Genomic DNA, 47,059 nt, shown 5'->3' with positions numbered 1-47,059 from the left:
TTATCGACTTGGCTTTCTGCGTTGCCGCTTGCCGTGTCGATGGAGGCGCATTATAGGGAGTGAATTCGTTCTGGCAACCCCTCTCCTGCAATAAAATTGCAAAAAAGGGCACTTTTTTAGTTATTCATATCCAACCACAGCTTTTATACAAGCTTATCCACAGAAATGAGTTCCAGGTTGCTAGAATGGCCGAAAACAAGGAGGCCAAGATGGACTTGCGACTGAGACCTTACAAGGGAAAACGCCCGCAATTGGGCAAACGGGTATATGTAGACCCCTGCGTCACCCTGGTAGGTGATATCACCTGGCCAATGATGCTTAAACGAAGTGAGCTGGCTATTCACCTTTTCGCTAGACTCGGGAACAACTCTTACCTCCTATATAGAAGAAGTTGAATAATGAGTTGAGGCAGTTGAGGCAGTTGAGGCAGTTGAGGCAGTTGAGGCAGTTGAGGCAGTTGAGGCAGTTGAGGCAGTTGAGGCAGTATCAAAATCTCTTAAAAGAAAAGCCGGGACAAGCCCGGCTTTTTCTTTATCACTCAGCAGCTGCTTCAGCAGCGGCCGGGCGGTCTACCAGCTCGATATAAGCCATAGGGGCGTTGTCGCCAGCACGGAAACCGCATTTCAGAATGCGAGTATAACCGCCGGCGCGCTCCAGGTAGCGCGGGCCCAGTTCATTGAACAGCTTAGCCACGATCGCGTTGTCGCGAGTGCGGGCAAATGCCAGACGACGATTAGCAACGCTATCAGTCTTGGCAAGGGTGATCAGCGGTTCAACTACACGACGCAGCTCTTTTGCCTTAGGCAGAGTCGTCTTGATGATCTCATGACGAACCAGGGAGCTGGCCATGTTGCGGAACATAGCCTGACGATGGCTGCTGTTCCGGTTCAGTTGACGACCACTCAAACGATGGCGCATGACCTTATCCTTCTAACTAAATCTGTGAAACCCGTAATCTGGATTACTCGTCAGCGATGCTGGCGGGCGGCCAGTTCTCAAGGCGCATGCCAAGAGACAGACCACGGGAGGCCAACACGTCCTTGATCTCAGTCAGGGACTTCTTACCGAGGTTAGGAGTCTTAAGCAACTCAACTTCGGTACGCTGTACCAGATCACCAATATAGTGGATAGCTTCTGCCTTCAGACAGTTCGCAGAACGAACTGTCAGCTCCAAATCATCGACAGGACGCAGCAGAATCGGATCAAACTCGGGTTTCTCTTCTTTCTTCTCGGGCACGCTGACATCGCGCAGATCCACGAAGGCTTCCAGTTGTTCAGCCAGGATAGTGGCAGAACGACGGATAGCTTCTTCAGGATCCAGAGTACCATTGGTCTCCATGTCGATAACCAGCTTGTCCAAGTCGGTACGCTGTTCCACACGTGCTGCCTCAACATTGTAGGCAATACGAACGATGGGGCTGAACGCGGAGTCCAGCAGCAGGCGACCAATCGGACGCTCTTCGTCATCGTTGTGAACACGAGCAGAAGCAGGCACATAACCACGACCGCGCTGAACTTTCAGGCGCATGCTGATTTCAGCATTGGCACCAGTCAGGTGGCAGATTACGTGCTCCGGGTTTACGATCTCGACTTCATCACCGTGAGTGATATCACCTGCGGTAACGGGGCCTGTTCCAGACTTGGTCAGGGACAGAGTTACCTCGTCCTTGCCTTCCAGCTTCACAGCGATACCTTTCAGGTTGAGCAGGATTTCAAGAATATCTTCCTGTACACCTTCTTTGCTGCTGTACTCATGCAGTACACCGTCAATTTCGACTTCAGTAACTGCACAACCGGGCATAGAAGACAGCAAAATACGACGCAGGGCGTTACCCAGCGTGTGACCAAAGCCACGCTCAAGTGGCTCAAGAGTCACTTTCGCATGAGTCGGGCTAACTTGCTCGATGTCAACTAGCCGCGGTTTAAGAAAATCTGTTACAGAACCCAGCATTGTGTCCTCTCTTTAGAAGCTAGCTTTACTTGGAGTAAAGCTCGACGATCAGCTGTTCGTTAATGTCGGCAGACAGGTCGGAACGCTCCGGCAGGCGCTTGAAGGCACCTTCCATTTTAGCGGCATCAACCTCTACCCAAGTCGGCTTCTCGCGCTGACCAGCAACCTCAAGGGCAGCTTTGATACGCGCTTGCTTCTTAGCCTTCTCACGAACGCAGATCACGTCCTCAGGGGAAACCTGGAAAGAAGGAATGTTCACAACGCGGCCGTTTACCATGATGGCCTTGTGGCTCACCAGCTGACGAGATTCAGCGCGGGTAGCACCGAAGCCCATGCGGTATACGACGTTGTCCAGACGACCTTCCAGCAGCTGCAACAGGTTTTCACCGGTGTTACCCTTTTGACGGGCAGCGTCGCGGTAGTAGTTGCGGAACTGTTTTTCCAATACGCCGTAGATACGACGAACTTTTTGTTTCTCGCGCAGTTGCACACCGTAGTCGGACAGACGCGGCTTACGAGCGCCGTGCTGACCAGGAGCGGTGTCAATCTTGCACTTAGAATCAATCGCGCGAACACCAGACTTCAGGAAGAGGTCTGTGCCCTCACGACGGCTAAGCTTAAGCTTAGGACCGATATATCTTGCCATCTTCTTTCTCCAACAATCCTAGACCAAGTAGCTACCAGCGTTACACGCGGCGCTTCTTGGGAGGACGACAACCGTTGTGCGGGATCGGAGTCACATCAGTAATGTTAGTGATGCGGAAACCAGCCGCGTTCAGGGCGCGGATGGAAGACTCACGACCGGGACCCGGACCTTTGACCATGACTTCCAGGTTCTTGACGCCATATTCTTTGGCCATCTCACCAGCGCGTTCAGCAGCTACCTGAGCAGCGAACGGGGTGGACTTACGAGAACCACGGAAACCGGAACCACCAGAAGTAGCCCAAGACAGAGCGTTGCCCTGACGGTCAGTAATGGTCACGATTGTGTTGTTGAAAGATGCATGAACGTGCGCAATACCGTCGCTCACTTGCTTTTTAACGCGCTTGCGAGCACGAGTCGGAGTTTTAGCCATTTTCTACCTTCCCGTTACTTCTTGATAGCCTTGCGCGGACCCTTACGGGTACGAGCGTTGGTCTTGGTACGTTGACCACGAACAGGCAGGCTACGACGGTGACGCAAACCACGGTAGCAACCCAGATCCATCAAACGCTTGATGTTCATGGAAATCTGACGACGCAGGTCACCTTCAACGGTGAATTTACCTACTTGTTCACGCAGACTCTCGATCTGAGCTTCGTCCAGGTCTTTAATTTTCACATTCTCAGCGATACCGGCTGCGGCACAGATGGCCTTGGAGCGGGTACGACCGACGCCATAAATAGCAGTCAAAGCGATGACTGCATGCTTATGGTCAGGAATGTTAATGCCAGCGATACGGGCCACTATTCACTCCTACATATAGTAGATTACGACCACCACAAAGCCCGTGAGCGGATACGTGGCGGTCAACCAATACACAACAAAAGTTGGCTGGCTATATTAGCCAGCACAACTATTTGTTGCAAGTACTAACCGTAAAAAATTAGCCTTGACGCTGTTTATGCTTAGGCTCGCTGCAAATCACACGCACCACACCGTGACGCTTGATGATTTTGCAGTTACGGCAGATTGCCTTAACGGAAGCACGAACTTTCATTGCTTAACTCCGTAACTACGCCGACCTTTAGCGGCCGTAGCCCTTCAGGTTGGCCTTCCTCAGGACATCACCATATTGATGAGACATCATATGGGTCTGAACCTGAGCCATGAAGTCCATGATAACCACCACGATAATCAGCAGCGAGGTGCCACCGAAGTAGAACTGTACGTTCCAGGCAGTCATCAAGAACTGGGGTACCAGACAGATAAAGGTTATATAGAGTGCACCTGCCAATGTCAGGCGAGTCATAACCTTATCGATATAACGTGCTGTCTGCTCGCCCGGGCGAATCCCCGGGATAAAGGCTCCACTCTTCTTCAGGTTATCTGCTGTCTCGCGGGGGTTGAACACCAGCGCGGTATAGAAGAAGCAGAAGAAGATAATGGCTGCTGCATAGAGCATCTCGTAAAGCGGCTGACCCGGCTGCAGGACCATAGAGACCTGTTGCAGGATGTCGGCTACTTTACCCTCGCCCTGACCAAACCAAGAGGTAATGGTCCCCGGGAAGAGGATGATGCTGGATGCGAAAATCGCAGGAATCACACCGGCCATGTTGACTTTCAACGGCAGGTGCGTGCTTTGCGCGGCGAATACCTGGCGGCCTTGTTGACGCTTGGCATAGTTAACGACGATACGACGCTGACCACGCTCCACGAACACCACAAAGTAAGTCACAGCGAAAACAATCAAGCCCAGCAACAACAACAGCAGGATGTGCAATTCCCCTTGACGTGCCTGTTCGGCCGTAGCACCAATGGCATGCGGCAGACCGGCAACGATACCTGTGAAAATAATCAACGAGATACCATTACCAATCCCACGCTCGGTAATCTGCTCACCCAACCACATCAAGAACATGGTACCGGTGACCAGACTCACAACCGCTGTGAAATAGAAGCCCAGGCCCGGATTAGTCACGAGTCCATGCATCATATTCGGCAGACCGGTTGCAATACCAATGGCCTGGAAAGTTCCCAAAACCAGCGTGCCCCAACGGGTATATTGGCTAATCTTGCGACGGCCGGATTCACCCTCTTTCTTGAGTTCAGCAAGAGCAGGATGAACCACAGTCAGCAGCTGGATAATGATCGACGCCGAAATGTACGGCATGATCCCCAACGCAAGAATAGAAGCACGCGAGAGTGCACCACCACTGAACATGTTGAACATCTCAATGATGGTGCCCTTCTGTTGCTGGAACAACTCGGCCAGTACGGCGGCGTCAATACCAGGAATCGGCACATAAGAGCCTGCACGGAAAACGATAATCGCCCCGAGAACGAAGAGCAGACGGCTCTTCAGTTCACTCAGACCACCCTGTGCTTTAACATCCAATCCTGGTTTCTTAGCCATTGTACTGATTATTCCTCGATTTTACCGCCAGCGGCCTCGATGGCTGCGCGTGCACCTTTGGTGACGGACAGACCACGAACGGTCACAGCACGGTCAATGTTGCCAGACAGAACAACTTTAGCGAACACGATGTTTTTAGTAATAACACCGGCTTGCTTCAGAGTGCTCACGTCGACCACATCACCTTCTACCAGGGCGATTTCGTTCAGGCGCACTTCGGCAGAAACCAAAGATTTGCGAGAGAAGAAACCGAACTTCGGCAGACGGATTTTCAAAGGCATCTGGCCGCCTTCGAAACCGTTGCGAACTTTGCCGCCACCGGAACGAGAGGTTTGGCCTTTAACACCACGACCACCAGTCTTGCCCAGGCCGGAGCCGATACCACGGCCACGACGATGTTTTTCAGGCTTGGAACCAGCGGCCGGAGACAGAGTGTTCAGACGCATGCTTAGCCCTCCACCTTAACCATGTAATAAACCTGGTTGATCATACCGCGTACGCAGGGAGTATCTTCCAGCTCAACGGTGTGACCAATGCGACGCAGACCCAGACCACGCAGAGTCGCCTTGTGCTTGGGCAGACGGCCGATAGAGCTGCGAGTTTGAGTTACTTTTACAGTGTTAGCCATGTCGCATTACCCCAGAATTTCTTCAACGCGCAGACCACGCTTGGCAGCGATCTGTTCCGGTGATTGACCGTGAACCAGAGCGTCTACAGTTGCGCGAACAACGTTGATTGGGTTGGTGGAACCGTAGGTCTTAGCCAGCACGTTGTGGATACCAGCAACTTCCAGAACGGCACGCATAGCGCCGCCTGCGATGATACCAGTACCTTGAGAGGCCGGCTTCATGAACACGGTGGAACCGGAGTGAACACCTTTCACCGGGTGGTGCAGGGTGCCGTTGTTCAGCTCAACCTTGTTCAGGTTACGCTTGGCCTGTTCCATTGCTTTTTGAATAGCAGCCGGAACTTCACGGGCTTTACCGTAACCGTAACCTACACGGCCGTTACCATCACCCACCACGGTCAACGCGGTGAAGGACATGATACGACCACCTTTAACAGTTTTCGAAACACGGTTTACTGCAATCAGCTTTTCTTGCAGTTCGCCGGCTTGAGATTCGACTTTAGCCATCTTCGACTCCTAGCTTAGAACTGAAGACCAGCGTCACGTGCAGCAGCTGCCAGAGCAGCGATACGGCCGTGATACTTGAAACCGGAACGATCGAAAGATACGTTCTGAACGCCTTTGGCAATAGCACGCTCAGCGATAGCCTTACCTACAGCGGTAGCAGCATCTGCGTTACCGGTGTATTTCAGAGCTTCACTGATGGCTTTCTCTACTGTGGAAGCAGAGGCCAGAACTTCGGAACCGTTGGCTGCAATAACCTGCGCATAGATATGACGCGGGGTACGGTGAACAACCAGACGGGTAGCTCCCAGTTCCTGCATCTTTTTCCGAGCACGAGTAGCACGACGGAGACGAGCTGCTTTCTTGTCCATAGTGTTACCTTACTTCTTCTTAGCTTCTTTAGTACGCACTTGCTCGTTGGCATAGCGTACACCCTTGCCCTTGTAGGGCTCCGGAGCGCGGTAAGCACGGATATCGGCGGCGACTTGGCCAACCAGCTGCTTGTCAACGCCACGCAGAACGATTTCGGTCTGGGACGGGCACTCAGCGGTTACACCAGCCGGCAGCTCATGCTCTACCGGGTGAGAGAAGCCCAGAGCCAGAGCGACAGCATTGCCCTTGATGGAGGCTTTGTAACCTACACCAACCAGCTGCAGCTTGCGCTCGAAGCCTTGGGTAACACCGATTACCATGTTGTTGACCAATGCACGGGCAGTACCGGCCTGAGCGTCAGCACCAGCGATGCCGTCGCGCGGGGCGAACTTCAGTACATTGTCTTCTTTGGTCACTTCTACACCGGCGTGAATAGAACGAACCAGGGAACCTTTACCACCTTTGATGGACAGTTCCTGACCGTTCAGAGTCACTTCTACGCCAGCAGGAATAGTGACGGGTGCCTTAGCAACGCGAGACATTTCCGACCTCCTATTAAGCGACGTAGCAGATGATCTCACCACCCATGCTTGCTTTGCGAGCAGCACGGTCGGTCATCACACCTTTAGACGTGGACACGATAGCAACACCGAGACCGCCCATAACTTTCGGCAGATCAGTAGTGCGCTTGTAAATACGCAGGCCGGGACGGCTCACGCGTTGGATCAGTTCTACAACCGGCTTGCCCTGGAAATATTTCAGTTCAATTTCCAGTTCCGGCTTCACGTCACCAGCTACGGTGTAGCCAGCGATGTAACCTTCTTCTTTCAGCACTTTGGCAATAGCCACTTTCAGCTTGGAAGAAGGCATGGAAACCGCAACTTTGCTCGCCGCCTGACCGTTACGGATGCGGGTCAGCATATCCGCGATCGGATCTTGCATGCTCATAGTCTAACTCCCGAGATTCTTTACCAAGAGGCCTTTTTCAGGCCCGGAATTTCGCCCTTCATGGCATGCTCACGCACCTTGATGCGAGACAGGCCAAACTTGCGCAGGAAACCGTGCGGACGACCAGTAATGTTGCAACGGTTACGCTGACGGGACGGACTGGAATCACGGGGCAGCTGTTGCAGTTGCAGAACAGCATCCCAACGCGCTTCTTCAGAAGCGTTCATATCAACGATGATAGCTTTGAGCTCGGCACGCTTGGTTGCGTACTTGGCTACCAGCTTGGCACGCTTTGCTTCGCGCGCTTTCATGGATGTTTTAGCCATAACCCTAACCTTACTTGCGGAATGGGAAGTTAAAGGCAGCCAGCAGAGCACGGCCTTCTTCATCGGTATTCGCGGAAGTGGTGATGGTGATATCCAGACCACGGACGCGATCGACTTTGTCATAGTCGATTTCCGGGAAGATGATCTGCTCACGCACGCCCATGGAGTAGTTACCACGACCGTCGAACGCTTTAGCGTTCAGGCCACGGAAGTCACGGATACGCGGTACGGAGATGCAGATCAGCCGTTCCAGGAACTCCCACATACGCTCGCCACGCAGGGTTACTTTACAACCTATCGGGTAGCCTTCACGAATCTTGAAGCCCGCAACAGATTTGCGAGCTTTGGTGATCAGCGGCTTCTGACCGGAAATGGCAGCCATATCGGCAGCAGCATTTTCCAGCAATTTCTTGTCAGAGATCGCTTCACCAACACCCATGTTCAGGGTGATTTTCTCGATCCGAGGGACTTGCATGATAGTCTTGTAACCGAACTGCTTGGTCAGTTCACTTACTACATCGGATTTGTAGTAATCATGCAGTTTCGCCATCGTTAAACTCCAATTACTTCACAAGTTCGCCGGTGGATTTGAAGAAACGAACTTTTTTGCCGTCTTCAATCCGGAAACCAACGCGGTCAGCTTTGCCAGTGGCAGAGTTGAACAGCGCTACGTTAGATACATCGATGGGGGCTTCTTTGGTGACGATACCGCCAGCCTGACCCAGTGCGGGTACCGGCTTCTGGTGTTTCTTCACCTGGTTGATGCCTTCCACGATTACCTTACCTTTAGCAATCAGAACTTGAGTGACTTTGCCACGCTTGCCCTTGTCTTTGCCGGTAAGAACAATCACTTCGTCTTCGCGACGGATTTTAGCTGCCATCGTTCGACTCCTTACAGTACTTCGGGTGCCAGGGACACAATCTTCATGAACTTCTCATTACGCAGTTCACGGGTCACCGGGCCAAAAATACGAGTACCGATCGGCTGTTGGTTGTTGTTAAGCAACACAGCCGCATTGTTGTCGAAACGGATGACTGAGCCGTCCGGACGACGAACGCCTTTACGGGTGCGTACGACCACCGCGTTATACACATCACCTTTCTTCACTTTACCGCGAGGAATAGCTTCCTTGATGGAAACTTTGATGATGTCGCCGATGCCGGCGTAACGGCGGTGCGAACCACCCAGAACCTTAATACACATTACACTGCGAGCGCCGGAGTTGTCGGCAACACCCAGCATACTTTGCATCTGGATCATCTTAGTGCTCCGCTTTGTTTACTTCTTATCCCTTTCGGGATCTGGCTGCCTTCAAAAGGCGCGAAACTATAACACAGGATTTTTAGAAAAGGTAGCCTAAAAAACAAACGGCCCCTGAAAGGGGCCGTTTGGGCTAAAAAGTACCGATTAGGCCTTTTCTACAACGGCAACCAGGGTCCAGGACTTGGTCTTGGACAGCGGGCGGCACTCGCGGATTTCCACGAGGTCACCAGCTTTGCACTCGTTGTTTTCATCATGTACGTGCAGCTTGGTAGTGCGCTTGATGATCTTACCGTAGATCGGGTGCTTTACCTTGCGCTCGATGGCAACAGTGATGGACTTGTCCATCTTGTCGCTGATTACACGACCCTGCAGAGTACGGATTTTGTCAGTCATTACGCACCTGCCTTCTCAGTCAGTACAGTCTTGATACGTGCGACGTCACGACGCACTTGTTTCAGAGTGTGAGTCTGAGCCAGTTGGCCGGTGGAAGCTTGCATGCGCATGTTGAATTGCTCACGCAGCAGGCCCAGCAGCTCCTGGTTCAGTTCTTCGACGCTCTTTTGACGCAGATCTTGGGCTTTCATCACATCACCGTCTTAATTACGAAAGTGGTCTGAACAGACAGCTTGGCTGCGGCCAGGGCGAACGCTTCACGCGCCAGAGCCTCAGGTACACCGTCCATCTCGTACAGAACCTTGCCAGGCTGGATCGGGCAAACCCAGTATTCCACGTTACCCTTACCTTTACCCATACGAACTTCGAGGGGCTTTTCGGTAATCGGCTTGTCCGGGAACACACGGATCCAGATCTTACCCTGACGCTTAACGTGACGGGTCATGGCACGACGGGCTGCTTCGATTTGACGAGCAGTCAGCTGACCACGAGATGTCGCCTTCAGGCCAAAGGTACCGAAGGATACTTCGTTACCAGAGGTGGCCAGACCGCGGTTACGACCTTTGTGGGTCTTGCGGAATTTAGTACGCTTTGGTTGCAACATTTACCGAATCTCCTTACTTGGCAGCGCGGCGCTTGTTGTCACGCTTGGGCTTCGCAGGAGCTTGCTCTTGAGCAGCGGCAGCGTTGACAGCAGCCAGACCGCCCAGAACTTCGCCCTTGAAGATCCAAACTTTAACGCCGATCACACCGTAAGTGGTGTGGGCTTCAGAAGTTGCGTAGTCGATGTCGGCACGCAGGGTGTGCAACGGCACACGACCTTCACGGTACCATTCGGTACGCGCGATTTCAGCGCCGCCCAGACGACCGGAAACTTCCACTTTGATGCCCTTGGCACCCAGGCGCATTGCGTTCTGTACGGCGCGCTTCATAGCACGACGGAACATTACACGACGCTCCAGCTGGGAAGTGATGCTGTCGGCAACCAGTTTGCCATCCAGCTCCGGCTTGCGGACTTCGGAAATGTTGATCTGAGCAGGCACGCCAGCAATAGTGGCTACAGCTTTGCGCAGCTTCTCAACGTCTTCGCCTTTCTTACCGATCACAACACCCGGACGAGCGGTGTGAATGGTCACACGGATGCTCTTGGCCGGACGCTCGATGGTGATCTTGGACAAGGACGCGTTTTTCAGTTCCTTGGTCAGGAACTGGCGTACTTGAAAATCGCTGTACAGGTTGTCAGCGAAGTCTTTGGTGTTCGCGAACCAGGTAGAATTCCAAGGCTTGGTAATACCCAGGCGAATGCCATTAGGATGTACTTTCTGACCCATTGCTTATCTCCCAGCCTTAGCGTCGGATACCACTACGGTGATGTGAGCGGTACGCTTGAGGATACGATCCGCGCGACCTTTGGCACGAGGACGGATGCGCTTCATGGAGGGACCTTCGTCGACCATGATAGTAGCAACACGCAGGGCGTCGATGTCGGCGCCTTCGTTGTGCTCAGCGTTTGCAATGGCAGATTCCAGCACTTTCTTCACCAGAACAGCAGCCTTTTTCGGGCTGAAGGTCAGGATGTTCAGAGCCTTGTCTACGGACAGACCACGTACTTGATCGGCTACCAGACGAGCTTTCTGGGCAGAAGTACGGGCATAACGGTGTTTAGCGATAGCTTCCATCATTTATCCCTTAGCGCTTCTTAGCCTTCTTATCAGCAGCATGGCCGCGATAAGTACGAGTCGGTGCGAATTCACCCAGTTTGTGACCGATCATTTCTTCGGTAACGAAAACCGGAACGTGCTGACGACCATTATGGACAGCGATGGTCAAACCGATCATGTTCGGGATGATCATTGAACGACGGGACCAGGTTTTAACCGGCTTTTTATCCCCGCTTTCCACCGCTTTCTCTACCTTCTTCAGCAAGTGCAGGTCGATAAATGGACCCTTCTTGAGAGAACGTGGCATGGTGATTCCTCTATGTTAACAATTACTTGTTACGACGACGTACGATGTACTTGTCGGTACGCTTGTTCTTACGGGTCTTGAAGCCTTTAGCCTTCTGGCCCCATGGGGACACAGGCTGCATGCCCTTGTTACGACCCTCACCACCACCGTGCGGGTGGTCAACCGGGTTCATCGCCATACCGCGAACGGTCGGACGAATACCACGCCAGCGGTTTGCACCGGCTTTACCCAGTTGACGCAGCATGTGCTCGGAGTTACCGACTTCGCCGATGGTAGCGCGGCACTCGGCCAGAACTTTACGTACTTCGCCGGAACGCAGACGCAGAGTTACATAGTTACCTTCACGAGCCAGGATCTGGATGAAAGTACCAGCGGAACGAGCCAGCTGGGCACCTTTACCAGGCTTCATCTCAACAGCGTGAACGGTAGAACCGACCGGGATGTTGCGCATCGGCAGGGTGTTACCTACCTTGATTGCGGCATCAGCACCAGAAGCGATTGCATCACCAGCTTTCAGGCCTTTCGGAGCCAGGATGTAACGACGCTCACCGTCTGCATACAGCACCAGGGCGATGTTTGCGGTACGGTTCGGATCGTATTCCAGGCGCTCAACTTTAGCCGGGATACCGTCTTTGTCGCGCTTGAAGTCGATCAGACGGTAGTGCTGCTTGTGACCACCGCCGATGTGGCGAGTGGTGATGCGGCCGTTGTTGTTACGACCACCGGTTTTGTCTTTCTTGTCCAGCAGAGCTGCAAAGGGCTTACCCTTGTACAGTTCCTGGTTGACGATCTTGACGACGTGGCGGCGGCCCGGAGAAGTAGGCTTGCACTTAACGATTGCCATTTTTCAGAACTCCTCTTACTCGGCTGCGCCCATGAAGTCGATGTCCTGACCAGCTTTCAGGGTCACATAAGCCTTTTTCCAATCGGAACGACGGCCTACGCGTGCACCTGCGCGCTTGGTCTTACCCTTCATGTTCAGGGTACGGACGGTCTCAACTTCGACCTCGAACAGTTTCGCAACTGCAGCTTTGACTTCCGCCTTGGTGGCATCAACAGCAACTTTGAACACGATAGTGTTCTGCTTTTCTGCAACCATGGTGCTCTTTTCAGAGATGTGCGGAGCCTTCAGAACTTTCAGCAGACGCTCTTCACGGATCATGCCAGCATCTCCTCGATTTGCTTAACTGCGTCAGCAGTCATCAGAACCTTGTCGAAAGCGATCAGGCTGACCGGGTCGATACCGGCAACGTCACGCACGTCAACTTTGTACAGGTTGCGAGCAGCCAGGAACAGGTTCTCATCGACTTCAGCAGTCACGATCAGAACGTCAGTCAGTTCCATTTCTTTCAGCTTGGCGATCAGTTCTTTGGTCTTCGGAGCTTCGATGCCGAACTTCTCAACAACGATCAGGCGCTCTTGACGTACCAGCTCGGACAGAATGCTACGGATAGCGCCGCGGTACATCTTCTTGTTTACTTTCTGGCTGTGATCTTGCGGCTTAGCAGCAAAAGTCACACCACCGGAACGCCAAATGGGCGAACGGATGGAGCCAGCACGGGCACGACCAGTACCCTTCTGACGCCACGGCTTTTTGCCGCCACCAGACACTTCAGAGCGAGTCAGCTGCGCACGAGTACCCTGACGGGCACCAGCGGCATAAGCAACGACAACCTGGTGAACCAGAGCTTCGTTGAATTCGCGCCCGAAGGTAGTCTCGGAAACTTCAAGAGCGCTCTTGGCGTCTTTCATTACCAATTCCATTACTATCTCCTCAGACGTTACGCTTTGACGGCAGGTTTAACGATCACGTTGCCGTTGGTTGCACCCGGTACTGCACCTTTGATGAGCAGCAGGTTGCGTTCAGCGTCAACACGAACCAGTTCCAGGTTCTGAGTCGTTACACGCTCAGCACCCATGTGACCAGCCATCTTTTTGCCCTTGAATACACGGCCCGGGGTCTGGTTTTGACCGATGGAGCCAGGTACACGGTGGGACAGAGAGTTACCGTGGGTCATATCCTGGGTACGGAAGTTCCAGCGCTTAACAGTACCGGCAAAACCTTTACCCTTGGATGTGCCGGTAACGTCTACCAGCTTAACGTCAGCGAGAAGATCTACTTTCAGCTCGCTACCAACAGTGAAAGTTTCACCGTTGTTCAGGCGGAATTCCCACAGACCGCGACCGGCTTCTACACCAGCTTTGGCGAAGTGGCCAGCTTCCGGCTTGGTTACGCGGCTAGCTTTCTTGGAGCCAGTGGTAACCTGAATAGCGTTGTAGCCGTCGGTTTCTACAGATTTGACCTGAGTTACACGGTTAGCTTCAACTTCGATAACAGTCACCGGGATAGAAACGCCATCTTCAGTGAAGATGCGAGTCATACCCACTTTGCGACCTACAAGACCGATTGTCATTGTTATCAACCTCTTTCCGTAATTAACCCAGGCTGATCTGGACGTCTACACCAGCTGCCAGATCCAGACGCATCAGGGCGTCTACGGTCTTGTCAGTCGGCTCAACGATGTCTACCAGACGCTTGTGAGTGCGGATCTCGTACTGATCACGCGCGTCTTTGTTGACGTGCGGGGAGATCAGAACGGTGAAACGCTCTTTGCGAGTCGGCAGCGGGATAGGACCGCGAACCTGCGCGCCAGTGCGCTTAGCAGTTTCAACGATTTCCGCAGTGGACTGATCAATCAGACGATGATCAAAAGCCTTCAGGCGGATACGGATTCTTTGGTTCTGCATTGACAGAGCTCCAATAGATAAAAGAACATAAATCAACACCGCCCGACCGAGATTACTCCCGCCAGAGGTGTGATTTTTCACGTTTCTCCCCATATCGGGGAGACTGTATGGCTGGTTCCCACAAAGGGGATACTCAGCAAGCAGACATATCGTCCGGCTGGCCTCATGGGCAGCGGAGGGGATTATACGGATTTTTCAAATTTGCGCAAGTGAAGGCGAACAGATTGTGCGCAATTTTATGTGACAGATGGATCTCGCTCTCACCGCCTCTCCTCCCCTGCGGGCAGCACTGACGACAAGCCGGCAAGCAGACTGATAGACTGGGCTCCGCCTTCGTCAATGGAACGACTCCCACATGCTCAAAGATCAAAAGAAAGCCTATCAATATGGCCTTTGTGCCGTTGCGCTCTGGTCGACGGTCGCCAGTGCCTTCAAGATATCGCTCACCTACTTTGAACCGGTGCAACTACTGCTGGTCGCGGCGTTTACCTCGACCCTGACACTGACAGCCATCGTGGCCAAGCAGGGTAAACTGGGTCTGCTGGGCAGCTACATCAAGGCACGCCCGCTTTACTATCTGGCGCTGGGCGTACTCAACCCCTTCCTCTATTACCTGCTGCTGTTCAAGGCCTATGACCTGCTGCCCGCCCAGCAGGCGCAGACCCTCAACTACACCTGGGCCATCACCCTCAGTCTGCTGGCCGTTCCCTTCCTCGGTCAGAAACTGCGTCGCCGCGATGGCGTTGCCATCGTGCTTGGCTACTTTGGCGCGCTGGTGATCGCCACCAAGGGGGATATATTCGGCCTGCAGTTCGACAGCCCGCTCGGCGTAACGCTGGCACTGGTGTCGACTCTGATCTGGGCCAGCTACTGGATCCTCAATACCCGCAATCAGGGGGATCCCGTTGTCAGCTTGCTGCTTGGCTTCATCATCAGCCTGCCCTTTATCGTCGCCGCGACCTGGCTGCTTTCCGATTTTGCCATGACCGCCTGGCAGGGATGGGCAGGTGCCATCTATGTAGGTCTGTTCGAGATGGGTTTCGGTTTCGTGCTCTGGTTGATGGCGCTGCGCCACGCCACCAACACCGCCCCCATCAGCAACCTTATCTTCATCTCGCCGTTTGCCTCGCTGGTGCTGCTCAACCTGCTGATCGGCGAAACCATTCACCCCGCCACCCCTATCGGGCTGGCCCTCATCGTCGCGGCCCTGCTTATTCAGCAGCTAAAATATGGCAAGCGCTATCGCAATACCGCCAAGCCACAAGCCTGACCAAGCAGAAGGGGCGTATCCCTCGATACGCCCCTTCGCTCAATCCATCCACTCCTGCGGCTGGTTCTTGGGTAACCGCAGCTCGACCAGCAAGCCACCCAGCTCGGATCGTCCCAACCTGATGGTGCCGTGATGCTGGGCCATGATCTTGGCTACGATGGCCAGTCCCAAGCCGCTCCCTCCCACGGTGCGAGCCACATTCCCCTGAGTAAAGGGCTTGAGTACCCGCGTGTAGTCCTGCTCCGGGATACCCGGGCCATCATCGGACAAGCGCAGGCGAACCCAGTGACCATCGTCTTTCAGCTCGGCATGCAGGCTGCCTGCCCCATAGCGTAGCGAGTTGCCTGCCAGATTGGTCAGCACCCGCCGCATGCTGATCGGGTTGCAGACGACTCGCACCGCATCCTTCGGCAGGGCGAGGTCAACTTCGAGCCCCTGCTCGGTGTGCATCAGCAAAGTGTCGTGTACCAGCTGAGTCAAATCGGCCGGTGAAAACTGCTGCCCTTCATCGGGACGGATGTAGTCGATGAACTGATCGATGATTGCGTTGGATTCATCGATATCGGAGTTGATGCTCTCCTTGAGGTACTCGTCGCCAGACGACATCATCTCTGTCGCGAGGCGAATGCGGGTCAGCGGGGTACGCAGATCGTGGGACACCCCCGCCATCATCATATTGCGCTCCTCGATCAGGCTCTTGATGGAGTGCGACATATGGTTGAAGGTGCGGGTCAGACGGCGAACTTCACGGGACCCCTGCTCGCCCAGCGCCTCTGGGAACTCCCCTTTGGCCACCGCAACGGCCCCCTCCTCCAGATCCTCCAGCGGGCGAACCAGCTGACGGGCAAAACGCCAGGCGGCAAAGAGGGTGATCACCAGCAGCACGCTCATATAGAGGATGAGCGGCTCGATATCGTCATCTTCAATCTCGGTCAGCGGGATCCTGACCCAGGTCTTGTTGGCTTGGGGAGGCTGGATCCAGATGATGTAGTGATCCTGGATCTCGACCCGCACCTTGGTCTTGCCACCAAGCTCGCGACTGATGTTCTCCTCCAGATAGGCATAGGGCTTGGAGTCGTTGAGTCCATGCTGCTCCGCTTCGCTCTGGGTGTAGATATCGCTGCCGGTCGCCACATAGACCAGCGCCTCGGCGTCATCGCTCAGCGCCAGCTGATTGCTCTCGACCGGAAAGATGAGTTTGACCTGATTGGCCAACAGGTGACTGATCTGCTTGACCGTCGGGGCCAATAGATAGTTGTAGAAGGTAACGTAGGAGACTGCTTGATAGACGATCAGCACGGCCGCCAAAAACCAGAGCATGCGTGAAAACATGCTCCCGACTTTTTTCATGCTCTTTCACCATCAGGCACAAAGACGTAGCCCAGACCCCAGACAGTCTGCAGATAACGCGGCTGGGTCGGGTCCTGCTCCAGCAGACGGCGCAGGCGCGACACCTGCACGTCGATGCTGCGCTCGGTGGCGGTGTATTCGCGACCCCGGGCCAGATTCATCAGCTTGTCGCGGGAGAGCGGCTCGCGCGGGTGACTCACCAGCACCTTGAGCACGGCAAATTCACCGCTGGTCAGCGCCATCGGCTCACCATCGCGGCTCAGCTCGCGGGTCGCGAGATTGAGCTGATAGACCCCGAAGTTAACCACCTTCTCGGCTGCGGATGGGGCACCGGGCAACTCGACGGTATGACGGCGCAGCACGGCACGGATCCGGGCCAGCAGCTCGCGCGGATTGAACGGCTTGGGCAGGTAGTCATCCGCCCCCATCTCGAGTCCGACGATGCGATCGACATCATCCCCCTTGGCAGTCAGCATCAATACCGGGATCTGGTTGCCCCCCTCGCGCAAACGGCGGCAGATGGAGAGACCATCCTCGCCGGGCAGCATCAGGTCGAGCACCATCAGGCTGAAGTTTTCACGGGTCAGCAGACGATCGGCCTGCTCGCCGTTGGCAACGCCACGCACCACGAACCCCTGTTCGGTGAGGTAGCGCTCCAGCAGGGAGCGTAATTTCAGATCGTCGTCCACCACCAGGACCTTGTATTGCTGCTGACTCATTGGATTGCCTCATCGCCTTAATCTGCCTCCAATACTAGGGCTGGGCACTGCGGGAGCAAAGCATAAATATGTTACCGGTTATTGCTTGATGGTTGCGGAAGCGGAAGTCAATCGAACGAAAATCGTATTAGCCATATCTTGTCGCAGCCACCCGGAGACCATGATTTCACTCGACAGCAGAGGGACAAAAGCTAATATTCCCGTGCAGTTAGCACCACCTCTCTATCAGACCAGGTCAGAGATCATCATGAAGACAAAGCTGATCACCCGCGAAGGTTACAACAAACTGAAGGAAGAGCTCGATTTCCTGTGGCGTCAGGAGCGACCCGAGACCACCCGCAAGGTAGCTTGGGCGGCCAGCCTCGGTGATCGCAGCGAGAATGCCGACTACCAGTACAACAAGAAGCGGTTGCGGGAGATCGACCGGCGGGTTCGTTACCTGCGCAAGTGTCTGGAAGAGCTGGGGATTGTCGATTACGCCCCCGCTCAGGAGGGCAAGGTCTTCTTCGGTGCCTGGGTCGAGGTGGAGAACGACGAGGGCGAGACCAAGCGCTTTCGCATCGTCGGCTATGACGAGATCTTCGAGCGCAAGGATTACATCTCCATCGACTCCCCCATGGCCCGCGCCCTGCTCAAGAAAGAGGTGGGCGACGAAGCCATCGTGCGCACGCCAGTCGGTGACGTCTGCTGGTATGTCAACGACATCAGTTACCCGCGCTAGCCCGTCTCCGATGCCAGCCATGTGGTTGGCATCCCCTCCTGCGCGCCCTATAGTGCTGGCACTTGGCGCCATTGAGCCAGACCCGACCACAGAGGTTCTTAACAGAAACCATGACACAGACTATCGAACATCTGATCGCAGCCGAGCTCAATGCTCGCCCGCAACAAGTCGAAGCCGCTGTACGCCTGCTGGATGAAGGCTCGACCGTGCCCTTCATCGCCCGTTACCGCAAAGAGGTGACCGGCGGTCTGGACGACAGCCAGCTGCGTACCTTGGAGAGCCGCCTCGGCTACCTGCGCGAACTGGCGGATCGCCGCCAGGTGATCCTGCGCTCCATCGAGGAGCAGGGCAAACTGACCCCCGAGCTGACCCGCGAGCTGAACGAAGCCGACAGCAAGACCCGGCTGGAAGACCTCTATCTCCCCTACAAACCCAAACGCCGCACCAAGGGGCAGATGGCCATCGAGGCGGGGCTGGAACCGCTGGCAGACCTGCTGCTGAGCGATCCGATGAAAGAGCCCGAGCAGGAGGCGGTTCGCTTCCTCAACGCCGAGCAGGGGATCACCGACAGTAAAGCGGCTCTCGATGGCGCACGCTACATCCTGATGGAGCGCTTTGCCGAGCAGGCCGACCTGCTGGAGAAGCTGCGCGACTACCTGTGGCAAAACGCTACCCTGCGCGCTCGCGTGGTGGCAGGCAAGGAGCAGGAAGGGGCCAAGTTCAAGGACTACTTCGAGCACGACGAACCGCTGCACAAGGCCCCCTCCCACCGGGTGCTGGCCATGCTGCGCGGTCGCAACGAGGGTGTGCTCAATCTGGCGCTGGTCGCGGGTGACGATGAGGGTGCCAGCCCTTGCGAGGGGATTATTGCCCATCACCTCAAGCTCAACCTGCAAAATCGCCCGGCCGACAAGTGGCTGCAAGGGGTAGTGAGCTGGACCTGGAAGATCAAACTATCGCTCCAGATGGAGACCGAACTGATCGGTCGCATCCGCGAGTCAGCAGAGGACGAGGCGATCAAGGTATTCGCCATGAACCTCAAGGATCTGCTGATGGCGGCTCCGGCCGGCATGCGTTGCACCATGGGGCTGGATCCCGGCATCCGTACCGGCGTCAAGGTAGCCGTGGTCGATGCCACCGGCAAGCTGGTCGATACCGCAACCATCTATCCGTTCGAACCCAAGCGCCAGATCGACCAGAGCCTCAAGACCCTGAGCGAGCTCTGCCAGAAGCACAAGGTCGAGCTCATCAGCATTGGCAACGGCACCGCCTCGCGGGAGACCGACCGCCTGGTGAGCGATCTGTTTGAACGCTATCCGGCCGCCAAGGCGCAGAAAATTGTGGTAAGCGAAGCGGGAGCCTCAGTCTATTCCGCCTCCGAGCTCGCCTCTCTGGAGTTCCCGGATCTCGACGTCTCACTGCGCGGAGCCGTCTCCATCGCACGCCGTCTTCAGGATCCGCTGGCTGAGCTGGTCAAGATCGATCCCAAGAGCATAGGTGTGGGTCAGTACCAGCACGATGTCGGCCAGAGCCAGCTGGCCCGCCGACTCGATGCGGTGGTCGAGGATTGCGTAAACGCGGTCGGGGTGGATGTGAACACCGCTTCGGTCGCCCTGCTCAACCGGGTATCCGGCCTCTCCCAGACCCTGGCCCAGAACATCGTCGCCTACCGCGACGAACACGGCGCCTTCCAGAATCGTCAGCAACTGCTGAAAGTGAGCCGGCTCGGCCCCAAGGCGTTCGAACAGTGTGCCGGCTTCCTGCGCATTCGTGGTGGCAGCAACCCGTTGGACGGCTCGGCGGTACACCCGGAATCCTACCCTGTGGTTGAGCGGATCCTCGCCAGGCTGGAGCAGACCGTGGATAGCCTGCTCGGTAACAGCAGCCTGCTGCGTACCCTCAAGCCTGCCGACTATACGGACGAGCAGTTCGGTGTGCCCACCGTCACCGACATCATAGGTGAACTGGACAAGCCGGGCCGCGACCCGCGCCCCGAGTTCAAAACCGCGACCTTCAAGGAAGGGGTGGAGAAAATCAGCGATCTGGTGCCCGAGATGGTGCTGGAGGGGGTGGTCACCAACGTAACCAACTTTGGCGCCTTCGTCGATATCGGCGTCCATCAGGACGGCCTGGTGCACATCTCTTCCCTCACTGACCGCTTCGTCAAGGATCCCCGCGAGGTGGTCAAGGCGGGCGACATAGTGCGAGTGAAGGTGCTGGAGGTGGACGTGCCGCGCAAGCGGATCAGCCTGACCATGCGCCTTGACGAGAAGGCTGGCCAGCCGGCACGCAAACCGGCCGAGCCGCGCCACTCCGGCAATGCCAAGCCGAAACAGGCACCCCGGCAGAGCGCTCCAACCGAGGGAGCCATGGGCAACGCCTTCGCGGCGGCCCTCTCCAAGCTGAAGAAATAAGCGCCCCAGAAATGCAAAAAGCCCCGCCAGGGGCTTTTTTGTCACTGTTACTCAGCGTTATTGGGCCAGTGCGGCCAGAATGGCGTCAGCCTCCTGATGGGCTGCCAATACTTCCCGCAGCCGGTTGAAGGCCTTGCAGGCCTCTTGCGGGTATTTGCCGTAGGAGACCACCCCTGTGTGGCTCCAGCCTGCAGCAAGCATCACTTTCTTCTTGAAACTGGTGCCCTCGGTGCCACCACCACCCAGCTGCATCAGAAATTGCTCCATCTGCAGATGGGCCGGCGGTACACGGGAGAAGGTAGTGAAATCTTCCGGTTTGACTTCATCGAAATGCATGACAGCTCCTGTAAAAATAGGATGGGCCTGATCTTCAGGTTAGTTGCAAAAATGGGGTGTGCTGCCGAAAGTTGCTGGCACTGCGTCAGATGCGCAGACTAAGTGACTGGTTTGCAGCCGGGCTCACAGACTGCTGATAGCGGTTGGCGATCACCTGATTGCGCTTGTCCATGTAAGCGCTCAGCACCCCATCCGTACTATTGCTACGTTCGGCTATCAGCTCTTTGCGTGCTTTGGCTTCACTGGCAGCCGCACTGCGCGCGACCGATAGGTCCTGAGCTGATGGCTCGGCAGGGGCCAGCGCTGCCGAACGGATTTGCTGCATCTTGGTGATGGTGGCAGCAGGATCACCGGGCACTGCGCTGGTGTCTATCTGGACTTCACCACCGGTCGCATAGCGCTTGCCATCCGGCCCCTGAGTAAACTGGTAGGTCGGCATTCCCGCATAGCTACCGCCGGCAGAGTGGTGCGCCTGTTCATGGGTGCGCACCTCCTGATCCCGATCGGCCAGATCCTGAACCTGTTGCTCGTGCTGCCTTTGCTGCTCCTGCTCTTTATTATTCGGGTCTTGTTGCTTGCGCTGACCATCCTCCCCCGTCGCTTCGACAAAACGGTGGTCGAGGGGATTCTGTACGGTGGATTGATTGCCTTCCCGGCTGCTCTGGGTGGCAGGGTTGGTGTTGGTCGCCTGACCGGCTTTGGATTTCTCTTTCTGGGAGCCGACTTCGGATTCGGCAACGGAAGCCTGGCTCGAGCGAGCCTGCGGGATCAGTTCTGCCCGGCGATTATCCGTCCGGGCCGCTTCCACTTGAGGTTGCAGCTGCGTCGGAATAAGGGGGGGCAGACTGACATTGATGTTCATCTCACACCCGGATGTCGATCAGGGTTCCCATCATGTCGCTGGCAGTTTTCATCACCTTGGCGGAGGCCCCGGCTTGCAGCTCGGCAGACTTGAGGTTTATGAGCTCGTCCGGCACTTGCACCTGATCCCCGCTTGGCGTGTTGAGACGGGCAAGCTGGCCGGATGCCCGATCGGCAACCTGCTCGGCTCGCTGGAATCCCTGCAGGCCACTGTTAAAGGCGGATTCAATACGCATGGCGTTACTCCTCTGATCACAGCTTAATTATCCGCCAGACCAGAGGATTAATGAAGCTTTGCGGCTATTTTTTAGCCAACAAAATCTCGAAGGATTTCAATGAATTCGTCAGGATGGGAAATAAAAGGTGCATGTGAGGCCTTGCTGAAGGTGACGCTTCGACTAGCGGGATAGCGTTCATCCAGCAGAGGAATGGCTGCTTTGGGCACCAGTGAATCCAGCCGACCATAGATGCGCAGCCAGGGCAACGCAAGGGATGTCAGGTCATCGCGCAGATCAATATCAGCCAGCAAACCGAGCCCCGCCTCCAGTGCTGCGAACTCGGGAGCAGGTCGTTCCGCAAGCCAGTGCCGCAGCTGGCGGATATCATCCCGGGCATGTTCGCTGCCCATCGCCTGGATCGCCAGAAAGCGCTCTATGGTCTGGCGAAAATCCCCCGCCAGCATCTGGTTGAAACCGGTCAGCACCTTGGGGGCAATTCCGGGCCACTCGTCCCGTGCCATAAAGCAGGGAGAGCTGGCTACCGTGATCAGGGAGTGCAGCCGCTCGGGATGAGTCAGCGCCAGCTGGCTTGCCACCAGACCTCCGAGTGACCACCCCACCAGATGACACTTCTCTGGCAACACGGTGGCGACCTGCTCCGCCAGCCATGGCAGGTTATAGTCGACCCCCTTGGCCAGCGGGCTGTTGCCAAAGCCGGGCAGATCCACCAGATGAACCCGGTAATGTACCGCCAGCTGCTGGGCGATGCCGTGCCACACTGCGCCGTTCATACCCCATCCGTGCAACAGCACCAGATCGGGTCCCTGACCAAACTGCTCTACCGATACGCTCATCTAGACTCAAGATCCCTGTTCATGCTCTTGGGGTCAGCATGTTAAAGCGCCTGCTTGCCAAAGCAAGTCCACTGTTTGGCAGCCACGCCGACTGGCAGGGGAGCTGCCTGCTCTGTCGGCAGCCTTGTGATGACGAACCTTTGCTATGCAGCTGGTGTCGGAACGCCCTGCACCAACCGCGACAGCGCTGTCGACTCTGCGCTGCGCCGCTGCCGGAAGAGATACAGACCGAGCTAGTGTGTGGCCGCTGCCAGCGCAGGCCACCGCCGTGGGAGCGACTCCAGGTGATCGGTGACTATCAGCCACCCTACCCGGCCCTGATCCCGCGCCTGAAGTATTCGGGGCAAATCCTGCTGGCCCCCCTGTTGGCCCGTTTGCTGGCAGATCATCTCGATTGCGATGACCTGCCGGAGGCGATTATTCCCGTCCCCCTGCACTGGTGGCGTCAGTGGTGGCGCGGCTTCAACCAGGCGGAGGAGATCGCCAGTCACCTGAGCCAGCTAACCGGAATTCCTTGCGATAACCGGCTGCTACGCAGGATTAGAGCGACGCCACAGCAGACCAAGCTCAGCGCAGGCCAGCGACGACGCAATCTGCGCGGCGCATTTCACATTGCGCCACACCACTATCGCCATATCGCCCTGCTCGATGACGTGGTTACCACCGGCGCCACCGCCGGCCAGCTCACCCGCCTGCTTCATGAGAGCGGGGTCACAAAGGTGGAGGTCTGGGCCATCTGCCGCACCCAGAGGCATCTCAAGTAGCCATCGGCATGCTACCCAAGCCTTGCTAACCGCGTTATCATGAATACCCTAGTCGTACACTCAGGTTTATGAGGATAGTGATGATCAGCATTTCCGACGCCGCCCAGGCCCATTTCCGTAAACTGCTGGAAAAACAGCCTGATGGCACCAATATCCGGGTGTTTGTGGTCAATCCGGGAACCCAGAATGCCGAGTGTGGCGTATCGTATTGCCCACCCGATGCCGTGGATCCGGAAGATCAGCACCTGCCTTTCAGCGGTTTCGACTGCATGGTCGATCCCCTGAGCGCCCCCTTCCTGGTGGATGCCACCATCGACTTCGTGACCGATCAGATGGGCTCCCAGCTCACCCTGAAGGCGCCGAACGCCAAAATGCGCAAGGTTGCCGACGATGCACCGCTGATCGAGCGCATCGAGTACACCCTCATCTCCGAGGTTAACCCCATGCTGGCCGGTCACGGCGGCAAGGTGACCCTGACCGAGCTGACTGAAGATGGCTACGCCATCCTGCAATTTGGCGGCGGTTGCAACGGCTGCTCCATGGTCGATTACACCCTGAAAGAGGGTATCGAGAAGCAGTTGCTGGAGAAATTCCCGGGCGAACTCAAGGGTGTCAAAGACGCCACCGAGCACCAGCGCGGCGACCACTCCTACTACTGATTTGTTGCCCTTGCGGCGCAAAGAAAAGGCCCCGCCATCCGGCGGGGCCTTTTGCATGGGCAATCGGCAGATTACTCGTCCTTCTTGTCGCGCGACAGCAGGGCGATGGCGGCCTCTTTCGGGTTTTTCCCCTCATAGAGCACCTTGAAGATCTGTTCGCAGATGGGCATCTCGACGCCGCAGCGCGCCGCCAGCAGATGCACCTCCTTGGTGTTGCGATACCCTTCCACCACCTGACCGATCTCGGTCATGGCTGTATCGACATCTTTACCGGCGCCAAGCGCCAGTCCGAAGCGACGGTTGCGCGACTGGTTATCGGTACAGGTGAGCACCAGATCCCCGAGCCCGGCCATCCCCATAAAGGTTTTGGCATCGGCTCCGAGCGCGGCGCCCAGACGTTGCATCTCCACCAGACCCCGGGTGATAAGCGCGGTTCTGGCATTGGCGCCAAAACCCAACCCGTCGGAGAGACCGGCACCGATAGCGATGACGTTCTTCACTGCCCCACCCAGTTGCAGACCGACGAAATCCGGATTGGTATAGACCCGGAACGAACGGCCACAGTGCAGCAGATGGGAGAGATCGTCGGCGAAATCATCGTGGGTCGAGGCGACCGAGATGGCGGTCGGCATGCCGGCAGCCAGCTCCTTGGCGAAGGTGGGGCCGGAGATGACCGCCAGCGGCATCTCGTCACCCAGCACCTCGCGGGCCACATCCTGCAGCAGGCGGCCGCTGTCAGGCTCCAGCCCCTTGGTGGCCCAGGCGATACGGGTATCGGGGCGCAGGAAGGGTTTGACCTGAGTCAGAACCTGGCCGAATACGTGGCTCGGCACGACCAGCAGCAGCACGGGGGCAGCCTGTACCGCACGTTGCAGATCCGCAGTCAGCTGCAGATCGGCAGGAAAAGGGACATCCGGCAAAAATGCCTTGTTGCAGCGATCCTGTTCCAGCTCGGCGACATGGGCGGGATCATGACCCCACAGCAGGGTCGGATGACCGTTGCGCGCCAGAGAAATGGCAAGGGCGGAGCCGTAAGACCCCGCCCCCAGGACCGAGATAGCGATCTGGTCAGCCATTATCAGGCTTCCGCAGTCGCCTGCTGGGCCTGAGCTTGCGCCATGTGCTGGGCAAACAGGGCATCGAAGTTGACCGGTGCCAGGTTCAGCTGCGGGAAGGAACCCTTGCTCACCATGTTGGCCACGGCTTCGCGGGCATACGGGAACAGGATGTTCGGGCAGAAGGCAGCCAGGCAGTGGGCCAGTTGCGGCTCAGGCAGGTTGCCGATGGTGAAGATACCGGCTTGCTGAACTTCGCACAGGAAGGCAGTTTCGGTTTCCAGCTTGCAGGTGACGGTCAGGGTCAGCACCACTTCGTAGACGCTGTCAGCCAGGATGTTGGTCTTGGTGTCCATGTCCAGCTTGACGTCCGGCTGCCACTCTTTCTGGAAGATGTGCGGGGTGTTGGGCGCTTCGAAAGAGACATCCTTGGTGTAGACACGCTGGATGTGGAATTCCGGTTGTACTTCCTGGTTGTTGATCTCGTCAGCCATTTCGTTTGCTTCCTTTTATATGGATAAGTGGGCACAGGCCCTGCTTGAATCAGCGTTAATCAGCGCTTCTTGGTGACCGGCAGATTTTCTGCACGCCACTGGGCCATGCCACCGCCGAGCACATATACCTGCTGGAATCCGGCCTTGCTCAGTTGACGACCTGCGCCGCCCGCAGTCATTCCCGACTCGCACACCACTATGATGGGGGCATCTTTATGCTTTTCAACCGGGCCCAGGTTATTGCTCTGGATCTGGGTGAGGGGCAGGTGCTGGGCACCGGCCAGATGGCCCTTGGCGTACTCTTCCTGACTGCGAATATCCACCACGGTGGCGTTTTCACGGTTGATCAGCAGGGTCGCGGTGTGGTTGTTGACGGTTTTTACCGGAGAAAAACGGGCACGCACAGTGGTGTAAACCAGAGTGCCTGCCAGGCCGAACCAGGCTGCGGTCAGCAGCGGGTTGCGAGCCGCGAAATCCAAATACTCTTGCATCTTCTACTATCCAGGGATCAAGACAAGGGCCCGAGTATACATGGGGGAATAGCCAAGATCAGCCATCTTGGCGGGAAAGCGCGAGCAGGCTCCCATCACGATTCGGTATGTTGCGCCCCTGAAACGGCGCTGTGCGGAGCCGAGGGGGTCGCCCTTGGCTATCAGGTGACTATTTCGGCAGATGTAGTAATATTACGCTAGTTTCATTTCCCGCATTTTTTCCAATCCGAGAGGACATAGTCTTATGTCAACAGCTAAGAAACCTTTGGTTCTGGTCATCATGGACGGTTGGGGCTACAGCACCAAGCAGGAGTTCAACGCCGTCGCTGCCGCCAAGACTCCCAACCTCGATCGTCTGGCCCGTGACTACACCAGCACCCTGATCTCCGGCTCCGGCCTGGACGTAGGTCTGCCGGATGGCCAGATGGGCAACTCCGAAGTGGGCCACGTCAACATCGGTGCCGGTCGCATCGTCTATCAGGAGCTGACCCGCATCTCCAAAGACATTCAGGACGGCCCCTTCTTCGAGAACGTGGAGCTGGCCAAGGCTGTTGACGCTGCCGTGAGCAACGGCAAAGCCGTCCACATCATGGGTCTGATGTCTCCGGGTGGCGTACACAGCCACGAAGAGCACATCATGGGCATGATCGAGATGGCCGCCAAGCGTGGCGCCGAGAAGATCTACTTCCACGCCTTCCTGGATGGCCGCGACGTACCGCCGCGCTCCGCCCAATCCTCCATCGAGCTGTTCGACGCCCTGTTTGCCAAGCTGGGCAAGGGCCGTTTCGCCTCCATGATCGGCCGTTACTACGCCATGGACCGCGACAACCGCTGGGATCGCGTGCAGCAAGCCTATGACCTGATGACCCAGGGCAAGGGCGAGTTCACCGCTGAAAGCGCCACCGAAGCACTGGCTGCCGCCTATGCTCGCGACGAGAACGACGAGTTCGTCAAGGCCACCCGTATCGGTGAAGCTGCCCCGATGGTTGACGGCGATGCGCTGATTTTCATGAACTTCCGTGCCGACCGCGCCCGTGAAATCACCCGTGCCTTCGTTGACACCGACTTCACCGGCTTCGCCCGTGCAGCCCTGCCGAAACTGAACTTCGTGATGCTGACCGAATACGCGGCCGACATCAAAACCGCCTGTGCCTACCCGCCGACCGCTCTGGTCAACACCCTGGGTGAGTGGCTGGCCAAACAGGGCAAGACCCAGCTGCGCATCTCCGAAACCGAGAAGTACGCTCACGTCACCTTCTTCTTCAACGGTGGCGAAGAGGCCTGCTTCACTGGCGAAGATCGCGAAATCGTCGCCAGCCCGAAAGTGGCTACCTATGACCTGCAGCCGGAGATGAGCTCCGAAGAGTTGACCGACAAGCTGGTTGCAGCTATCAAGAGCGGCAAGTACGACGTCATCATCTGTAACTACCCGAATGGCGACATGGTTGGTCACACCGGTGTGTTCGATGCCGCCGTCAAAGCCTGTGAAGCCGTTGACCACTGCATCGGTCGCGTTACCGACGCCCTGGCCGAAGTGGGTGGCGAGTGCCTGATCACTGCCGACCACGGCAACGCCGAGAAGATGATGGATGAAGAGACTGGTCAGGCTCACACCGCCCACACCAATCTGCCGGTTCCGCTCATCTACTTCGGTCGTAAAGCCGAGGTTGCCGAGGGTGGCAAACTGTCCGATCTGGCCCCCACCATGCTGACCCTGATGGGTCTGCCGGTGCCGCCGGAAATGACTGGCAAGCCCCTGATGATTCTGAAATAATCCTTCCCCATGCGGGGATGCGAAGTTATTTCACCAAAAACCAGTCGCGTCGGCCTGTTGGCCGGCGCGCTGTTTTTTTGCCTGTCGTTTGGCGCCAGCAAACCGGTTTTGGCCGCCAATCAGCAGCTGGGCGCCATGCAGTCCCAGATCAAGGAACAACAGCAGACCATCAAGCTAAGCAAGCAGGAGCTGGCCAAGCTCAACGCCCAGCTAAAAGCTGACGAGCAGGCCATCTCGGCCGCCGCAGCCAAGCTCGATGAGACCAGACAGCAACTCAAGCAGAACCAGCAGAAGCTGGCCAATCTGCAAAAAGACAAGCTGGCGCTGGAGCAACAAGCCAAACATCAGAAGCAACTGCTGGCCAAGCAGGCGGAAAGCGCCTTCACCGCCGGCAGTCACGATTACCTCAAACTGCTGCTCAATCAGCAGGATCCGGCCAAACTGAGCCGCTCCCTCGACTACTACGACTACCTCAACAAGGCGCGCATCGAAGCCATCGAGGCGCTGCGTGCCACCCGCGACAAGCTGGCGAAAAACCAGCAAGCCACCAAAGAGACCGAAAGCAAGCTGCAAGCCCTGCTGAGTGAACAGCAGGAGCACCACCAGACCCTGCTGGCCAGCCAGCAGAGCCGGGCCAAGGTGCGCAACCAGCTGCAGCAGTCGGTACAGGATGACGAGCAGAAGCTCACCCAGCTGGTCAAGGCGGAGAAAGCGCTGAAGGCCCGTCTGGAAGAGCTGCGTCGCAAACGGGAAGAGCAGGAGCGCCGCGAACGGGCCGAACGGGAACGGCTGGCCAAGCTGAAGGCGGAACAGGAGCGTCAGCGCCGTCTGGCAGAACAGCGCCGTGCCGAACAGCAGCGTCAGGATCAGGCGAGCCAGCAGGAGGTCGCCAGCACCAAGCCGGAGCGCGGTTCCGGCATCAGCAGCGCCGGCCACTACACCGGGCTCAAGACCAACGGCAGCCTGCGCTGGCCGGTACAGGGGCCGATCCTCATCGCCTACGGCTCGCCGCGTACCGCCGAACTGAAGTGGAAAGGCACCCTGATCGGCGCCAGCGAAGGCACTCAGGTCAAGGCGGTCGCCCCGGGTCAGGTGGTCTACGCCGACTGGCTCGACGGCTTCGGTATGCTGCTGGTGATCGACCACGGCAGCGGCTACATGAGCCTCTACGGTCACAACCAGTCGCTGCTGCGTCAGGTGGGCCAGAATGTGGAACAGGGCGAACCGGTGGCGCTGGTCGGCGACAGCGGCGGACAGGACAGGCCCGGCCTCTACTTCGAGATCCGCTATCAGGGCGAGGCAATCAACCCGACCAAGTGGCTGGGCAAGCGCTCGTAACGCCGCACACCAACCCACATCAGCCAAAAGCCTGCCCTGCGCGGGCTTTTGTCATTCAAGGGGAAGAGGCTCCTCCCCTCTTTGGTGAAAAATTACATATTTTTCAGTCAGCTCAGGGGAAGACGATCAAACCGACCTGCTCCAGCAGTGTCTGCTGCTGATCCTCGTTAATCATCACCCCCTGCAGATCGATCCGGCGCAGATCCAGCCCCGGCAGATCGCACTGGCGCAGGTCGCAACCCTGCAGGCTGAAGCTGCTCCAGTCGATCTGGCCAAACTCGGAACCACTGAGGTCAGACCCTGCCAGCGAGGCGCCGAACAGGTTGGCCCCCTGCCAGCGGTTGCCACTGAGCTCGCACTTCTCCAGCAGGCAGCCTTCGAAACTGGCATAGCTGAAGTTGTTACCGGTCAGGTGCGCCTCGCAGAAGTAGCTTTTGGCGGTGATCCGGTTGGCAAAGCTGGCGTGGGCAAAGTTGATGCCTACCGCCTGACAGTCGCGCAGCTCCAGCCCCAGACACTGGCTGCGACTGCAATCGACCATGGTGAGATCGCAGCGCAGAAAGCTCGCCTCACGCAGATCGCAACCCTGCATCAGACAGCTCTGCTCGCTCTCCCGATCGTAGAAGCTGCAATCGACGAAGCGGCTCTCGCCAAGATCGAGCCAGGAGAAGTCACAGCCGATAAAACGGCACTCAGAGAAGTACTCCCCCTCCACCTCATCCTGCGTGAAACGCACCTGTGCGAACTGCTTGCCTTTTACCATCGGAAATCTGCCTCTTTACGGTTTCATATGCTGACTTTCGCCGCCAAAAACGGTAATGTTACAAGTAACATTCATCCTGGATACCGTCATGAGCCCCACTCGCAAGCGCCGCCCCACCCTGCAGGATATCGCCGACCTGACCGGGGTCACCAAGATGACCGTCAGCCGCTATCTGCGCGATCCGCAGACCGTGGCCGAGGGCACCCGCGAGCGGATCGCCGCGGCGGTGGAGGAGCTGGGCTATATCCCCAACCGGGCGCCGGACATTCTCTCCAACGCGACCAGCAGGGCGATCGGTATCCTGATCCCTTCCCTCTCCAACCAGGTCTTCTCGGCGGTGATCCACGGCATCGAAGCGGTGACCCGGCCGGCCGGCTACCAGACCCTGCTCGCCCACTACGGCTATAGCCCGGAGCGGGAGGAGGAGCAGATCGCCTCGCTGCTCTCCTACAACGTGGATGGCCTGATCCTCTCCGACAGCCGCCACACCGAACGTACCCGCAAGATGATCGCCACTGCCGGCATTCCGGTGGTGGAGACCATGGATCTCCCCCCCGACCCTATCGACATGGTGGTCGGCATGGATCACAAGGCGGCCGCCCGGGCCATGGTATCAGAGATGCTGCGCCGGGGCCGACGTCAGGTGGTCTATCTCGGCGCCCGTCTCGACGTGCGGACCCAGCTGCGGATGGAGGGCTACTATCAGGCGATGCAGGACTTCGGCCTCACCGGCCAGCACCTGCTGACCGAGCAATCCTCCACCTTTACCCTCGGCGGCGAGCTGCTTGATCAAGCTCTGGCGCGCTACCCCGACCTCGACGGCATCTTCTGCACCAACGATGACCTGGCCGTCGGCGCCCTGCTGCAGTGTCAGAGCCGCTGGATCCCGGTGCCGCAACAGATTGCCATCGCCGGCAGCAACGCCCTCGACATCGGCCATGCCATGACCCCCAAGCTGGCCAGTATCGTCACCCCCCGCGAAGAGATCGGCCGCGAAGCGGCCACCATGCTGCTCGCCCGCCTCGGCGGCAAACCGCCAGCCGAGAGCCGCAAGGATATGGGCTTCACCCTCTATGAGGGGGAAAGCCTCGGCTGATCCCTTGCCATCATGGCGCGTTGGCCCGTCATGATGGCGCATCCTGCCACCACTTCTCACCATCCTCTGCTCTATGCTGGCCCGGCATTCCAGCCACATGTCAGGAGCAGAAGATGAACAACACCGAACGATTGCAAGCCTGCCTGCAGCGCGTTGTCTGCAATCCCCGCTTTACCCTGGCCGAGCTCGACCAGTGGTTCACCCCGGATTACTGCCAGCAAGTGAACGGCGAGCAACTCGACTACGCCGCCTTTCGCCAGCACATTGCGACGCTCAGAGATCATCTGGCCGAAGCCACCATCGAGTTTGTCGCCACCATCGCGCAAGGGGACAGGGTGCACTCGACCCATGTGGTACGAGCCATCCGCCACGATGGCGCCCCGCTGGTCTGCAAAGTGAGCGGCCTCTTCACCTTTCGCGACGGCAAGATCTGCCAGACCGACGAGGTGACCTGCCTGCTGAGCGGCAGCGAGCAGGATGCCGACATAGGTTCACGACGCTGAGTCGCGCCGGACGAAACGCTGGAGCGCGCGGGAGAAAGCGGCAGGATCTTCGTAACCGAGCAGGTCGGCGATCTGCGTCGATGTGAATCCCTGATACTGCAACTGGCGGGCCCGCCCCATCACCACCTGCTCGCGCCACTGGCGGAAGGTACAGCCCAGCTGCAGAAGGAAAAGCCGGTTGAGGGTGCGCAGCGAAGCGCCGCAATCCATGGCCAGCTCGGCAAGCGTGGTGTTGATGGAGGGCGCCTGACAGAAGCGCTCCAGCACCCGCAGCAGGCGCGGGTCGAGGTTGGCCGCCAGCGCAGGCTGGGCCGCTTGCGGTGCAGCTCGCGCCAACTCGTGGCCAATCACCGTCAGATAGGCCTTCCGCTCATCCCCCTCCTCCAGCTCGCCGAGGCGGGCAAAGAGGCCGGCCAGCAGCGGTGTCACCTGGCGCAGGCCAAAAGGGGCTGATACGGACGATGCGGTATAGACAAGCGAGAGGCGAGAGTGGCGCAGCACGCGAAATTCATGCTCCCAGCCTGCCGGAATAAAGCAGAGCTGGCCGGCAACCAGCAGCTCGCTGGCAGCACCGCCGGTGATAACGCCGCCACCGTCGTGCATGTAGCAATACTGGGCCTGCGGATGGCAGTGCAGCGGAGTGAAGTGCCCTTGCGGGCAGGAGCGATGAAGAAAAGACATGTCGGCCAGCCGGATAAGAAACCGACCACGACCATAAGGGAGCAGACGGCACCCTGTAAATGGCTTTTCCGCCGTCATAATAGCCAAAAGAAGCAGGCCACCCGAGGGTGGCCTGTTCGATTTATCTACACGACTTGTGCTTAGCGTTTAACCAATTCAACCGCTTCGCGGGAGAGGCGAGTCACCTCTTCCCAGTTACCGCTATTGACCGCATCGGCCGGCAGCATCCAGGAGCCGCCGACGGTGGCCACGCACTTGAGCGCCAGATAGTCGGCCACGTTTTTCGGGCCGATGCCGCCGGTGGGGCAGAACTTCACCTGGGGCAACGGCGCGGCAATGGCAGAGAGCGCCTTGGTGCCGCCGTTCGCTTCAGCCGGGAAGAACTTCAGATGGTCGTAGCCCGCTTCCAGCGCCTGCATCACTTCAGACGGAGTAGCCACGCCCGGGATCAGCGGTGCAGTGCTCTTGGCCGCGTGGGCCAGCAGGGCCGGGGTCATCCCCGGGGAGATGACGAAGCGGGCACCGGCAGCAACTGCTGCGTCAAACTGCTCGCAGTTGAGCACGGTACCGGCACCGACCATGGCATCCGGCATCGCCTTGGCGATAAGGGCGATGGCATCGAGCGCCACCGGGGTGCGCAGGGTGATTTCGAAGACAGAGATGCCGCCGTCAAGCAGCGCCTTGGCCATCGGCAGGGCCTGATCCAGCTCGTTGATAACCATCACGGGTACCAGCGGGGAGGCGGCAAACACCTCGGCCGGGGTCACTTTCCAGTTCTGCATAGCTCTTCCTTAGTCAAAGATGGTGGCGCCACACTCGGCGCTCGATACCGCGCGACGCATCACGCTGAACAGTTCACGGCCCCACCCCTCTTGTTCCGGAGTGAGGTCAATCTCGGCCTGGGTACGGCCACTCAAATCGGTCAGGCAGTCGAGGCTGCCGTTTACCGCATCAACCCGCAGCAGATCGCCATCGGCCAGCAGACCGATGGCCCCGCCGTGCAGCGCTTCCGGAGTGACGTGGATGGCGGCCGGGATCTTGCCGGAGGCACCGGAGAGACGGCCATCGGTGACCAGCGCCACCTTGTAACCCGCCTTCTGCAGGTTGCCGAGCACCGGCATCAGCTTGTGCAGCTCCGGCATGCCGTTGGCGGCCGGGCCATTGTGGCGCACCACGATCACGGCATCCTGATTGAGATCGCCCGCCTTGTAGGCCGCTTCCACCGCATGCTGGGAGGAGAAGACCCGCGCCGGCGCTTCAATCACCCGATATTCGGGGGCAACCGCAGAGACCTTGACTACGGCGCGGCCCAGATTGCCCGCCAGCAGCTTGGTGCCGCCGGTGGCCTGGAATACGCTGCCGGAAGGCGACAGCACGCTCGCATCGCTGCTCTCATCCACCGGCTGCCATACCAGCTGGCCATCGACCAGTGCCGGACGGCTGAGGTAATCCTGCATCTCGCCAAAGACCGGGGTGGCGTCCATGTGGATCAGCCCCTCTTCGGCCAGACGGCGCATCAGGCCGGGCACGCCGCCCGCCTGTTCGAAGGCGTTGACGTCGGCCGGGCCGTTCGGGTACATGCGAACCAAGAGCGGCACCACGTCGGAGAGATCGCTGATGTCATCCCAGGTCAGCACCAGACCGGCCGCGCGGGCCAGCGCCACCATGTGGATACTGTGATTGGTGCTGCCGCCGGAAGCGAGCAGGGCCACCAGACCGTTAACCAGCGAGCGCTCATCCAGCACTTTGCTCAGCGGGCGATAGGCCGGGGAACCCGGGATCATGGCGCTGATGCGGCGGGCTGCCTCAATGGTCAGGGCATGGCGCAGTTCGCTGTGCGGGTGGACGAAGGCGGAGCCCGGCAGCATCAGGCCCATGGCCTCAAACACCAGCTGATTGGTGTTGGCTGTGCCGTAGAAGGTGCAGGTGCCCGCCGCATGGTAGGCACCGCACTCCATCTGCAGCAGGGCGTCGCGGCCCACTTCACCGGCGGCGTACTGCTGGCGAACCTTCACCTTCTCGTCGTTGCTGATACCGCTCGCCATCGGGCCGGCAGGAACAAACGCCGTCGGCAGGTGGGCGTGGGAGAGGGCCCCCATGATCTGGCCCGGGGCGATCTTGTCGCAGATGCCGAGCAGCAGGGTAGCATCGAAAGTGTTGTGAGAGAGCGACAGCGCGGTTGCCTGAGCGATCAGGTCGCGGGAGAAGAGGGACATGTCCATCCCCGGCTGACCCTGAGTCACGCCGTCGCACATGGCGGGAACGCCACCGGCAACCTGAGCACTGTGGCCAAGTTCGGCCAGCGCGCCCTTGATGATGTCCGGATAGCCCTGATAGGGCTGATGGGCACTCAGCATGTCGTTGTAGGCGGTGACGATGCCGACGTTGGCACGGGTCATGTCGAGGATGCGACCCTTCTCGTCACTGCTGCAGGCGGCCACGGCGTGGGCCAGGTTGCCGCAGGCCAGTGCGGCGCGGGTCTTGCCCTGCTCGGCCTGACGCTGGATGCGGGCCATAAAGGCCTGACGGCGGGCGGCACTGCGCTCGCGAATGCGGGCAGTGACGTCGGAAATTACCTTATGAATCATTGGGCTTGCTCCAATGCTGTGACGGCGCGGTCAACCACCTGTTCGAAGGTGCCGTCGATATCGATGTGGAATACACCGGCTTCGCCATCCGGGCGCTCCAGAGTATCGAACTGACTTTGTACCATGCTTTCGCGCATGAAGTGGCCCTTGCGGGCACGCATCCGCTCGAGGATCAGCGGCTGGCTGCCGTCGAGGAAGATGAAGCTGACCGACTCGTTGCCTTCGCGGATCTGGTCGCGATACTTCTTCTTGAGGGCGGAACAGACAATGATGCCGGTCTCGTTCTTCTGCTCGAGACTGTAGGCGGCATCGCGGATCCGCTCCAGCCAGGGGGCGCGATCCTCATCGTTGAGGGGGTTGCCGCCAGCCATCTTCTGGATGTTGGCCTTGGGGTGGAGATCATCACCATCGATGAACTTGGCGCCCAGCGCTTCTGCCACCTTGAGGCCCACGCTGGATTTACCGCTGCCACATACACCCATCACGATAATGCACTTGCCCGCCATAATTTGACCTCTGTCCCACTTTTCAAAAAACCAGCTGTTGATGGGTTCTAATCTAACACGTTACCGGTAACATGTTACCGGTAACGATTAAAAATGTGAAGTCTGCCACAGACTGAGCAAACCCATAGTCACCTGGGCATATGATGTTGAGCCCTTGCCATAAATCTAAATAAATCATAAAGATATGGTTTGTCGACAGATCGACAGGGTGTCACTACCGAACTTGGATTAAGGAACGCATAACAATGTCTGACCTCTCCCTGATCATGACGGCCGCCGGCTCGATCGTGCTGCTGCTCTTCCTGGTGATGAAGGCTCGTCTGCACGCCGTCGTCTCCCTCATTCTGGTCTCCATGGTGGCCGGTCTTGCCGCCGGCATGAACCCGGCCGACATCGCCGCCACCATCCAGAAAGGGATGGGCGGCACCCTCGGCTTCGTCGCCGTGGTGGTGGCGCTGGGTGCCATGTTTGGCAAGGTGATGGAAGTGACCGGTGCCCTCGACCGGGTGGCTCACACCCTGCTCGGCAAGTTCGGCGTCAAGCGCGCCAACTGGGCCATGGCCCTGACCGGCTTTGTCTGCGCCCTGCCGCTCTTCTTTGACGTGGCCGTGGTGCTGCTGATCGGTGTCGCCTTCGCCATCGTCCGTCGTGGCGGCGGCAGCGTGGTGAAGATCGGTATCGCCCTGCTGGCCGGTATCGCCACCTGTCAGGCCTTCCTTATTCCGGCGCCGGGCCCGATCCTGGTCGCTTCCCAGCTGGGTGCCGACTTCGGCTACATGATCCTGTTCGGCCTGATCGCCGCCGTACCGGCGCTGATCCTGGCTGGCCCGCTGTTCGGTGACTTCATCAGCAAGATCGTCGATGTGCCGCTGCCTGCCGATGCCCAGAACAGCGTCCACGATGACAGCAAATCCCTGCCCTCCTTCGGGCTGGCCATGGGTCTCATCGGCCTGCCGCTGCTGCTGATCGGCCTCAAAACCATCGTCGGCCGCTTCGTCGAAGCGGGCTCTACCCTGCACAACTGGCTGGAGTTCATCGGTCACCCCTTCACCGCCATCATGGTCGCCTGTCTGGCCGCCTTCTATCTGCTGGGTATTCGCCGCGGCATGTCCCGTGACGAGGTGATGAGCGTCTGCAACAGCGCCATCCAGCCGGCCGGCGTCATCATTCTGGTTACCGGTGCCGGTGGCGTGTTCAAGCAGGTGCTGGTTGATTCCGGCGTGGGTGCCGCCCTTGGCAACATGCTGGCCGACTCCGGTCTGCCCATCGTCGCGCTGGCCTTCATTCTGGCTGCCGCGGTGCGGGTGATTCAGGGCTCCGCCACCGTCGCCATGCTGACCGCCTGTGGTCTGGTGCTGCCGATGCTGGAGCCGCTCGGCCTGAACGGTGCCCAGCTGGCTGCCGTCACCATCGCCATCGGCGGCGGTGCCATCGTGCTCTCCCACGTCAACGACTCCGGTTTCTGGCTGGCCAACCGCTACCTCGGCCTCTCCGAGAAGCAGACCCTGCAGACCTGGACCGTGATGGAGACCATCATCGGCACCACCGGCGGCGTGATGGCGATGATCATTTACAGCTTCCTCTGATCACTGCCGATGCGCACAAAAAAGGCCTCACTTGTGAGGCCTTTTTCATCTTTCTGACGATTCTTTCTTTGGCTGAGAGGGCGAGATTGCTAGAATCGCCTATTCATCGCTCCGAGTGGAACGCTTAACCCCGTGATTTCAGGTCTCTCTATGCATTCATCGGCCCATTATCGACAACTGCTGACACGCCTGCCCCAGATCGCCGTCGCGGCAGACCAGTTTGAAGTGCTCTACAGCGCCAAGGATTTCAAGCGCCGCATTCTTGCACTCATTGCCAGTGCTACCCAGCGTATCTATCTGGTCGCGCTCTATCTGCAGGATGACGACGCGGGTCGCGAGATCCTCACCGCCCTCTATGAAGCCAAGCAGCGCAACCCGGCTCTTGACGTCAAGGTGTTCGTCGACTTCCACCGTGCCCAGCGCGGCCTGATCGGCAAGGGCAAGCAGGGTGGCAACCACCTGATGTATCAGGAGATGGCTGCCCGCTACGAGCACAAGATCGAAATCTACGGCGTACCGGTCAAGGGGCGCGAGCTGCTCGGCGTGTTGCACCTCAAGGGCTTCATCTTTGACGATGCGGTGCTCTACTCCGGTGCCAGCCTCAACGACATCTACCTGCACCAGCAGGATCGCTACCGCTTCGACCGCTATCACCAGATCATCAGCCCGGAGCTGGCCCGCAGCATGGTCAACTACGTGGATGACCTGTTCGTGAAAAGCGACGCCGTGCAGCGGCTGGATCGCAGCGACGTGCCCAGCGCCAAACAGCTGAAGGGGCCGATCCGCCGCTTCAAGCTGAGCCTGCGTCAGGGGCAGTACCGCTTCGCCACCATGCCGGTCAACACCCAGGAGGTGGCCATCACCCCGATGGCGGGTCTGGGCAAACGCAACAACCAGCTCAACCAGATGATCCGCAATCTGGTGCGCTCCACCGAGCGGGAGATCTTCATCTGTACCCCTTACTTCAACCCGCCCAAGGAGTTGAGCAAGGATATCGAGGATCTGCTGCAGCGTGGCTGCAAGGTAACGATCGTGGTGGGCGACAAGACCGCCAACGACTTCTTCATCCCGCCGGAGGAGAAGTTCTCCACCATCGGCGGCCTGCCCTATCTCTACGAGACCAACCTGCGCAAGTTTGCCGAGCGCAACCAGCATCATATCGATGATGGTCGTCTCAACCTGATGCTCTGGTGTTGCGAGCGCAACTCCTACCATCTCAAGGGGATCTTCGTGGATGACGAGTGGGCCCTGCTCACCGGCAACAACCTCAACCCGCGCGCCTGGGCGCTGGATCTGGAGAACGGCCTGCTGGTGCACGATCGTCGCCACCACCTGCGTCCCCAGTTCAATGCCGAGCGGGAGAACATTCTGGCCAACACCAAGCGGATCAGCCACTTCGATCAGGTAGAGCAGATCCACGACTACCCGGAGCAGGTGCGCAAGCTGCTGGGACGGATCCACCGGGTCAAGGCTCATCTGCTGCTCAAGCGGATCATCTGACCCCGGAGCGCACAGCGCCCACCCCGCCCAACGGCAATCAGACCAAGGCCTCCCGTTTTCGGCAGGCCTTTGTTATATCCGCCATCTCCCCCGCGTTGGCGACCCAACCAGCAGCAACTCGGCTTGCATCGGCCCCTCAACAACCCCTATCATCTGGACATATTTACAGTGTTTTCGGGCATCTAATTGATGAAATTGGATAAAATTCCTCTCGATAGCCTCAAGGGTGTCGGCAGCAAGATGCAGGAGAAGCTCGAGCGGCTGGGACTGGCCACGGTACAGGACCTGCTGTTCCATCTCCCCCTGCGCTACGAGGACCGCACCCAGGTGTGGCCCATCGGCGATCTGCCGCCCGGCCTGCACGGCGCCGTCGAGGGGGAGATCCAGGACACTCAGCTGGTGATGGGGCGTCGTCGCATGCTGGTCTGCCGTATCAGCGACGGCACCGGCACCCTCACCCTGCGCTTCTTCAACTTCACCGCCGCCCAGAAGAACAGTCTGGCGACAGGCCGCCTGATCCGCTGCTTTGGCGAGGTGCGCCCCGGCAAATACGGGCTGGAGATGGCCCACCCCGAGTACAAGCTGCTCGGCGAGGAGCAAGCCGGCCAGACCGAAGAGGCGCTCACCCCCGTCTACCCGACTACCGAAGGGTTGCGCCAGCTCACCCTGCGCAACCTCACCGATCAGGCGCTGGCCCAGCTCGACCTCTATGGCGTCGAGGAGCTGCTGCCCGCCGGCCTCTATCCCCACCAGATTGAGCTGGCCGCCGCCCTGAAATTGCTGCACCGTCCGCCCCCTTCGGTGGCACTGCCGCTGCTCGAGAGCGGCCAACATCCGGCCCAGCAGCGGCTGGTACTGGAGGAGCTGCTGGCTCACAACCTCTCGGTACTCAAGGTGCGCGCTCAGGCACAAACCCAGCTGGCCCGCGCCCTCAAACCTGCGCCCGCGCTGGTCGAACAGCTGCTCGGCGCCCTGCCGTTCAAGCCCACCGGCGCCCAGAGCCGGGTGGTGGCCGAGATAAGCAAGGATCTGCAACAGAGTCACCCCATGATGCGGCTGGTGCAGGGTGACGTAGGCTCCGGCAAGACCCTGGTCGCAGCGCTGGCCGCCCTGCAAGCCATCGGCAACGGCTGTCAGGTGGGTTTGATGGCGCCGACCGAACTGCTGGCGGAACAGCACGCCATCAACTTCGCCAAGTGGCTGGAGCCACTCGGCATCGGAGTCGGCTGGCTGGCGGGCAAGCAGAAAGGCAAGGCGCGGGAGGAGGCACTGGCCGCCATCGCCGATGGCAGCGTCAAGATGGTGGTGGGCACCCACGCCATCTTTCAGGAGCAGGTGGTGTTCCAGCGTCTGGCGCTGGTCATCATCGATGAACAGCACAGATTCGGGGTACATCAGCGCCTCGCCCTGCGCGAGAAAGGGGAGCGGGAGGGGGTGCATCCCCATCAGCTCATCATGACCGCCACCCCGATCCCCCGCACTCTGGCAATGACCGCCTATGCCGACCTCGACACCTCGGTCATCGACGAACTGCCGCCGGGCCGAACCCCCATCACCACGGTCGCACTGCCCGACAGTCGTCGTGGCGATGTGATCGAACGGGTCAAGCTCGCCTGCACCGAGGGCAAGCAGGCCTACTGGGTCTGCACCCTGATCGAGGAGTCGGAGGTGCTGGAGTGTCAGGCCGCCGAGGATACTGCCGCCGAGCTGCAGAACCTGCTGCCCGGCCTGCATATCGGGCTGGTACACGGCCGGATGCGCCCGGTCGAGAAACAGCGGGTGATGGAGGAGTTCAAGGCAGGCATACTGCAACTGCTGGTCGCCACCACCGTCATCGAGGTGGGGGTGGATGTGCCCAACGCCAGCCTGATGATCATCGAGAACCCGGAACGGCTCGGGCTGGCGCAGTTGCACCAGCTGCGCGGTCGGGTCGGACGCGGGGCGGTAGCCTCGCACTGCGTGCTGCTCTATCATGCCCCCTTGTCCAAAACGGCCCAGAGCCGGCTCGGGGTGCTGCGTGAGACCAACGACGGCTTCCTCATCGCCCAGCGCGATCTGGAACTGCGCGGCCCGGGGGAACTGCTCGGCACCCGCCAGACCGGTCTGGCCGATCTCAAGATCGCCGATCTGGTGCGGGATCAACCGCTTATTCCGCAGGTACAGAAGATGGCGCGCTTCCTTATGGATAGGCATCCGAGTCATGTCGAACCCTTGATACGGCGCTGGCTTGGCTTACGGGATCACTATTCCAATGCCTGACCTGCGGAATCACGCTGCCAACGCCTGATCACTCAACCAATACAGGAGGAAAGCACTTATGAATTCCTGGCTACGCGGCCTGCTCTACACCTTTGCCTTCCTGCTGCTCTTTGTCTGGGTTGCCCTCGGCCTGTTCGACGCCGAGCGCGCCAAAGGCCCCATCGCCAGCTGGATCAGCCAGCAGACCGGCGTACCGGTCACCATAGGGCGACTGGTATTCAACCCGCTCCACCCCTACACCCTGCTGGCGGAGCAGGTGCGCTACGGCGATGCGGTCTCCCTCGACAAGATCTATCTGGAGATAGAGAGCATCGACTGGCTGAGCCGCGATGTGCGGATCGCCCATCTCGACCTCATTCGTCCCGCCATCAAGCTGCCGCTGCCCAACCAGCTGCCCAGCCTGCCGGTGCACTCCCTCTCCATCGGTGACAGCACCATAGACCGGCTAAGCCTTGAGAGCGACGGGCTGACCCTGCGCGGCCTCAACGCCACCCTGAGCGACTGGGATCTGATCGATCCGAAACGCCAGCCACAAGCCAACCTGACCCTCAATATCGGCCAGCTGGAGACACCGCAGTTCACCTTCGCCCGTCTCAGCCTGAAAGGGCGGCTGGAGGGAGAGGTGCTGCGCAGCGACAAGCTGGTGACCAACCTGTTCGACGGCCTGCTGGAGAGCGGCATGGTGCTCGACTGGCCGGCTCGAACCCTCGAACTGCACGATCTCAAGGCTCGTGGCATGCGGGTCGAGCTGGGGGATCTGGCACAGCACCAATTCCCGCTGCGGCAGGTGTCGCTGGATCGCGGCCAGTTCGACCAGGTGAGCATCAACTCCATCGAGCAGGAGCTCTCCTTCAACAACTTCAGTGGCCAGCTCACCGCCTTCAACTGGCAGGCTGGAAGCCAGCCGAGCGGTTATTTGAGCGGCACGCTGGGCGACATGGGGCGCGGCCTGTTCCAGCTGGAGGGGATCAAGGGCAAGCTCGCCTTCTCACCCCAGCAGCTCGACGGCGAACTGCAGGGCAAAGCCTATGAAGGGGAGTTCAATGTCGAGCTCTCCCTCGATACCCAGCAGCAGAAGCTGACCCTGAAAGACCTGGCGCTGAGCGGCATGGATATCAGCCTGCCGCAGGGGTGGTGGCAGGATTGGCAGGGCTGGCGCCCGCAGCAGGTGGATATCCGCAAGCTGGCGTTCGACAAGCTCAAGGTGCTCTCCTTCGACGATTCCATTCCTCTGTCGCTGACCGGCTGGCAGCTCTACCTGAGCGATCTCGCCCTGCGCGGCAATCAGCCCGGCCCGCTGCTTGGCCGTGCCCGTATCGAGAGCAAGTGGTTCGAGCTGGTGTGGGATGGCCTCAGCGCCCGCAACGGTGAAGTGGATGGCGAGCTTACCCCCAGCTCCTGGCAGCTGGGCAAGCTCACCAGCTCGCTGCCGGATGAGGGCAGCCTCAGCATGAGCGGCCAGTGGGCACGCGAACCGGGCCAGAGCAGCACCCTGCAGTTGAAGGCGACCAAGCTCGATCTGGAGCAGTGGGGCAAGATGTTCGGCTCCCCCGTATCCTTCTCCGGCAAGGCAGATTTGAGTGCCGACCTGCAGGCGGAGCACGGCAGCGCACCGGGCGAGTGGCGCAGCACCCTGCAGGGCAGTTTCGCCCTCGACGCCAACGAACCCTTCTGGGACAAGGTGAAGATAGACCCGCTGCTGGATCAGTGGTTCAAGCAGGCAACAGCCCCGGCGCTCAATCCGGATCAGCTGTGGCAGGCAATGCAGGGTGGCGATACCCCCTTCTACCGCGTCAGGCTGCAGGGCAAGATCGACAAGGGACAGCTGCAGCTCGAACAGGCTGGCGCCTCCACCATCACTCACCTGCTGGGTGCACAGGGCGGTATCGATCTGGTCAAGGAGCAGTGGCAACTCGATCTGGGAGTGCTCAACGGAAACCGCTGCGCCGAGCTTATCGGCCAGTGGCGCGGCCCGCTCACCGCGCCCACTCTGAGCTGGGACTTCAAACAGAAGCCGGATGGCTGCGGCTGGGAAGTGGGAGTACGCTATCCGCCGCAGGGCAACAGTGCGCCGCTCTGGCGACCGGCTCCGGCGCCAAAAGCCCAAGCCCAAGCCCAAGCCCAAGCCCAAGCCGAGCAGGCAACCAACAGTCAGCAAGGGTAAAACAAACAAGGCCTCATAATGAGGCCTTGTTTGTTTTGTGGCGGAGCGCGCTGCCGTTAATGGCCCGGTCGCTTGACCGGCTGCACTACGTAGTGACCGCAGAACTCCGCCGCCAGCTTGCCGCCGCTGAACAACTGGATATTGAGGCTGAAGGTGGCAGGCTCGCCCCGTTTTAGCGGCTGCAGTACAGCGGGCATCCCCTCGCGGGCCACCCGCGCCTCCGGCTCCTCATCGACCGGGCCATGATATTTGATGGTGCTCTCGGCCAGCACAGGTTCGCCCACCAGCCCCTCCTCTTTAAGTTGCAACCAGATCAGCCCCCAGCCCGCCAGCACGCACTGGCTGTAGACACTGCCGGCAAACATGCTGCCATGCACGTTGAGGTTGGCCGCCAGATTGGCCTTGAGGTGGAAGGTCTGACCATCGTAGTGGCTGATGTGCATCCCCATCTTCTCGCTGATGGGCACCCCGCGCGACCAGCGGGTGGTGAGATCCTGACACCACTCCGGGCGATACTGGATGGTCTGCAACGGGCTCAGGGATTTGATCATCTGGCGATGGGGAATCCGGCCAAAGGAGACGGGGCCGCCCCCCACTTCGAGAAAACCGCACTTGCGATAGAACTCCACCGCCTCCTGACGGGCGTTCATCACCAGCCGTTTCACCTTCTCGCTGCGGGCCAGCTGCTCGAGATCCTCCACCATTTTGGCGCCCAGCCCCTGGCCGCGATATTCGGGACGCAGCGCCATAAAGCGGATCTGCGCCTCGTCGCCGCCGATAAAGAGGCGCCCCACCGCGATGGGAGTGCCGTCGGGTGCCAGCATCAGCCGGTGAATGGCAACAGTGTCGTATTCGTCCCGCTCGGAACCGACGGGCAGATTGAAGGGTTTACGCAGAAGTTCCCAGCGTAACTGGTAATAGGCATCCAGCTCGGCGGCTGTCTGAGGGGTGACTACCCGATACATAGTTTCATCCTTGAGTTTGCGCCGACTGGCAGATGGAAGGGCTTACACAGACGTTTCCAGCGCAGCTTGCAGTAAGTACCCGGCTCGGCGCCGTTTGGGGGGGGACCACCCGGTACATAGATCGATCCTTGAGTTACACTGGTCGGAAACCATCTTGCCGTGCAAATTCATGGACTTCAATCTGCAAGCGTACCAAGCCGATCACTTGTTGCACCTCAGCGTCAAACCCCAGCGCCGCCTCACCGTGCAGGAGAATGACCAGCATCGCTGGCTGGAGATAGACGGTGTGGTGCAATCTGCCATGTCGCTCGCCGACCCCGCCGCCCTCTGTCTGCCCCATCAACGGGTCATCGCCTGCCTGCTGCCGGAGCAGGCCGGGCAGATCCTCGAACTGGGGTTGGGTGGTGGTGATCTCACCCGCCATCTGAGTCAGCGCTGGCCCGATGCCCACCACGAGTGCGTCGATCTCGACGAAGAGGTGCTGACCGTTTATCAGCAGTTTTTCCAGCATCAGGAGAGCGATGAACGCGCCGCGCCGGCACTCCATCAAGCCGATGCCCTCGCCTTTCTGGAGCAGAGCGAGCAGCAGTACGACCTCATCCTGCTCGATCTCTTCAGTCAGGATGGCAACCCGCTGCTGCTGTTTCAGGAGCGGCTCTACCGGGCGCTGGCTCCCCGCCTCTGCGGCACTCTGGTCATCAACCTGTTGCCGCGCACCGAACGGGAGCTAACCCACGCCCTGACGCTGATAGAACAGTGGATTGGCCCGGCTACCCCCTATCCGGTCGCTGGGCTCATCAACGTGATCGTCCACGTCATACCGCGGGATCAGGCATCCTCAGACCTGTAGCCAGAAGGTAACCGGGCCGTCGTTGACCAGCGCCACCTTCATGTCGGCGGCAAAACGCCCGGTTGCGGTCGGGATGCCGCTGGCAGCAGCCTTCGCCACGAAGTAGTCATAGAGGCGTTCGGCCTCGCTCGGGTGGGCACCGCAGGAGAAGCTGGGGCGCATCCCGCTCTTGGTGTCGGCCGCCAGGGTAAACTGGGAGACCACCAGCAGACTGCCGCCGATCTGGCTGACATTGAGGTTCATCTTGCCATTCTCGTCACTGAATACCCGATAGCCGCTCACCTTGTGCAGCAGCTTGTCGGCCTTGGCCTCGTCATCCCCCTGCTCCACCCCGAGCAGCACCAGCAGCCCCTGACCGATGGCGCCGGTCACCTCCCCCTCGACAGTCACGCTGGCCTCGCTGACCCGCTGAATCAGTGCAATCACATCCCTCTCCTCTCAAAACAGAACGACCGACCCGGCTCGATTGCAGGGGCGGTCGTCGATGCTACCAATAAACCGGTGGCCAAGGCGATGGCTTAGCCAAGCTCCTCGCTCGCCGGCTTCTCGTACTCGCCGAGGCAGGCGGTAGTCTCCGCACCAAGCAGCACCACCAGCCAACTCAAATAGACCCAGACAAACAGGATCGGGATGGTGGCCAGCGCGCCGTAGATGGCCTGATAGGAGGGGAAGCTGGTGATGTAGATGGCAAAGCCGCGCTTGGCCAGCTCGAACAGGGTCGCCGCCACCAGCGCGCCGATAAAGGCGTGAGCCAACCGCACCTTGCAGTTCGGCACCACGGTATAGACCAGCAGGAAGGTGAGCACCGAGAAGAGGAACGGCAAGCCGCGCAGCAGCAGATAGCCGATGCCGAACAGGCTCTCGGCGCCAAACAGCCGCAGCGAGAAGATGTAGGAGGAGATGGCGATACTGGCCCCGATAAGCACGGGCCCCAGGGTGAGGATCATCCAGTACATGGCAAACGCCTGCGCCAGCGGGCGGCCCTGGGTCGAACGCCAGATGTAGTTGAGGTTCTTGTCGATGGCGGAGATCAGCATCAGCGCCACCACCACCAGCGCCCCGATCCCCACCGCCGTGGTGTTGGTAGCATTGGCGACGAAGCCGTCGATGTACTCCTTGAGCACCTCTCCCGCCGTCGGTACGAAGTTGTGGTAGACGAACTGCTCCATCGCCTGTTTGAGGCTCTGGAACACCGGGAAGGCGGACATCATGCCAAAGACCACGGCGATCATCGGCACCAGTGAAAGCAGGGTGACATAGGCCAGATAACCGGCAGTGACCGTCAATCTGTCCTGCTGGAAACGGCCCCAGACAAACTGGGCAAAGTGGCGACCATCATGGCGCAAGAAGGAGAGGGCGTGGGCCAAACGGCCGCTGACAGGCTGCTGCATCTTGATTCTCGTTAGCGTCATAGTGGCAATATTGTGTCAGAGGAGAGCGCTGTTTGACCACCTTTGAACCCGATTTGCCCCCATCTCCCCCAACCTGTCACCCGTATGGCGTCTCTGGCTGTCGCCAGAAGCAGAGATAAAAACGGCCCCGCTATGGGGCCGTTTGCAACGCCGGATTACAGCATGTAGTCCACAGGCAGCTCGATGCGGGCGACGCCGGAGGCCACCGCCGCCAGCGCTACGGCGCGGGCAACCCGCGGCAGCAAACGGGCATCCATCGGCTTGGGAATGACGTAATCCTTGCCGAAGGCGAGCTCGCTGACCCCGGCGGCGGTCAGCACCTCGGCCGGCACCGGCTCCTTGGCCAGCGCGCGGATCGCCTCGACCGCGGCAATCTTCATGGCATCGTTGATACGGCTGGCACGGGCATCGAGGGCGCCGCGGAAGATGAAGGGGAAGCAGAGCACGTTGTTGATCTGGTTCGGGTAATCGGAGCGACCGGTGCCCATGATGAGGTCGCTGCGCACCCCGTGGGCCAGTGCCGGTTTGATCTCCGGATCCGGGTTGGAGCAGGCGAAGATCACCGGATTGGGCGCCATCAGGGCGACCGCTTCGGCGGGCAGCACATCGGGGCCGGAAACACCGACAAACACATCCGCCCCTTCGATGACATCCATCAGGGTGCGCAGCGGGGTCTCGTTGGCGAAGCGCTGCTTGTACTTGTTGAGATC

60 protein-coding genes and 1 pseudogene (1 of these 61 running past the window's edge) are annotated in these 47,059 nt (G+C 59.0%); 15 read left to right on the top strand and 46 right to left on the bottom strand.

Going from position 1 to position 47,059, the window contains the following annotated elements; genetic code table 11:
• Nucleotides 1-185 precede the first annotated feature (185 nt).
• Nucleotides 186-335 (top strand): annotated as a pseudogene (locus tag NOM67_RS19110) (gamma carbonic anhydrase family protein); the annotation flags it as partial.
• A gap of 199 nt (nt 336-534) precedes the next feature.
• On the opposite strand, the gene rplQ reads toward NOM67_RS19110, so the two are convergent.
• The 28 genes from rplQ to rpsJ all read right to left on the bottom strand — a co-directional run bounded on the left by rplQ (nt 535) and on the right by rpsJ (nt 14,158).
• On the bottom strand, nt 535-918 hold the full coding sequence (rplQ, locus tag NOM67_RS19105) for a 50S ribosomal protein L17 (RefSeq protein ID WP_005307999.1): 384 nt from the start codon (nt 916-918) through the stop codon (nt 535-537).
• A 43-nt stretch (nt 919-961) separates the two neighbouring features.
• Nucleotides 962-1,951 carry a DNA-directed RNA polymerase subunit alpha gene (gene rpoA, locus NOM67_RS19100; protein ID WP_005307997.1) on the bottom strand — a complete coding sequence of 330 codons (990 nt, stop codon included), beginning with the start codon at nt 1,949-1,951 and terminating at the stop codon, nt 962-964.
• A gap of 25 nt (nt 1,952-1,976) precedes the next feature.
• A complete protein-coding gene (rpsD, locus tag NOM67_RS19095; protein ID WP_005342696.1) occupies nt 1,977-2,597 on the bottom strand; it encodes a 30S ribosomal protein S4 in 621 nt (206 codons plus the stop codon).
• A gap of 40 nt (nt 2,598-2,637) precedes the next feature.
• A complete protein-coding gene (rpsK, locus tag NOM67_RS19090; protein ID WP_005307993.1) occupies nt 2,638-3,027 on the bottom strand; it encodes a 30S ribosomal protein S11 in 390 nt (129 codons plus the stop codon).
• A gap of 14 nt (nt 3,028-3,041) precedes the next feature.
• Nucleotides 3,042-3,398 carry a 30S ribosomal protein S13 gene (gene rpsM / locus NOM67_RS19085; RefSeq protein ID WP_005307991.1) on the bottom strand — a complete coding sequence of 119 codons (357 nt, stop codon included), beginning with the start codon at nt 3,396-3,398 and terminating at the stop codon, nt 3,042-3,044.
• A 139-nt stretch (nt 3,399-3,537) separates the two neighbouring features.
• On the bottom strand, nt 3,538-3,651 hold the full coding sequence (gene rpmJ, locus NOM67_RS19080; protein ID WP_005319705.1) for a 50S ribosomal protein L36: 114 nt from the start codon (nt 3,649-3,651) through the stop codon (nt 3,538-3,540).
• A 27-nt stretch (nt 3,652-3,678) separates the two neighbouring features.
• Nucleotides 3,679-5,007: a preprotein translocase subunit SecY gene (gene secY / locus NOM67_RS19075; protein WP_005340602.1), complete on the bottom strand. Its 1,329-nt coding sequence runs from the start codon at nt 5,005-5,007 to the stop codon at nt 3,679-3,681.
• Between the two features lie 8 nt (nt 5,008-5,015).
• Nucleotides 5,016-5,453, bottom strand: coding sequence for a 50S ribosomal protein L15 (gene rplO, locus NOM67_RS19070; protein ID WP_033115582.1), 438 nt, complete (start codon nt 5,451-5,453; stop codon nt 5,016-5,018).
• Between the two features lie 2 nt (nt 5,454-5,455).
• Nucleotides 5,456-5,635 carry a 50S ribosomal protein L30 gene (gene rpmD, locus NOM67_RS19065; protein WP_005307985.1) on the bottom strand — a complete coding sequence of 60 codons (180 nt, stop codon included), beginning with the start codon at nt 5,633-5,635 and terminating at the stop codon, nt 5,456-5,458.
• A gap of 6 nt (nt 5,636-5,641) precedes the next feature.
• Nucleotides 5,642-6,142, bottom strand: a complete 501-nt coding sequence (gene rpsE, locus NOM67_RS19060; protein WP_005342686.1) for a 30S ribosomal protein S5 — start codon at nt 6,140-6,142, stop codon at nt 5,642-5,644.
• Between the two features lie 14 nt (nt 6,143-6,156).
• Nucleotides 6,157-6,510 (bottom strand): 50S ribosomal protein L18, encoded by a 354-nt coding sequence (rplR, locus tag NOM67_RS19055; RefSeq protein WP_005340606.1) that lies wholly within the window; start codon nt 6,508-6,510, stop codon nt 6,157-6,159.
• A gap of 9 nt (nt 6,511-6,519) precedes the next feature.
• Nucleotides 6,520-7,053, bottom strand: coding sequence for a 50S ribosomal protein L6 (gene rplF, locus NOM67_RS19050; RefSeq protein ID WP_033115583.1), 534 nt, complete (start codon nt 7,051-7,053; stop codon nt 6,520-6,522).
• 13 nt (nt 7,054-7,066) lie between these two features.
• Nucleotides 7,067-7,459 (bottom strand): 30S ribosomal protein S8, encoded by a 393-nt coding sequence (gene rpsH / locus NOM67_RS19045; protein ID WP_033115584.1) that lies wholly within the window; start codon nt 7,457-7,459, stop codon nt 7,067-7,069.
• Nucleotides 7,460-7,479: 20 nt separating this feature from the next.
• Complete coding sequence (gene rpsN, locus NOM67_RS19040) at nt 7,480-7,785, bottom strand: 30S ribosomal protein S14 (protein ID WP_005340609.1); 306 nt, start codon at nt 7,783-7,785, stop codon at nt 7,480-7,482.
• Nucleotides 7,786-7,795: 10 nt separating this feature from the next.
• Nucleotides 7,796-8,335 (bottom strand): 50S ribosomal protein L5, encoded by a 540-nt coding sequence (gene rplE, locus NOM67_RS19035; protein ID WP_033115585.1) that lies wholly within the window; start codon nt 8,333-8,335, stop codon nt 7,796-7,798.
• A 13-nt stretch (nt 8,336-8,348) separates the two neighbouring features.
• Nucleotides 8,349-8,666, bottom strand: a complete 318-nt coding sequence (rplX, locus tag NOM67_RS19030) for a 50S ribosomal protein L24 (RefSeq protein ID WP_005307977.1) — start codon at nt 8,664-8,666, stop codon at nt 8,349-8,351.
• Nucleotides 8,667-8,677: 11 nt separating this feature from the next.
• Nucleotides 8,678-9,046: a 50S ribosomal protein L14 gene (gene rplN / locus NOM67_RS19025; protein WP_005307975.1), complete on the bottom strand. Its 369-nt coding sequence runs from the start codon at nt 9,044-9,046 to the stop codon at nt 8,678-8,680.
• A gap of 147 nt (nt 9,047-9,193) precedes the next feature.
• On the bottom strand, nt 9,194-9,442 hold the full coding sequence (gene rpsQ, locus NOM67_RS19020; protein WP_005307966.1) for a 30S ribosomal protein S17: 249 nt from the start codon (nt 9,440-9,442) through the stop codon (nt 9,194-9,196).
• Complete coding sequence (gene rpmC, locus NOM67_RS19015; RefSeq protein ID WP_005307965.1) at nt 9,442-9,633, bottom strand: 50S ribosomal protein L29; 192 nt, start codon at nt 9,631-9,633, stop codon at nt 9,442-9,444. Before rpmC ends, rpsQ begins: the two co-directional genes overlap by 1 nt.
• Nucleotides 9,633-10,046, bottom strand: a complete 414-nt coding sequence (gene rplP / locus NOM67_RS19010; RefSeq protein WP_005340612.1) for a 50S ribosomal protein L16 — start codon at nt 10,044-10,046, stop codon at nt 9,633-9,635. Before rplP ends, rpmC begins: the two co-directional genes overlap by 1 nt.
• 13 nt (nt 10,047-10,059) lie before the next feature.
• A complete protein-coding gene (gene rpsC / locus NOM67_RS19005) occupies nt 10,060-10,773 on the bottom strand; it encodes a 30S ribosomal protein S3 (RefSeq protein ID WP_005307962.1) in 714 nt (237 codons plus the stop codon).
• A 3-nt stretch (nt 10,774-10,776) separates the two neighbouring features.
• Nucleotides 10,777-11,121, bottom strand: coding sequence for a 50S ribosomal protein L22 (gene rplV / locus NOM67_RS19000; RefSeq protein ID WP_005319741.1), 345 nt, complete (start codon nt 11,119-11,121; stop codon nt 10,777-10,779).
• A 10-nt stretch (nt 11,122-11,131) separates the two neighbouring features.
• Complete coding sequence (gene rpsS / locus NOM67_RS18995) at nt 11,132-11,410, bottom strand: 30S ribosomal protein S19 (RefSeq protein WP_005307960.1); 279 nt, start codon at nt 11,408-11,410, stop codon at nt 11,132-11,134.
• A gap of 22 nt (nt 11,411-11,432) precedes the next feature.
• Nucleotides 11,433-12,254, bottom strand: coding sequence for a 50S ribosomal protein L2 (rplB, locus tag NOM67_RS18990; RefSeq protein WP_041209710.1), 822 nt, complete (start codon nt 12,252-12,254; stop codon nt 11,433-11,435).
• Nucleotides 12,255-12,269: 15 nt separating this feature from the next.
• A complete protein-coding gene (rplW, locus tag NOM67_RS18985) occupies nt 12,270-12,572 on the bottom strand; it encodes a 50S ribosomal protein L23 (RefSeq protein ID WP_005307955.1) in 303 nt (100 codons plus the stop codon).
• On the bottom strand, nt 12,569-13,174 hold the full coding sequence (gene rplD, locus NOM67_RS18980; protein WP_005340616.1) for a 50S ribosomal protein L4: 606 nt from the start codon (nt 13,172-13,174) through the stop codon (nt 12,569-12,571). Before rplD ends, rplW begins: the two co-directional genes overlap by 4 nt.
• A 17-nt stretch (nt 13,175-13,191) precedes the next feature.
• Nucleotides 13,192-13,824 (bottom strand): 50S ribosomal protein L3, encoded by a 633-nt coding sequence (rplC, locus tag NOM67_RS18975; protein ID WP_005307947.1) that lies wholly within the window; start codon nt 13,822-13,824, stop codon nt 13,192-13,194.
• Nucleotides 13,825-13,846: 22 nt separating this feature from the next.
• Nucleotides 13,847-14,158: a 30S ribosomal protein S10 gene (gene rpsJ, locus NOM67_RS18970; protein ID WP_005307944.1), complete on the bottom strand. Its 312-nt coding sequence runs from the start codon at nt 14,156-14,158 to the stop codon at nt 13,847-13,849.
• Nucleotides 14,159-14,513: 355 nt separating this feature from the next.
• Between rpsJ and NOM67_RS18965 the strand changes: the two genes are divergently transcribed.
• Nucleotides 14,514-15,428 carry a DMT family transporter gene (locus tag NOM67_RS18965; protein WP_201962757.1) on the top strand — a complete coding sequence of 305 codons (915 nt, stop codon included), beginning with the start codon at nt 14,514-14,516 and terminating at the stop codon, nt 15,426-15,428.
• A gap of 39 nt (nt 15,429-15,467) precedes the next feature.
• Here NOM67_RS18965 and envZ read toward each other — a convergent pair whose 3' ends face one another.
• Nucleotides 15,468-16,778 (bottom strand): two-component system sensor histidine kinase EnvZ, encoded by a 1,311-nt coding sequence (gene envZ / locus NOM67_RS18960; RefSeq protein ID WP_041209712.1) that lies wholly within the window; start codon nt 16,776-16,778, stop codon nt 15,468-15,470.
• Nucleotides 16,775-17,497, bottom strand: coding sequence for a two-component system response regulator OmpR (ompR, locus tag NOM67_RS18955; RefSeq protein WP_033115589.1), 723 nt, complete (start codon nt 17,495-17,497; stop codon nt 16,775-16,777). Before ompR ends, envZ begins: the two co-directional genes overlap by 4 nt.
• A 247-nt stretch (nt 17,498-17,744) precedes the next feature.
• Between ompR and greB the strand changes: the two genes are divergently transcribed.
• Both greB and NOM67_RS18945 read left to right on the top strand, forming a co-directional pair.
• The gene (gene greB, locus NOM67_RS18950) at nt 17,745-18,218 is read left to right on the top strand and encodes a transcription elongation factor GreB (protein ID WP_033115590.1); all 474 of its coding nucleotides are present in this window, start codon (nt 17,745-17,747) and stop codon (nt 18,216-18,218) included.
• A gap of 110 nt (nt 18,219-18,328) precedes the next feature.
• Complete coding sequence (locus tag NOM67_RS18945; protein WP_255939299.1) at nt 18,329-20,632, top strand: Tex family protein; 2,304 nt, start codon at nt 18,329-18,331, stop codon at nt 20,630-20,632.
• 57 nt (nt 20,633-20,689) lie between these two features.
• Here NOM67_RS18945 and NOM67_RS18940 read toward each other — a convergent pair whose 3' ends face one another.
• The 4 genes from NOM67_RS18940 to bioH all read right to left on the bottom strand — a co-directional run bounded on the left by NOM67_RS18940 (nt 20,690) and on the right by bioH (nt 22,901).
• The gene (locus NOM67_RS18940) at nt 20,690-20,968 is read right to left on the bottom strand and encodes a hypothetical protein (protein ID WP_033115592.1); all 279 of its coding nucleotides are present in this window, start codon (nt 20,966-20,968) and stop codon (nt 20,690-20,692) included.
• 85 nt (nt 20,969-21,053) lie between these two features.
• A complete protein-coding gene (locus tag NOM67_RS18935) occupies nt 21,054-21,830 on the bottom strand; it encodes a putative metalloprotease CJM1_0395 family protein (protein ID WP_042029474.1) in 777 nt (258 codons plus the stop codon).
• 1 nt (nt 21,831) lies between these two features.
• Entirely contained in the window at nt 21,832-22,065 is a 234-nt protein-coding gene (locus NOM67_RS18930; RefSeq protein WP_041209715.1) for a flagellar hook protein FlgE, read from the bottom strand.
• A gap of 71 nt (nt 22,066-22,136) precedes the next feature.
• A complete protein-coding gene (bioH, locus tag NOM67_RS18925) occupies nt 22,137-22,901 on the bottom strand; it encodes a pimeloyl-ACP methyl ester esterase BioH (protein WP_255939295.1) in 765 nt (254 codons plus the stop codon).
• 38 nt (nt 22,902-22,939) lie between these two features.
• Here bioH and NOM67_RS18920 point away from each other — a divergent pair, with 38 nt between their 5' ends.
• On the top strand, nt 22,940-23,665 hold the full coding sequence (locus NOM67_RS18920) for a ComF family protein (protein WP_255939293.1): 726 nt from the start codon (nt 22,940-22,942) through the stop codon (nt 23,663-23,665).
• Between the two features lie 80 nt (nt 23,666-23,745).
• On the top strand, nt 23,746-24,324 hold the full coding sequence (nfuA, locus tag NOM67_RS18915; protein WP_033115597.1) for a Fe-S biogenesis protein NfuA: 579 nt from the start codon (nt 23,746-23,748) through the stop codon (nt 24,322-24,324).
• A 71-nt stretch (nt 24,325-24,395) separates the two neighbouring features.
• Here nfuA and gpsA read toward each other — a convergent pair whose 3' ends face one another.
• The 3 genes from gpsA to NOM67_RS18900 are packed head-to-tail and all read right to left on the bottom strand — an operon-like array spanning nt 24,396 to nt 26,364.
• Nucleotides 24,396-25,400, bottom strand: a complete 1,005-nt coding sequence (gpsA, locus tag NOM67_RS18910) for an NAD(P)H-dependent glycerol-3-phosphate dehydrogenase (RefSeq protein ID WP_042029482.1) — start codon at nt 25,398-25,400, stop codon at nt 24,396-24,398.
• A 2-nt stretch (nt 25,401-25,402) separates the two neighbouring features.
• Nucleotides 25,403-25,873, bottom strand: coding sequence for a protein-export chaperone SecB (gene secB / locus NOM67_RS18905; protein ID WP_033115599.1), 471 nt, complete (start codon nt 25,871-25,873; stop codon nt 25,403-25,405).
• A 59-nt stretch (nt 25,874-25,932) separates the two neighbouring features.
• The gene (locus NOM67_RS18900) at nt 25,933-26,364 is read right to left on the bottom strand and encodes a rhodanese-like domain-containing protein (protein ID WP_033115600.1); all 432 of its coding nucleotides are present in this window, start codon (nt 26,362-26,364) and stop codon (nt 25,933-25,935) included.
• 244 nt (nt 26,365-26,608) lie between these two features.
• Between NOM67_RS18900 and gpmM the strand changes: the two genes are divergently transcribed.
• Together gpmM and envC are read left to right on the top strand one after the other, a co-directional pair.
• Nucleotides 26,609-28,138: a 2,3-bisphosphoglycerate-independent phosphoglycerate mutase gene (gene gpmM, locus NOM67_RS18895; RefSeq protein WP_255939289.1), complete on the top strand. Its 1,530-nt coding sequence runs from the start codon at nt 26,609-26,611 to the stop codon at nt 28,136-28,138.
• Nucleotides 28,139-28,147: 9 nt separating this feature from the next.
• The gene (gene envC, locus NOM67_RS18890) at nt 28,148-29,476 is read left to right on the top strand and encodes a murein hydrolase activator EnvC (RefSeq protein WP_255939287.1); all 1,329 of its coding nucleotides are present in this window, start codon (nt 28,148-28,150) and stop codon (nt 29,474-29,476) included.
• A gap of 112 nt (nt 29,477-29,588) precedes the next feature.
• Here the strand turns inward: envC and NOM67_RS18885 are convergent, their stop codons facing one another.
• Entirely contained in the window at nt 29,589-30,239 is a 651-nt protein-coding gene (locus tag NOM67_RS18885; protein ID WP_156854296.1) for a Qnr family pentapeptide repeat protein, read from the bottom strand.
• Nucleotides 30,240-30,327: 88 nt separating this feature from the next.
• Between NOM67_RS18885 and NOM67_RS18880 the strand changes: the two genes are divergently transcribed.
• A complete protein-coding gene (locus tag NOM67_RS18880) occupies nt 30,328-31,335 on the top strand; it encodes a substrate-binding domain-containing protein (protein WP_033115604.1) in 1,008 nt (335 codons plus the stop codon).
• A gap of 113 nt (nt 31,336-31,448) precedes the next feature.
• Nucleotides 31,449-31,838 (top strand): nuclear transport factor 2 family protein, encoded by a 390-nt coding sequence (locus NOM67_RS18875; protein WP_124242602.1) that lies wholly within the window; start codon nt 31,449-31,451, stop codon nt 31,836-31,838.
• On the opposite strand, the gene NOM67_RS18870 is transcribed toward NOM67_RS18875, so the two are convergent.
• The 4 genes from NOM67_RS18870 to NOM67_RS18855 form a co-directional block, all read right to left on the bottom strand.
• Nucleotides 31,827-32,519, bottom strand: a complete 693-nt coding sequence (locus NOM67_RS18870) for an AraC family transcriptional regulator (protein WP_156854298.1) — start codon at nt 32,517-32,519, stop codon at nt 31,827-31,829. The two genes, NOM67_RS18875 and NOM67_RS18870, sit on opposite strands and share 12 nt — an antisense overlap.
• Nucleotides 32,520-32,659: 140 nt before the next feature.
• The gene (locus NOM67_RS18865) at nt 32,660-33,301 is read right to left on the bottom strand and encodes a bifunctional 4-hydroxy-2-oxoglutarate aldolase/2-dehydro-3-deoxy-phosphogluconate aldolase (protein WP_179902945.1); all 642 of its coding nucleotides are present in this window, start codon (nt 33,299-33,301) and stop codon (nt 32,660-32,662) included.
• Nucleotides 33,302-33,310: 9 nt separating this feature from the next.
• A complete protein-coding gene (edd, locus tag NOM67_RS18860; protein WP_255939283.1) occupies nt 33,311-35,107 on the bottom strand; it encodes a phosphogluconate dehydratase in 1,797 nt (598 codons plus the stop codon).
• Nucleotides 35,104-35,613 carry a gluconokinase gene (locus NOM67_RS18855; RefSeq protein ID WP_005340649.1) on the bottom strand — a complete coding sequence of 170 codons (510 nt, stop codon included), beginning with the start codon at nt 35,611-35,613 and terminating at the stop codon, nt 35,104-35,106. The genes edd and NOM67_RS18855 overlap by 4 nt, the downstream gene beginning before the upstream one ends.
• A 245-nt stretch (nt 35,614-35,858) precedes the next feature.
• On the opposite strand from NOM67_RS18855, the gene gntU reads away from it, so the two are divergent.
• The 4 genes from gntU (at nt 35,859) to NOM67_RS18835 (ending at nt 43,122) form a co-directional block, all read left to right on the top strand.
• The gene (gene gntU / locus NOM67_RS18850) at nt 35,859-37,199 is read left to right on the top strand and encodes a gluconate transporter (protein WP_041209725.1); all 1,341 of its coding nucleotides are present in this window, start codon (nt 35,859-35,861) and stop codon (nt 37,197-37,199) included.
• 150 nt (nt 37,200-37,349) lie between these two features.
• Nucleotides 37,350-38,699, top strand: coding sequence for a CDP-diacylglycerol--serine O-phosphatidyltransferase (gene pssA / locus NOM67_RS18845; RefSeq protein ID WP_019445053.1), 1,350 nt, complete (start codon nt 37,350-37,352; stop codon nt 38,697-38,699).
• Nucleotides 38,700-38,888: 189 nt separating this feature from the next.
• A complete protein-coding gene (gene recG, locus NOM67_RS18840; RefSeq protein ID WP_019445054.1) occupies nt 38,889-40,958 on the top strand; it encodes an ATP-dependent DNA helicase RecG in 2,070 nt (689 codons plus the stop codon).
• A gap of 58 nt (nt 40,959-41,016) precedes the next feature.
• Complete coding sequence (locus NOM67_RS18835; protein ID WP_255939279.1) at nt 41,017-43,122, top strand: AsmA family protein; 2,106 nt, start codon at nt 41,017-41,019, stop codon at nt 43,120-43,122.
• A 56-nt stretch (nt 43,123-43,178) separates the two neighbouring features.
• On the opposite strand, the gene NOM67_RS18830 is transcribed toward NOM67_RS18835, so the two are convergent.
• Nucleotides 43,179-44,087 carry a bifunctional GNAT family N-acetyltransferase/hotdog fold thioesterase gene (locus NOM67_RS18830; RefSeq protein WP_255939277.1) on the bottom strand — a complete coding sequence of 303 codons (909 nt, stop codon included), beginning with the start codon at nt 44,085-44,087 and terminating at the stop codon, nt 43,179-43,181.
• A gap of 169 nt (nt 44,088-44,256) precedes the next feature.
• On the opposite strand from NOM67_RS18830, the gene NOM67_RS18825 reads away from it, so the two are divergent.
• Nucleotides 44,257-44,937, top strand: coding sequence for a spermidine synthase (locus NOM67_RS18825; protein WP_255939349.1), 681 nt, complete (start codon nt 44,257-44,259; stop codon nt 44,935-44,937).
• Here NOM67_RS18825 and dtd read toward each other — a convergent pair.
• From dtd to NOM67_RS18810, 3 genes are all read right to left on the bottom strand, one after another.
• Nucleotides 44,926-45,363: a D-aminoacyl-tRNA deacylase gene (dtd, locus tag NOM67_RS18820; RefSeq protein WP_033138812.1), complete on the bottom strand. Its 438-nt coding sequence runs from the start codon at nt 45,361-45,363 to the stop codon at nt 44,926-44,928. The genes NOM67_RS18825 and dtd overlap by 12 nt on opposite strands.
• A 92-nt stretch (nt 45,364-45,455) precedes the next feature.
• The gene (locus NOM67_RS18815; RefSeq protein ID WP_041209731.1) at nt 45,456-46,328 is read right to left on the bottom strand and encodes a virulence factor BrkB family protein; all 873 of its coding nucleotides are present in this window, start codon (nt 46,326-46,328) and stop codon (nt 45,456-45,458) included.
• Nucleotides 46,329-46,504: 176 nt separating this feature from the next.
• Nucleotides 46,505-47,059 carry the 3' end of a malic enzyme-like NAD(P)-binding protein gene (locus tag NOM67_RS18810; protein ID WP_255939269.1) on the bottom strand. 687 nt of this gene lie beyond the right edge of the window, so the window shows 555 of its 1,242 coding nt (coding positions 688-1,242); its start codon lies off the right edge, out of view — the gene reads right to left on this strand; the stop codon is at nt 46,505-46,507.

The sequence above is a fragment of the Aeromonas sp. SG16 genome (genome assembly GCF_024436135.1).
In the GTDB taxonomy this organism is placed as follows: domain Bacteria; phylum Pseudomonadota; class Gammaproteobacteria; order Enterobacterales; family Aeromonadaceae; genus Aeromonas; species Aeromonas jandaei.
The sequence above is the reverse complement of the archived record's forward strand: the minus strand, read 5'-3'. Positions and strand labels throughout refer to the sequence as shown.

What these genes read in the sequence shown, in the direction of transcription:
- rplQ (WP_005307999.1), bottom strand. Translation starts at nt 918, where the DNA reads ATGCGCCATCGTTTGAGTGGTCGTCAACTGAACCGGAACAGCAGCCAT.
- rpoA (WP_005307997.1), bottom strand. Translation starts at nt 1,951, where the DNA reads ATGCTGGGTTCTGTAACAGATTTTCTTAAACCGCGGCTAGTTGACATC.
- rpsD (WP_005342696.1), bottom strand. Translation starts at nt 2,597, where the DNA reads ATGGCAAGATATATCGGTCCTAAGCTTAAGCTTAGCCGTCGTGAGGGC.
- rpsK (WP_005307993.1), bottom strand. Translation starts at nt 3,027, where the DNA reads ATGGCTAAAACTCCGACTCGTGCTCGCAAGCGCGTTAAAAAGCAAGTG.
- rpmJ (WP_005319705.1), bottom strand. Translation starts at nt 3,651, where the DNA reads ATGAAAGTTCGTGCTTCCGTTAAGGCAATCTGCCGTAACTGCAAAATC.
- secY (WP_005340602.1), bottom strand. Translation starts at nt 5,007, where the DNA reads ATGGCTAAGAAACCAGGATTGGATGTTAAAGCACAGGGTGGTCTGAGT.
- rplO (WP_033115582.1), bottom strand. Translation starts at nt 5,453, where the DNA reads ATGCGTCTGAACACTCTGTCTCCGGCCGCTGGTTCCAAGCCTGAAAAA.
- rpmD (WP_005307985.1), bottom strand. Translation starts at nt 5,635, where the DNA reads ATGGCTAACACTGTAAAAGTAACTCAAACTCGCAGCTCTATCGGCCGT.
- rpsE (WP_005342686.1), bottom strand. Translation starts at nt 6,142, where the DNA reads ATGGCTAAAGTCGAATCTCAAGCCGGCGAACTGCAAGAAAAGCTGATT.
- rplR (WP_005340606.1), bottom strand. Translation starts at nt 6,510, where the DNA reads ATGGACAAGAAAGCAGCTCGTCTCCGTCGTGCTACTCGTGCTCGGAAA.
- rplF (WP_033115583.1), bottom strand. Translation starts at nt 7,053, where the DNA reads ATGTCTCGCGTTGCTAAGGCACCCGTCACTATTCCTGCTGGCGTAGAA.
- rpsH (WP_033115584.1), bottom strand. Translation starts at nt 7,459, where the DNA reads ATGAGCATGCAAGATCCGATCGCGGATATGCTGACCCGCATCCGTAAC.
- rpsN (WP_005340609.1), bottom strand. Translation starts at nt 7,785, where the DNA reads ATGGCTAAAACATCCATGAAAGCGCGCGAAGCAAAGCGTGCCAAGCTG.
- rplE (WP_033115585.1), bottom strand. Translation starts at nt 8,335, where the DNA reads ATGGCGAAACTGCATGATTACTACAAATCCGATGTAGTAAGTGAACTG.
- rplX (WP_005307977.1), bottom strand. Translation starts at nt 8,666, where the DNA reads ATGGCAGCTAAAATCCGTCGCGAAGACGAAGTGATTGTTCTTACCGGC.
- rplN (WP_005307975.1), bottom strand. Translation starts at nt 9,046, where the DNA reads ATGATCCAGATGCAAAGTATGCTGGGTGTTGCCGACAACTCCGGCGCT.
- rpsQ (WP_005307966.1), bottom strand. Translation starts at nt 9,442, where the DNA reads ATGACTGACAAAATCCGTACTCTGCAGGGTCGTGTAATCAGCGACAAG.
- rpmC (WP_005307965.1), bottom strand. Translation starts at nt 9,633, where the DNA reads ATGAAAGCCCAAGATCTGCGTCAAAAGAGCGTCGAAGAACTGAACCAG.
- rplP (WP_005340612.1), bottom strand. Translation starts at nt 10,046, where the DNA reads ATGTTGCAACCAAAGCGTACTAAATTCCGCAAGACCCACAAAGGTCGT.
- rpsC (WP_005307962.1), bottom strand. Translation starts at nt 10,773, where the DNA reads ATGGGTCAGAAAGTACATCCTAATGGCATTCGCCTGGGTATTACCAAG.
- rplV (WP_005319741.1), bottom strand. Translation starts at nt 11,121, where the DNA reads ATGGAAGCTATCGCTAAACACCGTTATGCCCGTACTTCTGCCCAGAAA.
- rpsS (WP_005307960.1), bottom strand. Translation starts at nt 11,410, where the DNA reads ATGCCACGTTCTCTCAAGAAGGGTCCATTTATCGACCTGCACTTGCTG.
- rplB (WP_041209710.1), bottom strand. Translation starts at nt 12,254, where the DNA reads ATGGCAATCGTTAAGTGCAAGCCTACTTCTCCGGGCCGCCGCCACGTC.
- rplW (WP_005307955.1), bottom strand. Translation starts at nt 12,572, where the DNA reads ATGATCCGTGAAGAGCGTCTGCTGAAAGTTCTGAAGGCTCCGCACATC.
- rplD (WP_005340616.1), bottom strand. Translation starts at nt 13,174, where the DNA reads ATGGAATTGGTAATGAAAGACGCCAAGAGCGCTCTTGAAGTTTCCGAG.
- rplC (WP_005307947.1), bottom strand. Translation starts at nt 13,824, where the DNA reads ATGACAATCGGTCTTGTAGGTCGCAAAGTGGGTATGACTCGCATCTTC.
- rpsJ (WP_005307944.1), bottom strand. Translation starts at nt 14,158, where the DNA reads ATGCAGAACCAAAGAATCCGTATCCGCCTGAAGGCTTTTGATCATCGT.
- NOM67_RS18965 (WP_201962757.1), top strand. Translation starts at nt 14,514, where the DNA reads ATGCTCAAAGATCAAAAGAAAGCCTATCAATATGGCCTTTGTGCCGTT.
- envZ (WP_041209712.1), bottom strand. Translation starts at nt 16,778, where the DNA reads ATGAAAAAAGTCGGGAGCATGTTTTCACGCATGCTCTGGTTTTTGGCG.
- ompR (WP_033115589.1), bottom strand. Translation starts at nt 17,497, where the DNA reads ATGAGTCAGCAGCAATACAAGGTCCTGGTGGTGGACGACGATCTGAAA.
- greB (WP_033115590.1), top strand. Translation starts at nt 17,745, where the DNA reads ATGAAGACAAAGCTGATCACCCGCGAAGGTTACAACAAACTGAAGGAA.
- NOM67_RS18945 (WP_255939299.1), top strand. Translation starts at nt 18,329, where the DNA reads ATGACACAGACTATCGAACATCTGATCGCAGCCGAGCTCAATGCTCGC.
- NOM67_RS18940 (WP_033115592.1), bottom strand. Translation starts at nt 20,968, where the DNA reads ATGCATTTCGATGAAGTCAAACCGGAAGATTTCACTACCTTCTCCCGT.
- NOM67_RS18935 (WP_042029474.1), bottom strand. Translation starts at nt 21,830, where the DNA reads ATGAACATCAATGTCAGTCTGCCCCCCCTTATTCCGACGCAGCTGCAA.
- NOM67_RS18930 (WP_041209715.1), bottom strand. Translation starts at nt 22,065, where the DNA reads ATGCGTATTGAATCCGCCTTTAACAGTGGCCTGCAGGGATTCCAGCGA.
- bioH (WP_255939295.1), bottom strand. Translation starts at nt 22,901, where the DNA reads ATGAGCGTATCGGTAGAGCAGTTTGGTCAGGGACCCGATCTGGTGCTG.
- NOM67_RS18920 (WP_255939293.1), top strand. Translation starts at nt 22,940, where the DNA reads ATGTTAAAGCGCCTGCTTGCCAAAGCAAGTCCACTGTTTGGCAGCCAC.
- nfuA (WP_033115597.1), top strand. Translation starts at nt 23,746, where the DNA reads ATGATCAGCATTTCCGACGCCGCCCAGGCCCATTTCCGTAAACTGCTG.
- gpsA (WP_042029482.1), bottom strand. Translation starts at nt 25,400, where the DNA reads ATGGCTGACCAGATCGCTATCTCGGTCCTGGGGGCGGGGTCTTACGGC.
- secB (WP_033115599.1), bottom strand. Translation starts at nt 25,873, where the DNA reads ATGGCTGACGAGATCAACAACCAGGAAGTACAACCGGAATTCCACATC.
- NOM67_RS18900 (WP_033115600.1), bottom strand. Translation starts at nt 26,364, where the DNA reads ATGCAAGAGTATTTGGATTTCGCGGCTCGCAACCCGCTGCTGACCGCA.
- gpmM (WP_255939289.1), top strand. Translation starts at nt 26,609, where the DNA reads ATGTCAACAGCTAAGAAACCTTTGGTTCTGGTCATCATGGACGGTTGG.
- envC (WP_255939287.1), top strand. Translation starts at nt 28,148, where the DNA reads ATGCGGGGATGCGAAGTTATTTCACCAAAAACCAGTCGCGTCGGCCTG.
- NOM67_RS18885 (WP_156854296.1), bottom strand. Translation starts at nt 30,239, where the DNA reads ATGGTAAAAGGCAAGCAGTTCGCACAGGTGCGTTTCACGCAGGATGAG.
- NOM67_RS18880 (WP_033115604.1), top strand. Translation starts at nt 30,328, where the DNA reads ATGAGCCCCACTCGCAAGCGCCGCCCCACCCTGCAGGATATCGCCGAC.
- NOM67_RS18875 (WP_124242602.1), top strand. Translation starts at nt 31,449, where the DNA reads ATGAACAACACCGAACGATTGCAAGCCTGCCTGCAGCGCGTTGTCTGC.
- NOM67_RS18870 (WP_156854298.1), bottom strand. Translation starts at nt 32,519, where the DNA reads ATGTCTTTTCTTCATCGCTCCTGCCCGCAAGGGCACTTCACTCCGCTG.
- NOM67_RS18865 (WP_179902945.1), bottom strand. Translation starts at nt 33,301, where the DNA reads ATGCAGAACTGGAAAGTGACCCCGGCCGAGGTGTTTGCCGCCTCCCCG.
- edd (WP_255939283.1), bottom strand. Translation starts at nt 35,107, where the DNA reads ATGATTCATAAGGTAATTTCCGACGTCACTGCCCGCATTCGCGAGCGC.
- NOM67_RS18855 (WP_005340649.1), bottom strand. Translation starts at nt 35,613, where the DNA reads ATGGCGGGCAAGTGCATTATCGTGATGGGTGTATGTGGCAGCGGTAAA.
- gntU (WP_041209725.1), top strand. Translation starts at nt 35,859, where the DNA reads ATGTCTGACCTCTCCCTGATCATGACGGCCGCCGGCTCGATCGTGCTG.
- pssA (WP_019445053.1), top strand. Translation starts at nt 37,350, where the DNA reads ATGCATTCATCGGCCCATTATCGACAACTGCTGACACGCCTGCCCCAG.
- recG (WP_019445054.1), top strand. Translation starts at nt 38,889, where the DNA reads ATGAAATTGGATAAAATTCCTCTCGATAGCCTCAAGGGTGTCGGCAGC.
- NOM67_RS18835 (WP_255939279.1), top strand. Translation starts at nt 41,017, where the DNA reads ATGAATTCCTGGCTACGCGGCCTGCTCTACACCTTTGCCTTCCTGCTG.
- NOM67_RS18830 (WP_255939277.1), bottom strand. Translation starts at nt 44,087, where the DNA reads ATGTATCGGGTAGTCACCCCTCAGACAGCCGCCGAGCTGGATGCCTAT.
- NOM67_RS18825 (WP_255939349.1), top strand. Translation starts at nt 44,257, where the DNA reads ATGGACTTCAATCTGCAAGCGTACCAAGCCGATCACTTGTTGCACCTC.
- NOM67_RS18815 (WP_041209731.1), bottom strand. Translation starts at nt 46,328, where the DNA reads ATGCAGCAGCCTGTCAGCGGCCGTTTGGCCCACGCCCTCTCCTTCTTG.